The 56372-nt window shown below is 71.2% G+C and carries 58 protein-coding genes (1 of these 58 running past the window's edge); 17 read left to right on the forward strand and 41 right to left on the reverse strand.

Annotated features, from left to right (window positions below; genetic code table 11):
• Positions 1-122: 122 nt before the first annotated feature.
• The 12 genes from CV755_RS14580 to hisI all read right to left on the reverse strand — a co-directional run bounded on the left by CV755_RS14580 (position 123) and on the right by hisI (position 10011).
• Positions 123-854 (reverse strand): VIT1/CCC1 transporter family protein, encoded by a 732-nt coding sequence (locus CV755_RS14580; RefSeq protein ID WP_109280669.1) that lies wholly within the window; start codon positions 852-854, stop codon positions 123-125.
• A 386-nt stretch (positions 855-1240) separates the two neighbouring features.
• Positions 1241-2176, reverse strand: coding sequence for a prolipoprotein diacylglyceryl transferase (gene lgt / locus CV755_RS14585; RefSeq protein WP_109280670.1), 936 nt, complete (start codon positions 2174-2176; stop codon positions 1241-1243).
• A gap of 112 nt (positions 2177-2288) precedes the next feature.
• A complete protein-coding gene (locus tag CV755_RS14590) occupies positions 2289-3104 on the reverse strand; it encodes a thioredoxin domain-containing protein (RefSeq protein ID WP_109280671.1) in 816 nt (271 codons plus the stop codon).
• Positions 3105-3178: 74 nt separating this feature from the next.
• On the reverse strand, positions 3179-3994 hold the full coding sequence (gene trpA / locus CV755_RS14595; RefSeq protein ID WP_109280672.1) for a tryptophan synthase subunit alpha: 816 nt from the start codon (positions 3992-3994) through the stop codon (positions 3179-3181).
• On the reverse strand, positions 3994-5241 hold the full coding sequence (gene trpB / locus CV755_RS14600) for a tryptophan synthase subunit beta (protein WP_109280673.1): 1248 nt from the start codon (positions 5239-5241) through the stop codon (positions 3994-3996). The genes trpA and trpB overlap by 1 nt, the downstream gene beginning before the upstream one ends.
• 84 nt (positions 5242-5325) lie before the next feature.
• Positions 5326-5475, reverse strand: coding sequence for a tryptophan biosynthesis modulator TrpM (trpM, locus tag CV755_RS37190; RefSeq protein WP_422070551.1), 150 nt, complete (start codon positions 5473-5475; stop codon positions 5326-5328).
• A gap of 5 nt (positions 5476-5480) precedes the next feature.
• Positions 5481-6290 carry an indole-3-glycerol phosphate synthase TrpC gene (gene trpC / locus CV755_RS14605; protein ID WP_109280674.1) on the reverse strand — a complete coding sequence of 270 codons (810 nt, stop codon included), beginning with the start codon at positions 6288-6290 and terminating at the stop codon, positions 5481-5483.
• A gap of 137 nt (positions 6291-6427) precedes the next feature.
• Positions 6428-6835, reverse strand: a complete 408-nt coding sequence (locus CV755_RS14610; RefSeq protein ID WP_109280675.1) for a DUF2752 domain-containing protein — start codon at positions 6833-6835, stop codon at positions 6428-6430.
• A 105-nt stretch (positions 6836-6940) separates the two neighbouring features.
• Complete coding sequence (locus CV755_RS14615; RefSeq protein ID WP_109280676.1) at positions 6941-7177, reverse strand: HGxxPAAW family protein; 237 nt, start codon at positions 7175-7177, stop codon at positions 6941-6943.
• Positions 7178-7286: 109 nt separating this feature from the next.
• Complete coding sequence (locus tag CV755_RS14620) at positions 7287-7922, reverse strand: TIGR02234 family membrane protein (RefSeq protein ID WP_109280677.1); 636 nt, start codon at positions 7920-7922, stop codon at positions 7287-7289.
• A 43-nt stretch (positions 7923-7965) separates the two neighbouring features.
• A complete protein-coding gene (locus CV755_RS14625) occupies positions 7966-9504 on the reverse strand; it encodes an anthranilate synthase component I (protein WP_109280678.1) in 1539 nt (512 codons plus the stop codon).
• A gap of 138 nt (positions 9505-9642) precedes the next feature.
• Positions 9643-10011, reverse strand: a complete 369-nt coding sequence (gene hisI, locus CV755_RS14630) for a phosphoribosyl-AMP cyclohydrolase (RefSeq protein WP_193553407.1) — start codon at positions 10009-10011, stop codon at positions 9643-9645.
• Between the two features lie 86 nt (positions 10012-10097).
• On the opposite strand from hisI, the gene CV755_RS34950 reads away from it, so the two are divergent.
• From CV755_RS34950 to CV755_RS14645, 3 genes are all read left to right on the forward strand, one after another.
• Positions 10098-10886 carry a hypothetical protein gene (locus CV755_RS34950; RefSeq protein ID WP_109280679.1) on the forward strand — a complete coding sequence of 263 codons (789 nt, stop codon included), beginning with the start codon at positions 10098-10100 and terminating at the stop codon, positions 10884-10886.
• Positions 10887-10896: 10 nt separating this feature from the next.
• Complete coding sequence (locus tag CV755_RS14640; protein ID WP_109281872.1) at positions 10897-11529, forward strand: TIGR03085 family metal-binding protein; 633 nt, start codon at positions 10897-10899, stop codon at positions 11527-11529.
• Positions 11530-11605: 76 nt separating this feature from the next.
• A complete protein-coding gene (locus tag CV755_RS14645; RefSeq protein ID WP_109280680.1) occupies positions 11606-12121 on the forward strand; it encodes a DoxX family membrane protein in 516 nt (171 codons plus the stop codon).
• Between the two features lie 202 nt (positions 12122-12323).
• Here CV755_RS14645 and hisF read toward each other — a convergent pair whose 3' ends face one another.
• Genes hisF through hisD form a run of 8 tightly spaced genes read right to left on the reverse strand, consistent with a single transcriptional unit; the run spans position 12324 to position 18085 of the window.
• On the reverse strand, positions 12324-13079 hold the full coding sequence (gene hisF / locus CV755_RS14650; RefSeq protein WP_109280681.1) for an imidazole glycerol phosphate synthase subunit HisF: 756 nt from the start codon (positions 13077-13079) through the stop codon (positions 12324-12326).
• On the reverse strand, positions 13076-13516 hold the full coding sequence (locus CV755_RS14655) for a RidA family protein (RefSeq protein WP_109280682.1): 441 nt from the start codon (positions 13514-13516) through the stop codon (positions 13076-13078). The genes hisF and CV755_RS14655 overlap by 4 nt, the downstream gene beginning before the upstream one ends.
• A complete protein-coding gene (priA, locus tag CV755_RS14660; protein WP_109280683.1) occupies positions 13513-14241 on the reverse strand; it encodes a bifunctional 1-(5-phosphoribosyl)-5-((5-phosphoribosylamino)methylideneamino)imidazole-4-carboxamide isomerase/phosphoribosylanthranilate isomerase PriA in 729 nt (242 codons plus the stop codon). Before priA ends, CV755_RS14655 begins: the two co-directional genes overlap by 4 nt.
• A gap of 11 nt (positions 14242-14252) precedes the next feature.
• Positions 14253-14909 carry an imidazole glycerol phosphate synthase subunit HisH gene (gene hisH / locus CV755_RS14665; protein ID WP_109280684.1) on the reverse strand — a complete coding sequence of 219 codons (657 nt, stop codon included), beginning with the start codon at positions 14907-14909 and terminating at the stop codon, positions 14253-14255.
• Positions 14906-15073, reverse strand: a complete 168-nt coding sequence (locus CV755_RS35130; RefSeq protein WP_164503292.1) for a hypothetical protein — start codon at positions 15071-15073, stop codon at positions 14906-14908. The genes hisH and CV755_RS35130 overlap by 4 nt, the downstream gene beginning before the upstream one ends.
• Positions 15070-15663, reverse strand: a complete 594-nt coding sequence (gene hisB, locus CV755_RS14670) for an imidazoleglycerol-phosphate dehydratase HisB (protein ID WP_109280685.1) — start codon at positions 15661-15663, stop codon at positions 15070-15072. Before hisB ends, CV755_RS35130 begins: the two co-directional genes overlap by 4 nt.
• Positions 15660-16763 carry a histidinol-phosphate transaminase gene (locus CV755_RS14675; RefSeq protein WP_109280686.1) on the reverse strand — a complete coding sequence of 368 codons (1104 nt, stop codon included), beginning with the start codon at positions 16761-16763 and terminating at the stop codon, positions 15660-15662. The genes hisB and CV755_RS14675 overlap by 4 nt, the downstream gene beginning before the upstream one ends.
• Complete coding sequence (gene hisD, locus CV755_RS14680) at positions 16760-18085, reverse strand: histidinol dehydrogenase (protein ID WP_109280687.1); 1326 nt, start codon at positions 18083-18085, stop codon at positions 16760-16762. The genes CV755_RS14675 and hisD overlap by 4 nt, the downstream gene beginning before the upstream one ends.
• A gap of 216 nt (positions 18086-18301) precedes the next feature.
• Here hisD and CV755_RS14685 point away from each other — a divergent pair, with 216 nt between their 5' ends.
• The 4 genes from CV755_RS14685 to CV755_RS37360 all read left to right on the forward strand — a co-directional run bounded on the left by CV755_RS14685 (position 18302) and on the right by CV755_RS37360 (position 21429).
• Positions 18302-19843, forward strand: a complete 1542-nt coding sequence (locus CV755_RS14685) for an oxidoreductase (RefSeq protein ID WP_422070577.1) — start codon at positions 18302-18304, stop codon at positions 19841-19843.
• Positions 19844-19906: 63 nt separating this feature from the next.
• Complete coding sequence (locus tag CV755_RS14690; protein WP_109280689.1) at positions 19907-20644, forward strand: LON peptidase substrate-binding domain-containing protein; 738 nt, start codon at positions 19907-19909, stop codon at positions 20642-20644.
• 59 nt (positions 20645-20703) lie between these two features.
• A complete protein-coding gene (gene ybaK / locus CV755_RS14695; protein ID WP_109280690.1) occupies positions 20704-21201 on the forward strand; it encodes a Cys-tRNA(Pro) deacylase in 498 nt (165 codons plus the stop codon).
• Positions 21202-21354: 153 nt separating this feature from the next.
• Positions 21355-21429 (forward strand): hypothetical protein, encoded by a 75-nt coding sequence (locus CV755_RS37360; protein ID WP_479681639.1) that lies wholly within the window; start codon positions 21355-21357, stop codon positions 21427-21429.
• Between the two features lie 10 nt (positions 21430-21439).
• Here the strand turns inward: CV755_RS37360 and CV755_RS14700 are convergent, their stop codons facing one another.
• The 4 genes from CV755_RS14700 to CV755_RS14715 all read right to left on the reverse strand — a co-directional run bounded on the left by CV755_RS14700 (position 21440) and on the right by CV755_RS14715 (position 25583).
• The gene (locus CV755_RS14700) at positions 21440-22048 is read right to left on the reverse strand and encodes an ABC transporter permease (protein ID WP_422070552.1); all 609 of its coding nucleotides are present in this window, start codon (positions 22046-22048) and stop codon (positions 21440-21442) included.
• Positions 22045-22911: an ABC transporter permease gene (locus tag CV755_RS14705; RefSeq protein ID WP_241561216.1), complete on the reverse strand. Its 867-nt coding sequence runs from the start codon at positions 22909-22911 to the stop codon at positions 22045-22047. Before CV755_RS14705 ends, CV755_RS14700 begins: the two co-directional genes overlap by 4 nt.
• Positions 22908-23882, reverse strand: coding sequence for an ABC transporter ATP-binding protein (locus CV755_RS14710; RefSeq protein WP_109281873.1), 975 nt, complete (start codon positions 23880-23882; stop codon positions 22908-22910). Before CV755_RS14710 ends, CV755_RS14705 begins: the two co-directional genes overlap by 4 nt.
• A 444-nt stretch (positions 23883-24326) precedes the next feature.
• Entirely contained in the window at positions 24327-25583 is a 1257-nt protein-coding gene (locus CV755_RS14715; RefSeq protein WP_193553408.1) for an NYN domain-containing protein, read from the reverse strand.
• Positions 25584-25782: 199 nt separating this feature from the next.
• On the opposite strand from CV755_RS14715, the gene CV755_RS34955 reads away from it, so the two are divergent.
• Positions 25783-26001: a hypothetical protein gene (locus tag CV755_RS34955; RefSeq protein WP_109280692.1), complete on the forward strand. Its 219-nt coding sequence runs from the start codon at positions 25783-25785 to the stop codon at positions 25999-26001.
• Positions 26002-26070: 69 nt separating this feature from the next.
• Here the strand turns inward: CV755_RS34955 and dnaE are convergent, their stop codons facing one another.
• The gene (gene dnaE, locus CV755_RS14725) at positions 26071-29613 is read right to left on the reverse strand and encodes a DNA polymerase III subunit alpha (protein WP_109280693.1); all 3543 of its coding nucleotides are present in this window, start codon (positions 29611-29613) and stop codon (positions 26071-26073) included.
• Between the two features lie 168 nt (positions 29614-29781).
• Here dnaE and CV755_RS14730 point away from each other — a divergent pair, with 168 nt between their 5' ends.
• The 7 genes from CV755_RS14730 (at position 29782) to CV755_RS14760 (ending at position 36545) form a co-directional block, all read left to right on the forward strand.
• Complete coding sequence (locus CV755_RS14730; protein WP_241561217.1) at positions 29782-30429, forward strand: hypothetical protein; 648 nt, start codon at positions 29782-29784, stop codon at positions 30427-30429.
• A gap of 110 nt (positions 30430-30539) precedes the next feature.
• Positions 30540-31370, forward strand: coding sequence for a thioredoxin domain-containing protein (locus tag CV755_RS14735; RefSeq protein ID WP_109280695.1), 831 nt, complete (start codon positions 30540-30542; stop codon positions 31368-31370).
• A gap of 82 nt (positions 31371-31452) precedes the next feature.
• Positions 31453-32124, forward strand: a complete 672-nt coding sequence (locus CV755_RS14740; protein ID WP_109281876.1) for a hypothetical protein — start codon at positions 31453-31455, stop codon at positions 32122-32124.
• 37 nt (positions 32125-32161) lie between these two features.
• On the forward strand, positions 32162-32995 hold the full coding sequence (locus CV755_RS14745; protein WP_109280696.1) for a thioredoxin domain-containing protein: 834 nt from the start codon (positions 32162-32164) through the stop codon (positions 32993-32995).
• A gap of 308 nt (positions 32996-33303) precedes the next feature.
• Positions 33304-34137, forward strand: a complete 834-nt coding sequence (locus CV755_RS14750; RefSeq protein ID WP_109280697.1) for an ATP-binding cassette domain-containing protein — start codon at positions 33304-33306, stop codon at positions 34135-34137.
• Positions 34134-34790, forward strand: coding sequence for a hypothetical protein (locus CV755_RS14755; RefSeq protein WP_109280698.1), 657 nt, complete (start codon positions 34134-34136; stop codon positions 34788-34790). Before CV755_RS14750 ends, CV755_RS14755 begins: the two co-directional genes overlap by 4 nt.
• A 108-nt stretch (positions 34791-34898) precedes the next feature.
• Positions 34899-36545: an alkaline phosphatase D family protein gene (locus tag CV755_RS14760; RefSeq protein WP_109280699.1), complete on the forward strand. Its 1647-nt coding sequence runs from the start codon at positions 34899-34901 to the stop codon at positions 36543-36545.
• Here CV755_RS14760 and CV755_RS14765 read toward each other — a convergent pair.
• Both CV755_RS14765 and CV755_RS14770 read right to left on the reverse strand, forming a co-directional pair.
• Positions 36526-37812, reverse strand: coding sequence for an MFS transporter (locus tag CV755_RS14765; RefSeq protein ID WP_109280700.1), 1287 nt, complete (start codon positions 37810-37812; stop codon positions 36526-36528). The two genes, CV755_RS14760 and CV755_RS14765, sit on opposite strands and share 20 nt — an antisense overlap.
• A 121-nt stretch (positions 37813-37933) precedes the next feature.
• Positions 37934-38527, reverse strand: coding sequence for a dienelactone hydrolase family protein (locus CV755_RS14770; RefSeq protein WP_109280701.1), 594 nt, complete (start codon positions 38525-38527; stop codon positions 37934-37936).
• A 147-nt stretch (positions 38528-38674) separates the two neighbouring features.
• Between CV755_RS14770 and CV755_RS14775 the strand changes: the two genes are divergently transcribed.
• Positions 38675-39781, forward strand: a complete 1107-nt coding sequence (locus tag CV755_RS14775; protein WP_109280702.1) for a mechanosensitive ion channel family protein — start codon at positions 38675-38677, stop codon at positions 39779-39781.
• A 90-nt stretch (positions 39782-39871) separates the two neighbouring features.
• Here the strand turns inward: CV755_RS14775 and CV755_RS14780 are convergent, their stop codons facing one another.
• The 5 genes from CV755_RS14780 to CV755_RS14800 form a co-directional block, all read right to left on the reverse strand.
• Complete coding sequence (locus tag CV755_RS14780; RefSeq protein ID WP_109280703.1) at positions 39872-41464, reverse strand: Na+/H+ antiporter; 1593 nt, start codon at positions 41462-41464, stop codon at positions 39872-39874.
• A 52-nt stretch (positions 41465-41516) separates the two neighbouring features.
• A complete protein-coding gene (locus tag CV755_RS14785) occupies positions 41517-41975 on the reverse strand; it encodes a GNAT family N-acetyltransferase (RefSeq protein ID WP_109280704.1) in 459 nt (152 codons plus the stop codon).
• A 4-nt stretch (positions 41976-41979) separates the two neighbouring features.
• The gene (locus CV755_RS14790) at positions 41980-42921 is read right to left on the reverse strand and encodes an RluA family pseudouridine synthase (RefSeq protein WP_109280705.1); all 942 of its coding nucleotides are present in this window, start codon (positions 42919-42921) and stop codon (positions 41980-41982) included.
• A gap of 55 nt (positions 42922-42976) precedes the next feature.
• The gene (gene lspA / locus CV755_RS14795) at positions 42977-43546 is read right to left on the reverse strand and encodes a signal peptidase II (protein WP_161968698.1); all 570 of its coding nucleotides are present in this window, start codon (positions 43544-43546) and stop codon (positions 42977-42979) included.
• Positions 43547-43637: 91 nt separating this feature from the next.
• The gene (locus CV755_RS14800) at positions 43638-45128 is read right to left on the reverse strand and encodes a TraR/DksA C4-type zinc finger protein (RefSeq protein ID WP_109280707.1); all 1491 of its coding nucleotides are present in this window, start codon (positions 45126-45128) and stop codon (positions 43638-43640) included.
• Positions 45129-45572: 444 nt separating this feature from the next.
• Here CV755_RS14800 and ileS point away from each other — a divergent pair, with 444 nt between their 5' ends.
• Positions 45573-48707 carry an isoleucine--tRNA ligase gene (ileS, locus tag CV755_RS14810; RefSeq protein ID WP_109280708.1) on the forward strand — a complete coding sequence of 1045 codons (3135 nt, stop codon included), beginning with the start codon at positions 45573-45575 and terminating at the stop codon, positions 48705-48707.
• Positions 48708-48935: 228 nt separating this feature from the next.
• On the opposite strand, the gene CV755_RS14815 is transcribed toward ileS, so the two are convergent.
• From CV755_RS14815 to ftsW, 9 genes are all read right to left on the reverse strand, one after another.
• Complete coding sequence (locus tag CV755_RS14815; protein ID WP_109280709.1) at positions 48936-50105, reverse strand: DivIVA domain-containing protein; 1170 nt, start codon at positions 50103-50105, stop codon at positions 48936-48938.
• 61 nt (positions 50106-50166) lie between these two features.
• Positions 50167-50451, reverse strand: coding sequence for a YggT family protein (locus CV755_RS14820; RefSeq protein ID WP_109280710.1), 285 nt, complete (start codon positions 50449-50451; stop codon positions 50167-50169).
• 86 nt (positions 50452-50537) lie between these two features.
• Positions 50538-51143: a cell division protein SepF gene (locus tag CV755_RS14825; RefSeq protein ID WP_109280711.1), complete on the reverse strand. Its 606-nt coding sequence runs from the start codon at positions 51141-51143 to the stop codon at positions 50538-50540.
• Between the two features lie 119 nt (positions 51144-51262).
• Positions 51263-51982 carry a YggS family pyridoxal phosphate-dependent enzyme gene (locus CV755_RS14830; protein ID WP_109280712.1) on the reverse strand — a complete coding sequence of 240 codons (720 nt, stop codon included), beginning with the start codon at positions 51980-51982 and terminating at the stop codon, positions 51263-51265.
• Positions 51979-52740, reverse strand: coding sequence for a peptidoglycan editing factor PgeF (pgeF, locus tag CV755_RS14835; RefSeq protein ID WP_109280713.1), 762 nt, complete (start codon positions 52738-52740; stop codon positions 51979-51981). Before pgeF ends, CV755_RS14830 begins: the two co-directional genes overlap by 4 nt.
• Positions 52741-52752: 12 nt before the next feature.
• Positions 52753-53985: a cell division protein FtsZ gene (gene ftsZ / locus CV755_RS14840; protein ID WP_109280714.1), complete on the reverse strand. Its 1233-nt coding sequence runs from the start codon at positions 53983-53985 to the stop codon at positions 52753-52755.
• A gap of 240 nt (positions 53986-54225) precedes the next feature.
• The gene (locus CV755_RS14845; RefSeq protein WP_109280715.1) at positions 54226-55092 is read right to left on the reverse strand and encodes a cell division protein FtsQ/DivIB; all 867 of its coding nucleotides are present in this window, start codon (positions 55090-55092) and stop codon (positions 54226-54228) included.
• A gap of 26 nt (positions 55093-55118) precedes the next feature.
• Positions 55119-56210 carry an undecaprenyldiphospho-muramoylpentapeptide beta-N-acetylglucosaminyltransferase gene (gene murG / locus CV755_RS14850; protein ID WP_109280716.1) on the reverse strand — a complete coding sequence of 364 codons (1092 nt, stop codon included), beginning with the start codon at positions 56208-56210 and terminating at the stop codon, positions 55119-55121.
• 6 nt (positions 56211-56216) lie between these two features.
• Positions 56217-56372 carry the 3' portion of a putative lipid II flippase FtsW gene (gene ftsW / locus CV755_RS14855; protein WP_109280717.1) on the reverse strand. Its footprint extends 1215 nt past the window's final position, so the window shows 156 of its 1371 coding nt (coding positions 1216-1371); its start codon lies beyond the right edge, outside the window; its stop codon occupies positions 56217-56219.

A 56372-nucleotide genomic window follows, 5' to 3' on the forward strand; every position in this document is an offset into this window, starting at 1 on the left:
GGACCGGCCCCGGGGGCGGCGCCTCGTACCGTGGGATCGCCCGGTTCGAAGTAAGTGCCCAGCCGTCAAAGGCTTGAAACCGCGAGGAAACCTGCACGTTATGCGGTGGCCCGCATAGAGCATCACCCGACGGCGGTGCCGAAGGCAATACCGAGGAGGTAAGTCACACCCGCCGCCACCCCGCCGAGCAGCAGCTGACGCAGCCCGCTGAACCACCAGGAGCGGGCGGTGACCCGGGCGACGACGGCGCCGCAGGCGAACAGTCCCAGCAGGGCGAGCAGCACGGCGGGCCACAGCACATTCAGCCCGAACAGATAAGGCAGTACGGGCAGCAGGGCGCCCAGGGCGAAGGAGCCGAAGGAGGCGACGGCGGCGGTCATCGGGGACGGCAGGTCGGAGGGGTCGATGCCCAGCTCCTCCCGGGCGTGGATCTCCAGCGCCTGGTCGGGGTCGCTGGACAGCTGCCGGGCGACCTCCCGGGCCAGCTTGGGCTCCACCCCGCGCGACTCATAGAGCGCGGCCAGCTCCTCCAGCTCGTCGGCCGGGTGCTTGCGCAGCTCGCGCCGCTCCACATCCAGCTCGGCCAGCACCAGCTCGCGCTGGGAGGCGACGGAGGTGTACTCGCCCACGGCCATGGAGAAGGCACCGGCGGCGAGCCCCGCCAGCCCGGTGATCACTATGGTCTGCGACCCGGCGGAACCACCGGCCACGCCGGTCATCAGGGCCAGGTTGGAGACCAGCCCGTCCATGGCGCCGAAGACGGCCGGGCGCAGCCAGCCGCCATTGACATCACGGTGGGTGTGGTTGTCACGGTGCGCTATATGCGTGGCGGCGGCAGCGTCGAGGACGGACATGGGTGTGTGGGTGCTCCCTTCCAGGGGGCGCGGCCCGGTGCGCCGCTGCCCCATCGAGATCGAAGGTACGCACGTTCGGGCCCCGCCCGCCAGCAAGGAAGGCCGAACTTACCGCGCCGACCAGCACCGATTACCCACCGTTGCCGGGTGCGCCCCCTCAGGGGCGCGAGGAACTGCGCGACCAGCCACGCACGGCCCGCAGCCGAGCGACAGCGGGACGCCCCCAGGGGCGCGGGGAACTGCGCGACCGGCCAGCCACGGCCTGCGGCCGAGCGGCGACGGTTGTTGGCAGACGCGGTTTCGTTGCCGGGTGCGGCCCGGTGGCTGGTTGTGCCCACCCGTTCCGCCCTGCGGAACGACTGCCCACAACCAGCACCGCCCCCGCGTCAAACGTTCTTGCTCGGCGCCGGACCCGCAGGGTCACCCTCGGCCGGACCCGCAGGGTCACCCTCATCGCGGCGCTCCGCGCCATGCTGCTCGGCCGCGTCCGCCGCATCCGCCGACGCACCCGGCTCCACCACAGCCTCCCGCCCAGGCCGCCGCTTCCCCGAGATCACGAAGTAGGCGACAGCCGCCAGGAAGACGATGATCGACGTCCAGTCATTGAGCCGCAGCCCCAGAATGTGGTGCGCGGTATCCACCCGCAGATACTCGACCCAGAACCGCCCCACCGTGTACGCGGCCACATAGAGCGCGAACGCCCGCCCGTGCCCCAGGGTGAAGCGGCGGTCGGCCCAGATCACCAGGGCCGCGACGCCCAGGCACCACAGCGACTCATAGAGGAAGGTCGGGTGGTAGAGACCGCCCACCCGCCCGATCGCGGGATCGGAATGGATCTTCAGCGCCCATGGCACATGCGTCGGCTTGCCATAGAGCTCCTGGTTGAACCAGTTGCCCCAGCGGCCGCAGGCCTGGGCGATGGCCACGCCGGGGGCCACCGCGTCCGCCCAGGCCGGCAGCGGGATGCCCCGGCGGCGGCAGCCGATCCAGGCGCCCAGCGCGCCCAGTGCGACCGCGCCCCAGATGCCCAGTCCGCCTTCCCAGATCTTGAAGGCATCGACCCAGTTGCGCCCCTCACCGAAGTAGAGCTCATAGTCGGTGATCACGTGGTAGAGGCGTCCGCCGACCAGGCCGAAGGGCACCGCCCACACCGCGATGTCGGCGACCGTACCCACCCGGCCGCCTCGCGCCACCCAGCGCCGGTTGCCGAGCCAGACGGCGACAAAGACGCCGATGATGATGCAGAAGGCATAGCCGCGCAGCGGAATCGGCCCGAGGTGGACCACGCCGGTCGACGGGCTGGGAATGTAAGCGAGATTCATGGCACCACCGACGCTACCTTGCCGGACCGCGCGAACGGCAACCCACCCGGCACAACGGCTGCGTAACGGGCCGCCCCGGCGGAGGGTGGCGTTCCCGGTCGTCCGACGGGGCTCAGTCCTCCCCCTCCGCCGCCGGCGTCCGCTTCGCCGCCCCCGCTGCGGCCGCCATCTGCCGCAGCTTGGCGGGGGTGAGCGGGTGGGCCGGGTCGGCGTAGATGCTCTTGCCGTTGAGCAGCACGGTGGGCGTGGCCTTGTAGCCGGACTTGGCGAAGGCGGCCTGGTTGCGCTGCACCCAGCTGTCATGGGTGCCCTCGTCCACACACTTCTGGAACACCGGGGTGTTCAACCCCTGGACCTTGTCGGCGAGTTGGACCAGCCGGGACTTGGCGGCGAAGGCGTCGTCGGTCTCCACCGGCTGGTTCTGGTAGAGCACATCGTGGTAGGCGGAGAACTTGCCGGCGTCCTGGGCGCAGGCGGCCGCGTTGGCCGCGTTGACCGAGCCCTTGCCGCCCAGATTCTTGTCGATCAGCGTGACGATGTGGTACTCGGCCTTGAGCTTGCCCTCGTCCTCCAGCGAGTGGATGGTGCTCCGGTAGGCGTTCTCGAACAGGCCGCAGGCCGGGCAGCGGAAGTCCTCGTAGACCACCAGGGTGGCGGCGGCCGCGGCCTTGCCCACCGGGATGGCGGCGTGGTCCTTGCCCTGGGTGCCCTGCGGGGCGACCGGCGGTCCGGCCACCGGGGTGTTGTGGCCCTTGTCCTTGGAGCCCGCCACCAGGACCGCCACCCCGGTGCCCGCGCCCAGCACCGCGATCACCGCGCCGGCCGCGATCAGGGTCCGCTTGCGCCGGTCACGGGACTCGTCCCGCAGCCGCTGTTCCTGCAGCCGCTCACGGGCGCTGCGCTTGCCATCGCTGTTCTGCTTGCTCACGTCCCCGTACAACGAACCGGGGGTGCGGCCCAGCGCACCCCCGGCAGCAGGTTCCTTCCAACGAGTTAAGCGGGTTATCCGCGCTTGCGTACGCCCTCGGCGAGCTCACCGGCCAGCGTACGCACGGCGGCCAGCCCGGTCTCCAGGTCGGGAGCGTCCAGCAGGCGCTTGACAAAGGCCGAGCCGACGATCACGCCGTCCGCGAACCGGGCGACCTCGGCGGCCTGTTGGGCGTTGGAGACGCCCAGGCCGACGCAGACCGGCAGGTCGGTGACCGCCCTGGTGCGGTCCACCAGTTGCCGGGCCTCATGGCCCACCGACTCCCGGGTGCCGGTGACGCCCATCAGCGAGGCGGCGTAGACAAAGCCGGTGCCCGCCGCGGTGATCTTGGCCAGCCGTTCGTCCCGGCTGCTGGGCGCGACCACGAACACCGTGGCCAGGCCGTGTTCCTGGGCCGCCTTGCGCCACTCGTCGGACTCCTCCACCGGCAGGTCGGGCAGGATGCAGCCCGCTCCCCCGGCCTCGGCGAGGTCCGCGGCGAACCGGGCCACGCCATAGCGGTCCACCGGGTTCCAGTAGGTCATGCACAGGATGGGCGCTCCGCTGATCCGGTGTGCCTCGCGGACCGTCTCGATCACATCGGTGATCTTCACTCCGCCGCGCAGCGCGATGTCGTCGGCGGTCTGGATCACCGGGCCGTCCAGCACCGGGTCGCTGTGCGGCAGTCCGACCTCGACGATGTCGCAGCCGCCGTCCAGCATGGTGGTGATGGCACGTACCCCGTCGGCCACGGTGGGGAAGCCGGCCGGGAGGTAGCCGACCAGCGCGGCCCGGTGCTCCGCCTTGGCGGCCGCCAGTACGGAGTTCAGCAACTCTGCGTTCCCCGCCATCAGTTGGCCCCCTCGTCCGTGGTGTCGTAGAGCCCGAAGTAGCGGGCGGCGGTGTCCATGTCCTTGTCGCCGCGGCCGGAGAGATTGACCAGCAGCAGGCCGTCCGGCCCCAGTTCGCGGCCGGTCTCCAGGGCGCCGGCCAGGGCGTGGGCGCTCTCGATGGCCGGGATGATGCCCTCGGTGCGGGAGAGCAGGCGCAGCGCCTGCATGGCCTCATCGTCGGTGACGGCCCGGTATTCGGCCCGGCCGATGTCCTTGAGGTAGGAGTGCTCGGGGCCGATGCCGGGGTAGTCCAGTCCGGCGGAGATCGAGTACGGCTCGGTGATCTGGCCGTCCTCGTCCTGCAGCACATAGCTGCGGGAGCCGTGCAGGATGCCGGGGGTGCCCTGGGTGAGGGTGGCGGCGTGCTCACCGGTCTCCACCCCATGGCCGCCGGGTTCGCAGCCGATCAGGCGGACGCCGGTGTCCGGCAGGAAGGCGTGGAACAGGCCCATGGCGTTGGAGCCGCCGCCGACACAGGCCAGGGCGGCGTCGGGCAACCGGCCGGTGCGTTCCAGGAGTTGGCGGCGGGCCTCGACGCCGATGACCCGGTGGAAGTCGCGGACCAGGGCCGGGAAGGGGTGCGGTCCGGCGACGGTGCCGAAGAGGTAATGGGTGCGGTCCACATTGGCGACCCAGTCACGGAACGCCTCGTTGATGGCGTCCTTGAGGGTGCGGCTGCCGGATTTCACGGCGATGACCTCGGCACCGAGCATCCGCATCCGGGCGACATTGAGCGCCTGGCGCTTGGTGTCCACCTCGCCCATATAGATGGTGCATTCCAGGCCGAACAGGGCGCAGGCGGTGGCGGTGGCCACCCCGTGCTGGCCGGCGCCGGTCTCGGCGATCACCCGGGTCTTGCCCATCCGCTTGGTGAGCAGGGCCTGGCCCAGCACATTGTTGATCTTGTGGGAGCCGGTGTGGTTGAGGTCCTCGCGCTTGAGGAACACCCGGGCGCCACCGGCGTGTTCGGCGAACCGGGGGACCTCGGTGAGGGCGCTGGGGCGGCCGGTGTAGTTGGCCATCAGCTCATCGAGCTCGGCGGCGAAGGCCGGGTCGGCCTTGGCCTTCTCGTACTCGGCCGCGACCTCGTCCACGGCGGCGACCAGCGCCTCGGGGATGAACTTGCCGCCGAAGGCGCCGAAGTAGCCTGTGGGCGTGGGGACTTGACCCTCGGGGTCAGGGAAAAAGAAATGCTCTTGGGACACTTGTGTGCCTCCGGGTAATCGGGTGGGAGGGTGGGCGGAATCCGCCGAAGGCGGAAACGACGCCGACCCGGCAATGGCGATCGCTTAGAACGCACCCCGACGCCATCGGCGCCCATTGATCTGCCCCGGCTCGCACCCGATGTGGTACCGCACCCTGCGGCCCCGTACCCGCCGCGCGGGCGCACGGCAGCCCCGAGGGCGGCACCCTCGGGCCAACCGTGCGTACGCGGCCATGGAAATCAGCCCCGCCCGTGCCGCAGCGCCGGGTGCGCCCCGGCGGCCACCAGGTCGGACACCGCCGTCCTGGGGTCGCGCCCGGTCACCAGGGACTCGCCGACCAGCACCGCGTCGGCACCGTCATTGGCGTAGGCGATCAGGTCGTGCGGCCCGCGCACCCCGGACTCGGCGATCTTGATGATGCCGTCCGGAATCTCCGGTGCCACCCGGGCGAAATTGTCGCGGTCCACTTCGAGGGTCTTGAGGTTGCGGGCGTTGACCCCGATGATCCGGGCGCCGGCGTCCACCGCGCGCCGGACCTCCTCCTCGTCGTGCACCTCCACCAGCGGGGTGAGCCCGATGGTCTCGGCCCGCTCGATCAGCGAGACCAGGGCCGGCTGCTCCAGGGCGGCGACGATCAGCAGGGCGAGGTCGGCTCCACAGGCCCGGGCCTCCCACAGCTGGTAGGCGGTGACGATGAAGTCCTTGCGGAGCACCGGGATGTCCACCCGGGCGCGTACCGCCTCCAGGTCGGCCAGCGAGCCGCCGAAGCGGCGCTGTTCGGTCAGCACGCTGATGACGGCCGCGCCGCCCGCCTCGTAGTCGGCGGCCAGCGCCGCCGGGTCGGCGATGGCGGCCAGCGCGCCCTTGGACGGGCTGGAGCGCTTGACCTCGCAGATCACGCTGACGTTCTCGCCCCGGAGCGCGGCCGCGCCATCCCTGGCCTGTGGTGCCCGCGCCGCCCGTTCCTTGAGCTCGTCGAGGCTGACGCGCGCCTGCCGTTCCGCGAGATCGGCACGGACTCCGTCGATGATCTCGTCGAGCACACTCACGCGAGCGGCCCCCTTCCGGACTCGGATGATCTGGGCTGACGCGGTGGGTACTCACCTCACCAGCACACTGTGATGGTACTTGGCGCCGGGCTGAGCTTTTACATCCGGTTGACATCGCCGCCGGGTCGCCGGGGTCCTCAGGGCGCCAGCGCGGCTCCCCAGGGCAGGTTGCGCAGCACGGTGAAGGCCGCCACCACCGCTCCCAGCGCCCACCCGTGCCCGGCCCGCAGCGGGAGCCGGAGGCCCTCGCCGCCGCGCAGGGTGCGCAGCAGCCATACGGTCCACAGCACGGCGAAGGCCGCGTACCCGGCGGCGGCCAGCGCGTTGGCCCGTAGCGCGGCCGCCATATCGCCGTGGGTCAGGGCGTACAGGCCGCGCAGCCCGCCGCAGCCGGGGCAGTACAGACCGGTGTGGGCCAGCAGGGGGCAGGCGGGGTAGCGGCCGGGCCGGTTGGGGTCCACCGTGCCGACCAGGGCGGCCGCGGCGGCCAGCAGGGCGGCCACGCCCAGCGGGGCGGCGAGTCGGCGGGTGAGCGGCCTGGGCATACCGCCAGTCTTCGCCGGAATGCGCCAAGGCGCAGCCCGGGACGTGCGTACGGTGCGTGGGGTACGGCTCGTACGTCCCGGGCCGCGCCTTGGCGGGAGCGTCGCTCAGCCCTGGGTCTGGGCCTTCGCCTGGGCCTTGGCGGCGCCCTTGGGCTCGGCGCCCAGGCCCATCAGGCGCATGATGCCGCCGACGATGGCGCCGAGGAAGATGATCACGATTCCGGCCCAGAAGCCGACCGGCTTGGCCATCACGATAAAGGCACTGGCCACACAGAAGCCGATGAAGGCGATGATGACACCGGTCCAGGCGGCCGGGGTGTGTCCGTGGTGGCTGTTCGCCATGGGTTGACTCCTCGTCACTGGTCGCGCCTCGCGGCGCGGAAAACGCTCGCGGTCATTGTTCCCGACGGCCGGGGGCCGCCGGGACCCGGGGTGTGCCCGGCGCCCTGGGTCACCGGGTGGGGTCCTCGCCCCGGTCCAGGGCCTTCCACAGCTCCTCGGGACGCTCCGGGTCGGGGGCGGTGCGCGGGCGGCGCGGACGCGGGGTGCCGTCCCGCTCGTAGCGGCCGGACATGGCGGGCCAGTGCCGGCCGTAGCGCAGCGCCAGCAGCCCGGCGAGCAGCAGCAGTGCCCCGCCGGCCACCGCCACCCAGGGCCAGCCGGTGTGGGTGACCTGGCTGACGGCGGTGCCGGTGATGCCGCTGGACCGGGAGGCCTTCTCGTCCAGGGTGGAGGTGTCGGCGGCGCCGCTGACGGCACCGGCCACGATCCCGGCGCCGCACAGGGCCAGCAGCGCGGCCACCACGGTCCGGGTGGCGCCGCGTACCGCGAACACCGCCACCAGCGCAGCCAGGCCGACCACGGCCAGGGCGCCGGGCAGCCCGGTGATCTCCTGGCCGCTGGCGTGCTCATGGAGGGCGCCGGCGGTGCCGGCCGCCGTGCCCCTGGCCCAGGTGCGGCCGCCCGCCAGCAGGACCAGGGCGGCGCCCAGCACGGTCAGCAGCAGGGCCAGGGCCACACTGCGGCGCCGGGCGCCGGGGCGCGCCGGTTCGGTCCGGTTACGGGGGTGGGGTACTGCTGCGCTCACCCCTCCACTATCCCCCGGGGCCACGGGCGCCGCGCAGCCGGGGTCATCCGGTTGCCCCTGGACGGGTGAGCCGGGCGGCGCCGTGCACCGCGCGCAGCACCGCGGCGGCCTTGTTGCGGCACTCGGCGTCCTCGGCGGCCGGGTCGGAGTCGGCGACCACGCCCGCACCGGCCTGGACATAGGCGGTGCCGTCGCGGAGCACGGCGGTGCGGATGGCGATGGCGGTGTCGGAGTCGCCCGCGAAGTCCAGATAGCCGACCGCCCCGCCGTACAGGCCGCGGCGGACCGGCTCCAGCTCCTCGATGATCTGCATGGCGCGGGGCTTGGGGGCGCCGGAGAGGGTGCCGGCCGGGAAGCAGGCGGTGAGCACATCGAAGGCGGTACGGCCGGGCGCCAGCCGGCCGGTGACGGTGGAGACGATGTGCATCACATGGCTGTAGCGCTCGATGGACATGAAGTCCACCACCTCCACCGTGCCCGGCTGGCAGACCCGGCCCAGGTCGTTGCGGCCCAGGTCCACCAGCATCAGGTGCTCGGCGCGCTCCTTGGGGTCGGCCAGCAGTTCCTCGGCGAGGGCGGCGTCGGCCTGCGGGGTGGCGCCGCGCGGGCGGGTGCCGGCGATGGGGTGCAGCATGGCCCGCCCGTCCTCCACCTTGACCAGGGCCTCGGGGCTGGAGCCGACCACATCGAAGCCGTCGAACCGCAGCAGATACATATACGGGCTGGGGTTGGTGGCTCGCAGCACCCGGTAGACGTCCAGCGCGGAGGCCTCGCAGCGGGTCTCGAAGCGCTGGGAGGGCACCACCTGGAAGGCTTCTCCGGCCCGGATGCGCTCCTTGACCTCCTCCACCGCCGCCATATAGTCCGGGCCGCCCCAGCGGGCGGCGAACTCCGGCAGTTCGGCGGGCGGCAGCACGGCCGGGCCGCTGGGCACGGGGCGGGCCAGGTCGGCGGCCATGGCGTCCAGGCGGGCCACGGCGTCCGCGTAGGCCTCGTCCACACCGGTGTCCAGGTCGTTGTGGTTGATGGCGTTGGCGATCAGCAGGACGGTGCCGTTCCAGTGGTCCAGCACGGCCAGGTCCGAAGTGAGCAGCATGGTCAGCTCGGGCAGGCCCAGGGTGTCCCGGGCGCCGCCGGGGTGCTCGCCGATCTTCTCCAGGCGGCGGACCACGTCATAGCCGAGGTAGCCGACCATGCCGCCGGTGAAGGGCGGCAGCCCGCTGTCCTCGATGAGGTCGCGCGGGGTGTGCAGGGCTTCCACGGTGGCGCGCAGCGCGGCCAGCGGGTCGCCGCCGGTGGGCACGCCGACCGGCGGGGTGCCCAGCCAGTGGGCCTGCCCGTCGCGGACGGTCAGGGTGGCGGAGGCTCGTACGCCGATGAAGGAGTAGCGCGACCAGGTGCGGCCGTTCTCGGCGGATTCCAGCAGGAAGGTGCCCGGGCGTTCGCCGGCGAGCTTGCGGTAGAGGCCGACGGGGGTGTCCCCGTCGGCGAGGAATCGGCGGGTCACCGGGATGACCCGGCGGTCCTTGGCGAGCGCGCGGAAGCTGTCCGCGGTGGGTGTGACGTCCGAGAAGGCGGCCATGGCAGCGGAGCCTAACGCCTGTCCGGCGGATCTCCGATCATGGCCGCGGCCGGCCCCGCGCCGCCGGATCCCGCCAGGGCGGCCGGCCGCCGGCGCGGCGGGGAAGAGCCCGGTCCCGGGGCCGTCCGGCGCCCGCGCTCAGCCCAGTGGCAGGTTCCCGGAGTCGAAGCAGGTGCGGGTGCCGGTGTGGCAGGCGGGGCCCACCTGGTCCACCTTGACCAGCAGGGTGTCGGCGTCGCAGTCCAGGGCCACCGATTTCACATGCTGGACATGGCCCGAGGTGTCGCCCTTGACCCAGTACTCCTGGCGGCTGCGGCTGTAGTAGGTGCAGCGGCCGGTGGTCAGGGTGCGGTGCAGCGCCTCGTCGTCCATCCAGCCGACCATCAGCACCTCGCCGGTGTCGTACTGCTGGGCGACGGCGGGGATCAGGCCGTCGGCGTCGCGCTTGAGGCGGGCGGCGATGGCGGGGTCGAGGGACGAGGAGCTGGCGGGAATGCGGCCGGTCATGGGTTCATTCTGCCGCGCCCGCCCCGGGTGCCCCGCGGGTACGGCCCCCTCGCACGCTTGTCGGAGGCATACGGCATGCTTCCGTCATGACCACTCCGCCTCCGCCGCCGCCCTCCAACCCGCCCCAACCGCCGGGTGGTGGCGGCGGTTTCGGCCCGCCGCAGGGTTTTGGGCCGCTGCCTCCCGAGCAGCCGCCGTTCGGCGCCCAGCCCCCCGCCGGGCCGCCGCCCTATGGCCCGTCCGGTTACGGGCCGTACGGGCCCCAGCCGGTGCCGCCCGCGCCCTCCGGCGGCGGCGGGGCGAAGATCGCCGCGATTGTGGTCGCGGTGGTGCTGGTGGCGGGCCTGGCGGTGGGCGGGATGATCCTGTTCCACAACAGCGGCAAGGACGACAAGCCGGTGGCCCATGCCTCCTCCTCGCCCAGCCCGGTGGTGAGCGCCTCGCCGTCCCTGGACAACCCGGCGCCGACCGCCCCGAGCACCACTCCCTCCACGGCCCCGTCCTCGCCGCCGCCGCTGATCGACCTCAAGGCCGGCGACTGCTTCGACGCCCCCCAGCTGTCCCCCTCGCTGGTCCGGCCGGAGAAGCGCTCCTGCGACAGTGCCCACGACGGCCAGGTGATCTCCATGGAGAAGCTGGAGGGGACGCCGGAGAACGAGACCGAGATCAAGGACAAGGCGCTGGCGCTGTGCAAGCCCATCGCCGAGCAGCGGCTGAAGACCATAGGCGACGGCCGCAGGTACTACTACTACGCGCTGTACCCGACCCGGATGGCGTTGCTGCTGCGCGGTGACCGGGACATCGCCTGTGCCATCACCCTCACCGACCGGGCGGGTGGCGCCAAGCTGACCGCGCCGCTGCCCGGTGAGTCGTAGGGTGGCCGTCATGTCAACACACGCACAGCGCGAACGCCTGCTTCTCGCCGATCTGTTGGAGACGGCCGGCCCGCACGCCCCGACGCTCTGCGAGGGGTGGAACACCCGTGACCTCGCGGCCCATGTCGTGGTGCGCGAGCGTCGTTCCGACGCCGCCGCCGGGGCGCTGATCAAGCCGCTGGCCGGCCGGCTGGAGCGGGTGCAGGCCGAGTTCGCCGCCAAGCCCTACGAGGAACTCATCCAGCTGATCCGCACCGGGCCGCCGCGTACCTCGCCGTTCGCCCTCAAGCAGATCGACGAGGCCGCCAACACCGTGGAGTTCTACGTCCACACCGAGGATGTGCGCCGCGCCCAGCCGGAGTGGACGCCGCGCGAGCTGGACCCGGTGTTCGCGGACGCCCTGTGGAGCCGGCTGGAGAAGGCCGCCCGGCTGGTGGGCCGCAAGGCACCGGCCGGCCTGGTGCTGCGCCGCCCCGACGGCCGCACGGTGGTGGCCCGCCGGGGAGCGCCGGTGGTGACGGTCACCGGTGAGCCCGGGGAACTGCTGCTGTTCGCGCTGGGGCGGCAGGACGCGGCCCGGGTGGAACTGGAGGGCGCGCCGGAGCTCCAGGCGAAGCTGCGGGCGGCCCGGCTGGGCATCTGAGCTCCGCCGGGCGGCCGCGGGGGCGCACACTGGTCATGAGGGGAGCGCTCAGGGAGTCTCCGGGGAGGCGCTCATCATGGCTGATCAACGCACGACCGCCCCCGTGGCCGCCTATGGCGTGGCTGTTTCCGCCGGACTGCTGCTGCTGCGGATGATGCTCGGCCTGATCATGGCGACGCATGGGGCGCAGAAGCTGTTCGGGTGGTTCGGCGGGGGCGGTATCAATGGCACCGCGAAGGGGTTCGCCCATCTGGGTTACCCCTGGCCCAGGACGATGGCCCTGGTCTGCGGGCTCTGCGAGGGGCTGGGCGGGGTGGGGATCTTCCTCGGCCTGCTGACCCCGCTCGCGGCGGCGGCCCTGCTGGGCAACATGATCAACGCGCTCTGGGTGACCTGGGACAAGGGGTTCGAGGCCGTGGAGTTCGGGCTGCTGATCGCGGCCGCGGCAGCGGCGCTCGCCCTGACCGGGCCGGGGTGGTACTCGGTGGACCACTATCTGCCGGGGCTGCGGGCGCACCGGCTGGTGTACGGAGTGGGGGCGATCGTCCTCGCGGCCGTCGCCGCGACGGTGGTGCTGCTGCTACGGGCGTAGCCCGGGCATGGGGTGCGGTTGCGTCGCCGGGTGCCCATCCGGGGCGCGGGGAACTGCGCGACCGGCCACAGACGGCCCGCACCCGGACGACGAACTCCTCAACGCACCGGGTGCCGGTCAGGGGCGCGGGGAACTATCGATATGCGGCTCCGCCGCGTGGGCGCGACCAGCCCGAGCCAGCCCGCACCCGACGACGAACCCCTCAGCGCACCGGGTGCCCCGCCTTCCCCAGCGCCCGCTTGACCTCACCGATCCGCAGATCGCCGAAGTGGAACACGGAGGCGGCGAGCACCGCGTCGGCCCCCGCCTCCACCGCCGGAGCGAAGTGCTCAAGGCGGCCCGCTCCGCCGGAGGCGATCACCGGCACCGAGACATGCTTGCGCACGGCGCGGATCATCTCCACGTCGTAGCCGTCCTTGGTGCCGTCCGCGTCCATGGAGTTGAGCAGGATCTCCCCGGCGCCCAGCTCCGCCGCCCGGTGCGCCCATTCGATGGCGTCCAGACCGGTGCCCCGGCGGCCGCCGTGCGTGGTGACCTCGAAGGTTCCGGCGGCGGTGCGGCGGGCGTCCACCGACAGCACCAGCACCTGGCGGCCGAACCGCTCGGCGATCTCCCGGATCAGTTCCGGCCGCTCGACGGCGGCCGTGTTGACGCCGACCTTGTCCGCGCCCGCGCGCAGCAGCTTGTCCACGTCCTCCGCGGTGCGCACCCCGCCGCCCACGGTGAGCGGGATGAAGACCTGCTCGGCGGTGCGGCGCACCACGTCATAGGTGGTCTCGCGGTTGCCGGAGGAGGCGGTGATGTCCAGGAAGGTCAGCTCGTCGGCGCCCTCCTGACCGTAGATACGGGCCATCTCCACCGGGTCGCCGGCGTCCCGCAGATTCTGGAAGTTGACGCCCTTGACGACGCGGCCGTTGTCCACGTCCAGGCAGGGGATGACTCGTACCGCGAGGGTCACGCGGATTCTCCTCGGAAAGCTTCTACCTCTACTTCGACCAGCACCCGGGAGTCCACGAACCCGGAGACCACCACCAGGGTGGCGGCCGGGCGGACGGTGTCGAACAGTTCCTTGTGGGCCCGTCCCACCGCGTCCACGTCCCGGGCGTGGGTGAGGTACATCCGGGTGCGGATCACCGACTCGGGCCCCAGGCCGAAGCGCTTGAGCGCCTCCAGCGCGTTGCCGAAGGCCACCTTGGCCTGTTCATAGGGGTCGCCCTCACCGTGCAGCACACCGTGCACCAGGGGCATGGTCCCGGAGACCAGCACCCGGTCCCCGGCCGCCACGGCGCGGGCGAAGCCGATGGTCTCCTCCCAGGGACTGTCTGTCTGCACTCGCCGTACGGCCTGGCCCGACGGGGTGCCGGGGGTCGTCACCCGGGAATCTGCCGCGCTCATCCGGACACTGCCTCCAGAGCCTCTTCCAAGGTGAACGCCTTGGCGTAGAGGGCCTTGCCGACGATGGCGCCTTCCACGCCCTCCGGTACCAGAGTGGCGATTGCCCGCAGATCGTCAAGGGAGGAGACGCCGCCGGAGGCGATCACCGGCTTGTCGGTGGCCGCACAGACGTTTTTCAGCAGCTCCAGGTTGGGGCCCTGCAGGGTGCCGTCCTTGGCGATGTCGGTGACGACGTAGCGGGCGCAGCCCTCGGCATCCAGGCGGGCCAGGGTCTCATAGAGGTCGCCGCCGTCGCGGGTCCAGCCGCGGCCGCGCAGGGTGGTGCCGCGTACGTCCAGCCCGACGGCGATCTTCTCGCCATGCTCGGCGATCACCTTTGCCACCCATTCGGGGGACTCCAGGGCGGCGGTGCCCAGGTTGACGCGGGTGCAGCCGGTGGCCAGGGCGGCGGCCAGCGAGTCGTCGTCGCGGATGCCGCCGGAGAGTTCGACCTTGATGTCCATGGCGCGGACGACCTCGGCGATCCGCTCCCGGTTGTCACCGGTGCCGAAGGCGGCGTCCAGATCGACCAGGTGCAGCCACTCGGCGCCGGCCCGCTGCCAGGCCTGGGCGGCGGCCAGCGGGTCCCCGTAGGAGGTCTCGCTGCCGGACTCGCCGTGGACCAGCCGGACCGCCTGCCCGTCGCGGACATCGACGGCGGGGAGGAGTTCGAGGCGATGGGTCATGGAAGGGGACCTCACAGGGTGTCGAGCCAGTTGCGGAGCAGGACCGCTCCGGCGTCACCGGACTTCTCGGGGTGGAACTGGGTGGCCCACAGCGGGCCGTTCTCCACGGCGGCCACAAAGGGCTCGCCATGGGTGGCCCAGGTGACCTTGGGGGCCCGGATGGCGTCGTTGGTGATCTCCAGCCGCCACTCGCGTACCGCGTAGGAGTGCACAAAGTAGTAGCGGGTGGCGGCGTCCAGCCCGGCGAACAGCCGGGAGCCCTCGGCGGGCCGGACGGTGTTCCAGCCCATGTGCGGCACCACGGGGGCCTGGAGCGGCTCGACCACTCCGGGCCACTCGTCCAGGCCCTCGGCCTCGGTGCCGTGCTCGATGCCCCGCTCGAAGAGGATCTGCATGCCGACGCAGATGCCCATCACCGGCCGGCCGCCGGCCAGCCGGCGGCCGATGATCCAGTCGCCGCGGGCGGCGCGCAGCCCCTCCATACAGGCGGCGAAGGCGCCTACGCCGGGCACCAGCAGTCCGTCGGCGTTCATCGCCCGGTCGTAGTCGCCGGTGATCTCCACCTCGGCTCCGGCATGGGCCAGGGCCCGCTCGGCGGAGCGGACATTGCCGAAGCCGTAGTCGAAGACGACCACCTTCTTCTTGCCGCTGATGACCTTGTCGCTCATGACCACAGCCCCTTGATGCGCAGCACTCCGGCGGCCAGGCACATGGCGGCGCCGATGCCCAGCAGCACGATCAGGCCCTTGGGCATGCCCTGCTTGAGGAAGGAGATGATGCCGCCGACCAGGAACAGCCCGACGAGGATGAGTGCGGTGGAGGTGCCGTTCACAGTGCGCCCTTCGTGGACGGGATGATCCCGGCGGCCCGCTGGTCACGCTCGCAGGCGTAGCGCAGGGCCCGGGCCAGCGCCTTGAACTGGCACTCCACGATGTGGTGGGCGTTGCGCCCATAGGGGACGTGCACATGCAGGGCGATCTGCGCCTGGGCGACAAAGGATTCGAGTATGTGCCGGGTCATGGTGGTGTCATAGCTGCCGATCATCGGCGCGATGTTCTCCGGCTCGGTGTGCACCAGATAGGGGCGGCCGGAGAGGTCCACGGTGACCTGGGCCAGCGCCTCGTCCAGCGGGACGGTGCAGTTGCCGAAGCGGTAGATGCCCGTCTTGTCGCCGAGCGCCTGCCGGAAGGCGGCGCCCAGGGCGAGGGCGGTGTCCTCGATGGTGTGGTGGGTGTCGATATGCAGGTCGCCGTCGGTCTTGACGGTGAGGTCGAACAGCCCGTGCCGGCCGAGCTGGTCGAGCATGTGGTCGTAGAAACCGACGCCGGTCGAGACATCGACCTGCCCGGTGCCGTCGAGATCTATCTCGACCAGTACCGAGGTCTCCTTGGTGGTGCGCTCCACGCGGCCCACGCGGCTCATTGGTTCTCCTTCATCACTGCACGGACCGCGTCCAGGAACGCGTCGTTCTCCTCGGGCGTGCCCGCGGTCACCCGCAGCCGGCCCGGTACTCCGTTGTCCCGTACCAGGACACCCCGGTCGAGAATCGCCTGCCAGGTGGCGTGGCTGTCCGCGAAGCGGCCGAACTGGACGAAGTTGGCGTCCGATTCGGTCACCTCACAGCCGATGGCGCGTAGTTCGGTGACCAGCCGGTCGCGTTCCGCCTTGAGCTGTTCGACATAGCCCAGCAGGGTGTCGGTGTGCTCCAGCGCCGCCAGCGCGGTGGCCTGGGTGACGGCGGACAGGTGGTACGGCAGCCGGACCAGCTGGACCGCGTCCACCACCGCCGGGTCCGCGGCCAGATAGCCCAGCCGCAGGCCGGCCGCGCCAAAGGCCTTGGACATGGTGCGGGAGACCACCAGGTTGGGCCGGCCCTCGATCAGCGGGAGCAGCGAGGGGCGGTGGCTGAACTCGCCATAGGCCTCGTCCACCACCACCAGGGAGGGCCGGGCGGCCTGGGCGGCCTCGTACAGCCGCAGCACCGTCCCGGCGTCCACCGCGGTGCCGGTGGGGTTGTTGGGCGAGCAGATGAAGACCACCTCGGGCCGGTGTTCGGCGATGGCCGCCACCGCCGCGTCCAGATCGATGGTGAAGTCCTCGTTGCGCGGCCCGGAGATCCAGCCGGTGCCGGTGCCCCGGGAGATCAGGGCGTGCATGGAGTACGAGGGCTCGAAGCCGATGGCGGTACGGCCGGGGCCGCCGAAGGTCTGCAGCAGCTGCTGGATGACCTCGTTGGAGCCATTGGCCGCCCAGACGCCGTCCTTGGTCACCTCATGTCCCGTGCTGCGGGTGAGGTAGCGGGCCAGCTCGGTGCGCAGCTCCACCGCGTCCCGGTCGGGGTAGCGGTTGAGGTGGCGGGCGGCCTCGGCGACCCGCTCGGCGATCCGGGCCACCAGCGGCTCGGGCAGCGGGTAGGGGTTCTCATTGGTGTTCAGGCGCACCGGGACGTCCAACTGGGGCGCCCCGTAAGGGGACTTGCCCCGCAGCTCGTCCCGGATGGGCAGGTCGTCGATCCTGGTCACTTGCTTCCCGGCACCTTCCAGTCGAACCTCGCCTTGAGGGCCGCCCCATGGGCCGGCAGGTCCTCGGCCTCGGCCAGGGTGACCACATGGCGGGCCACTTCGGCCAGCGCCTCGCGGCCGTAGTCCACCACATGGATGCCGCGCAGGAAGCTCTGTACCGACAGTCCGGAGGAGTGGCAGGCGCAGCCGCCGGTGGGCAGGACATGGTTGGAGCCGGCGCAGTAGTCGCCGAGCGAGACGGGCGAGTAGGGGCCGACGAAGATGGCGCCGGCGTTGCGCACCCTGGCGGCCACGGCGGCCGCGTCGGCGGTCTGGACCTCCAGGTGCTCGGCGCCATAGGCATCCACCACGGCCAGGCCCTGTTCGATGCCGTCCACCAGCACAATGCCGGACTGGCGGCCGCTGAGCGCGGGCACGATCCGGTCGTCGGTGTGCTTGCTGGCGGCGACCTGGGTTTCCAGCTCCCGCTCTACGGCGCCGGCCAGTTCCTCGGAGTCGGTGACCAGCACCGCGGCGGCCAGCGGGTCGTGCTCGGCCTGGCTGATCAGGTCGGCGGCGACATGCACCGGGTCGGCGGTGGCGTCGGCGAGGATGGCGATCTCGGTGGGCCCGGCCTCGGCGTCGATGCCGATCCGGCCCTTGAGCAGCCGCTTGGCGGCGGCCACCCAGATATTGCCGGGGCCGGTGACCATATTGACCGGGCGGCACTCCTCGGTGCCATAGGCGAACATGGCCACTGCCTGGGCGCCGCCCGCCGCATAGACCTCGTCGATGCCCAGCAGGGCGCAGGCGGCCAGGATGGTGGGGTGCGGCAGCCCGCCGTGCTCTTTCTGCGGCGGGGAGGCGACGGCCATGGAGCCGACCCCGGCCTCCTGGGCCGGGATCACATTCATCACCACGGACGAGGGGTAGACCGACCGCCCGCCCGGGACATACAGCCCCACCCGCTCCACCGGCACCCAGCGCTCGGTGACGGTGCCGCCGGGCACCACGATCACGGTCTTGTCGGTGCGGCGCTGCTCGCGGTGGACCTTGCGGGCCCGCCGGATGGACTCCTCCAGGGCCGCCTTGACGGCGGGGTCCAGCTCGTCCAGGGCGCGCTCGATGGCCTCGGGGGCCACCCGGACCCGGTCGATCCGCACCCCGTCGAACCGCTCGGCGTACTCGATCAGCGCCGCGGTGCCGCGATGATGCACGTCCTCGCAGATGGGCCGCACCTTCTCCAGGGCGGCCTCGACGTCGAGTTCGGCTCGGGGCAGCAGGTCGCGGTCGATGCGGCCCTCGGCGAAGGCGGCACCGCGCAGATCGATTCGGGAGATCACATGGCCAATTGTCTCAGACCCGCCCTGGCACACGGCTCTCCGTACCACCCACTGATACGCCGGCCGTGACCCCTGAACCATTCTCACCGCACGTGTTCAACCCCTCACCCAAGGGGAATCGTACGCACAGACGTACGGCCGAGGGGAGGGACCGTGACCGATCCGCAGAGCGACCGGCTCCCCGCCGGGCTCGATCTCACCGAGCCGGAACGGGGCATGTGGCGGGCCTTCCGCACCGGCAGCACCCATGATCTGCGCACCCCCGTCACCGAGCAGAACGACCCGGGCGGCCCGCACACCTGGGGTCCGGAGCGCAGCGTACGGGCCGAGGTGGTGGCCCTGTTGCTGCTGGCCGGGCCGCCGGCGGTGCCCGGCCGGGTCAGCGCGCTCAAGCTCAACGGGGCGCATATCACCGGCACCCTGGATCTGTCCGGCGGCACGGTGGCCCCCTATGTGGAGCTGCAGAACTGCCGCTTCGACCAGCAGGTGCTGCTGCCGGAGTGTCACTTCACCACCCTGCGCCTGGTGGGCTGTGCGCTGCCCCGGCTGGAGGCGGCCCGGCTGCGCACCGAGGGGGATCTGCATCTGACCCGCTGTGTGGTGCGCCGGGGCATCCGGCTGACCGACGCCCATATAGGCACCGATCTGCTGCTCAACCAGCTGGTGGTGCGCCGGGACCGGCGCGGCCAGTCCATCTCCGCCGACGGGCTGTCGGTGGGCCAGGACCTCCAGGCCGAACTGGCCCGCTCCTATGGCGAGTTGAGCATGCGGGGCGCCCGGATAGGGGTCTCGCTGAGCCTGCGCGGCACCACCCTGAGCAACCCCTACGGGCAGCGGGCGCTCAACGCCCCCCAGCTGACCGTGGAGCGCACCTTCTATCTCACCCCCGCCGGGGTCAGCGCCTCACCCACCCCCACCGGGGCCACTCCCCCGTACGGCATCTCCCTGACCACCCCGGAGCGCGGCACCCGGCTCCAGCGCTTCACCTGTGAGGGCGGGATCCGGCTGGACGACGGCCGGTTCGGTGATGCGGTGGACTTCAGCATGGCCCGCCTGGCCCTGGGCCCGGACCAGGAGCTGTCGCTGCGCCGGGTCCAGACCCCCGAGCTGCGCTTCCTGGGCGAGAGACCCACCGACGGCCGGGTGGTGCTCTCCGGCGCCCGGGTGGTCAACCTGGTGGACCGCTGGGAGAGCTGGCCCGGCCCCGGCTCCCTGGTGATGGCCGGCTTCTCCTACGAGACCCTGATACCGCTGGGCCCCTTCCCCCTGGCCAAGCGCCTGGAGTGGGTGGCGGCGGCCACCCCCGAGTACGCCCCGGAGCCCTATGAGCGGCTGGCCGCGGCGCTGCGCGGCGGCGGTGAGGACGCCGACGCCCGGGTGGTGCTGCTGGCCAAACAGCGCCGCAGACGCGAGACCCTCCCCCTGGCCGGGAAGGCCTGGGGCCTGCTCCAGGACTGGCTGGTGGCCTATGGCTACCGCCCCGGCCGGGCGGCGCTGTGGATGGCCGTGTTCTGGGCCCTGGGCACTCTCTACTTCGCCGGGCACCCCATGCCCCCCATCCGCCATGACGAGGCGCCGAACTGGAACCCCGAGCTCTACACCCTGGACCTGCTGCTGCCCATCGTCGATCTGGGCCAGGGCAAGGCATGGAAGGCCGAGGGGCTGGGGCAGTGGCTGGCGGCGGCCCTGGTGCTGGTCGGCTGGGTGCTGGCCACCACGGTCACCGCGGGGGCCTCCCGCCTGCTGCAGCGCCGGTGAGACCGGTGCGGGATCACCGCCGCCGGGCCCCATCGCCCGGCCGGACCATTAGGCTTACCGGCTGTGACCACCGCGCGCCTGCCCATCTTCCCGCTGAACTCGGTGCTGTTCCCGGGCCTCGTCCTCCCGCTGAACGTCTTCGAGCAGCGGTACCGCGCGATGATGCGCCATCTGTCCGGGCTCCCCGAGGAGCTGCCGCGCCGGTTCGGGGTGGTGGCCATCCGGGACGGCTTCGAGGTGGCCCCCAGCGCCCCCGGCCTGCCGGAGGAGACCCGCCCGGAACCCGGCCCGGCCACCGGTTTCGGGCCGGACCCCATCCGCTCCTTCCACTCGGTGGGCTGTGTGGCCGAGGCGGCCACCATCAAGGAGCACCCCAATGGCACCTTCGAGGTGCTGGCCAGCGGCACCACCCGCTTCCGTCTGCTGTCCGTGGACGCCACCGGCCCCTTTCTCACCGGCGAGGTGGAGCACCTGGAGGAGCGGCAGGGCGACGAGGCCGGAGCGCTCGCCGCCGGGGTGCTACGGGCCTTCCGCACCTACCAGAAGCGGCTGGCCGCGGCGGTGGAGCGGTCACTGGCCGGGCAGACCGAGCTGCCCACCGAACCCTCGGTGCTCTCCTATCTGGTCGCCGCGGCCGCCATGCTGGACGTCCCCGCCAAACAGCGGCTGCTCCAGGCCCCGGACACCGCCTCCCGCCTGGCGGAGGAGCTGAAACTCCTTCGTGCCGAGACCGCCTTGATCGGTAAGCTCCCCTCACTCCCGGCCACCGAGCTGACCCGGCGGCCGACCAGTCCCAACTGACCATTCGACACTGGCCATTCCACACTGGCCATTGCAACTCACCCGGGGGGGCAGAGGACTTGGCGAAACGGTCCGGTACCGGCGGCGGCACCCCGGCGATCGTCGCCCTGGAACGCGCCGGGGTGCCCTTCCAGATGCACTCCTACCCCCACCAGCCCGGCACCGCCCCCTATGGCGAGGAGGCGGCCGAGGCCCTGGGAGTGGACCCGGAGCGGGTGTTCAAGACCCTGGTGGCCGAGGTGGACGGCACCCTGACCGTGGCCGTGGTCCCGGTGTCCCACTCCCTGGACCTCAAGGGCTTGGCGTCGGCGGTCGGCGGCAAGCGGGCCGCCATGGCCGACCCGGCCGCCGCCGAGCGGGCCACCGGCTATGTACGCGGCGGCATCTCCCCCCTCGGCCAGCGCCGCAGGCTGCGCACCGTGCTCGACGACTCCGCCCGCACCCACCCCACCATCCATGTCTCGGCCGGCCGCCGCGGCCTGGAAGTGGAGCTGACTCCCGCCGAGTTGGCCGCCCTGACCGCCGCCGCCTTCGCCCCGCTCCGGCGGGAGCGGTGACCTGGGCCGGGTTTCCGCCCCGGAGCCCAGCGGAAACGGGCGGAAACCCGGCCCACTCGCTCGGCCGATCGCGGCGGGCAGCCCCGGGCCGTTCCACCGGCCAGGGCCGCCGCACCCCTCGACAGGCCCCCCTTCGCGCGCTACGACCGTTACATGTCCAAGCGAACCCGCAAACGCAAATGGCGCCTGCGCAAGAGCCGTGCCAACCACGGCCGCAGGCCGGCGTAAGGGCGCGACCTCAGGCCCCGGGATCTTCGAGGAGCTCCTCGGGATCCCGTGGGCCCCACAGCGCGGTGAGCAGCAGATGCACCGCCATCGCCGCGACCGGCCAGGCCAGCAGCATCCCCTTGGCGCCCAGCCGCAGCGGCGCGTCGAAGACCACGCCCTTGCCCACCGCGCGGGCATGCGCCGCCACATCCGAGGTGGGTCCCAGCCACATGCCCAGCCGCCAGGCGAGCAGCGAGGCCAGCAGTGAGCCCACGGCCAGCCCGGCCACCAGGGCGATCCCGCCGGTCCGGCGCAGCCAGAACACCACCGCCGCGCTCAGCGCGCCAAAGCCCAGGCCGAGCAGGGCGAAGACGCCGTCCGCGCCGATCGCCTGCTCCCCCTCGGTGTTCTTGAGGTAGACCGCCTTGCCGTCCGAGATCAGCGGCACCCGGGGCGACAGCCACACCCACAGCAGCCCCAGCAGCACCCCGGCCACGGTGACCGCCACCGCCACCACGGCGGCGGGGACCAGCTCGGCGCGCAGTGCGGCCGTGGGTCGGCCGGGGCGGGGGTCATCGTCGGCGATGGGCGGAGACGGTGGGGTCTGCGGTGCGCTCACCCCGTCATCGTGCCATGTCATCGCACCGCCGCCCGCCGGTAGGCCCAGGTGGCGAGGGCCAGCGAGAGCACTCCCACGGCCGCGCACACCCCCAGGTCGGCGGCGACCAGCAGCCAGTCGGGACGGGCGTCGAAGCTGTGCGCCAGCGCCTCCACCCCATAGGTGGAGGGCAGCAGGTCCCGGGCCCAGTCGATGGGCGCCGGCAGATGCGAGGCGGGCAGCACGCCCAGCAGCAGCGCCGCCGACATGCCCAACTGCCCGCCGAGCGTGGCCAGTTCGGGACGGGGCGCGAGCAGGCCCAGGGCCGCGCCCAGACCGGACAGCGCGGCACCGGCCAGCGGCACCACCCCGGCCAGCACCCAGAGATGCGCCAGCGGCAGCTTGAACAGCACACTCCCGGCCACCGCCGTGAACGCGGTGCCGGGCACGGTGAAGGAGGCGTACGCACCGGCCGCGCCCAGCACCACCGCGGCGGGCGGCACCGGGAGGGTGGCGTAGTGGTCCAGCCCGCCCCCGGCCCTGAGCTGCCCGAAGTACTGGGCCAGCAGGTTGAGCGCCACAAAGGCGACCACCAGCACGCTGGAGCCGGCCACCACGGCGCGGGCGTCCTCGCCGCCGGAGACCACCCCGCGCATCAGGATCATGATGCCGATGGACTGGAAGGTCGCCACGAACAGCAGCGGTATCCGGGCCACCCGGGCCCGGGACAGCTGCGCCCGGTAGACCGCCGAGAGGGCGGGCAGCAGCCGCGCCCTGGGCGCCAGCGGGGCGGCTTGGGCCCGAGCCTCCGGCTCCCGGCCCGCGCCCCGGCGGGCGCCGGGCAGCGTGCCTGCCTGGTCCGCCGCCGTCTGTGCGGATACGGCGCTACCGGACACCGTGGTCATCCCTTCACCAGTCCCTTGGCCTGACCGCCGCCGAGCGCCAGATAGACGTCCTCCAGACTCGGGGTGGCCAGGGTGAAGTCGTCCAGCGCGGCGAAGGCGGGCCCGCCGGTCACCGCGGCCACCGCGGCCCGCGCCTCGGCCGGGGCGAGCCGCAGCGACCAGCGCCGTCCCGCCTCCTGGGCGCGGGGCCGCAGGGCGGCGACCTCCGGCGCGTCCAGCGGGGGCTGGTCCCGCCAGACCAGGTCCACCCGCACCTCGTCGCCCACCAGGGACTTGAGTCCGGCCGGGGTGTCACAGGCGATGACCCGGCCCGCTTCCAGCACCGCGACCCGGTCCAGCACGGTCTCGGCCTCGATCACGTTATGAGTGACCAGCAGCACCGTGGTGCCCCGCTCGGCGCGGCGGCGGTCCACGGCGGCCCAGACGGCGCGGCGGGCCACCGGGTCCATACCGGTGGTCGGCTCGTCCAGGATCAGCAGCGGACGGTCGCCCACCAGGGCGGCGGCGAAACAGGCCAGGCGGCGCTGCCCGCCGGACAGCTTCTTCAGGGGCCGGGCGGCGAGCGCGGTCAGCCCCAGCTCCTCAAGGACCGCGTCCCGCTCGGCACGTGCGGTGCGCGGGTCCAGGCCGCGCAGCCGGCCGGTGGTCTCGGCGGCGAGGGCGACGGTCAGTTCGTCCAGGGCGGTGGACTCCTGGCCGAGGTAGGCGAGCAGACGGGCGGCCCGCTCGGGGTGGCGCACCAGGTCATGGCCGAACAGCTCGATGCGGCCCGCGTCGGGCCGCATCAGGCCGGTCAGCTGGCGGACCAGGGTGGTCTTGCCGGCCCCGTTGGGCCCCAGCAGACCGAAGATCTCGCCGCGCCGGATGTCGAGATCGACCTCGTCGGTGGCGCGGACGGCGGGCGCGGCGGGGGCGCCGCGGCGGGCTCGGCCGGCCGGATACGACTTGACCAGGCCGCGCACGGTACCGATCACCGTGTCCTCGGCTGTCGCCACAGCCTGCTCCGCGCCCGTCCTCACGAGCTAAGAGAGTACGCGCCCGCGCCCTGAGCTCGCCGCTGGGGTTGCCCTTGGCGGCGCATTGCCGGGTGCGCCGTTCCCTGCGCTCCTATTGGGGCGCCAGCGTTGTGGGCAGTCGTTCCGCAGGGCGATGGGGGTGCCCCCGCGCCGTTCAGGCGTGGGGGAGGGTGGGCACAACGCGACCACCGGGCCGCACCCGGCGACGAAAGCCGCGTTCATCGCCGGGTGCGGACCGTGCGTGGCCGTTCGCGCAGTTCCCCGCGCCCCTGAAAGGCGCACCCGGCGAAGGCACGGCGTCTGCCGGCGACCGTTGCCGGTCGGCCGCAGGCCGTGCATGGCTGGTCGCGCAGTTCCCCGCGCCCCTGGAAGGGGCGCACCCGGCGAGGGCAGGGTGCGCTAGTCGCCCGCAGGGGCGTGCTCCGCTGCGGTGCGGGCGTCGATTTCGCGCCAGAACCCCGCCCGAATCGCATAGCGATCGTGCTCATCGATCTGATCGTCCTTGTGCGCGAGCAGCCCGAACCGCGCCGCATACCGCAGCAGCTCCCCATCGATCCGATGCGGAATCCGCGGATACTCCGTGGACAGATGCTGCAGCTGAACGGAGTCGGCGATCCGCTCAGTCCACCGCCGGGCGAAGACCTGCCCGACCTCGAAGGGGTCACCACTGACCGTGGTGATGTCCTCCTCCCGGTCCGCCCACCGCTGCTCCGCACTCGTGAGCTGCGCCAGCGTCGGCAGTGCCGCGATCTCCGGGGACTCCCCCAGCCCGTTCCCGGAGGAGGAGCCCCGGTCCACCCACCCCTTGTCCGAGGACCACCGCAGGGTCGCGTTGGTGGCGGGCCCCTGCCCGGCCGTGGCGGCCGCCGGGCGGCCCAGTCCGGCCAGGTCCTTGGGGGTGGGCACGGAGCGCGCGCCGGAACCGTCCCGCTCCCCGGCCAGCGCCGCGGGCGAGGCGGGCCGTACCCCGTTGCGCCCGGCCGGCCGCGCCTCCGCGCTGCTCGCGGGCGACCCGGCCGCGGCCGCCGGCTCCGGCAGCGGCGCGGAGAGGATCGCCGCGATCTCCGGCTCCGGCGCCGGCTGCGGCGCACACGCCCCGGTGAGCTCCTTGGCCCGTACCGCCCGGGTGATCCAGGTACGGTCCAGCACCCGCCGTTCGTCCGCCTCGGCGACCAGGTCCTCGGACTGGTTGTAGTCGCCGTCCGCGGCCTGCACCGCCCAAAGGTGCACCGCGACCCCGTGTTCCTTGGCGGACATCAGGCCCGGCAGCAGATCGCCGTCGCCGGTGACCAGCACCACGTCCGAACAGGCCCGGTTGCGGGCGAGTTCGGTGAGTTCGGCGTGCATGGCGGCGTCCACGCCCTTCTGCCCCCAGCGGCCGTCGCTGCTGCGGGTCAGCGCGCCCAGCCGTACGGTGACCCGGGGCATCACCCGCAGCCTGCGGTGTTCCGGCTGGGGAACGCGGTCGGGGGCGCCGTCGAACCAGTAGATCCGCAGCAGCGGCTGTCGCGTCTCGTCCTCGGCCCGCTCGCGCAGGCCCTGGATGAGGGTCGCGTGGTCAACGGTGATGCGGGACCGGGCCGAGTCCCCGGCCAGCAGGCTCGCGGCGGCGCCCAGCAGATATCCGGCGTCCACCAGGACGACGCAGCGGTCCACGTTCCACCCTCTTTCCCTTGCCGTTCCCTGTGTTTCGTCAAGGCGGTCGCCCCGGCACGGCGGTGCCTCCGGTTGGGTGTCGGCTTTCCCTGGAGTCTGCCCGACCATGCGGGGGTTATCAGTCCGAACTGGATCATCGGCGTGGCGGACACGGCCTGTGGCCGATAAGTCTCGCTGTCACACAGGGTTATGGACCGAAATGCACGATCTGTCGGTCTATGCCAAGGTGCTGTGCGGGGGTAGCAGAGTGGAGGCAAGCACAGTCATGGCCAAGAACAAGAAGCAGGACCGCAGTCGGCAGGCGGCCACCCAGCAGCAGAAGAAGGCGCAGTCCGCGGAAGAGAAGGCCGAGCAGCGGATCGCCACCCCGGCGGATGTGGCCCGCAAGCACCCCCAGCGGCGCTTCGGCCACAACTGACCGGCGTTCAGAGGCACTTCAGGCGTGCGCCCGCGGTGGCGGGCGCACCCCTGAAACACCTGCCCGGGCTCAGCCCGCCAGACAGGAGGGTCCGAGCAGCACCTTGAGGTCACCGAAGAGCGCCGGGTCGGGGGTGACGCGGTGCCGGTCCAGCCGGAGCACGGTGGTCTTGCGGGCGCCCTGGAGCTTGATCCGTACCTCGGTGGAGCCCTTGTGGTGGGTGAGCACCTGGCCCAGCTTCTCCACCAGCGGCGGGGTGACCTTGACGGTGGGGATGGTGATGACCACCGGGGCGTTGCTGCCCGCGTTGGACAGGTCGGGGACCATCAGCTCCATGGCGACCAGGCGCGGGATGTCCTCCCGCTTGTCCAGCCGGCCCTTGACGAACACCACGGCGTCCTCCACCAGTTGGGTGGAGACCAGCTGGTAGGTGGCCGGGAAGAACATGCAGTCGATGGAACCGGCCAGGTCCTCCACGGTGGCGATGGCCCAGGCGTTGCCCTGCTTGGTCATCTTGCGCTGGAGGCCGGAGATGATGCCGCCGATGGTGACGATCGCGCCGTCCGCGTGCTCCCCGCCGGTGAGCTGGGAGATGGCCGCGTCCGCCTTGTCGTTGAGGACATGCTCGATGCCGAACAGCGGGTGGTCGGAGACATAGAGGCCGAGCATCTCCCGCTCCTGGGCGAGCAGATAGGACTTCTCCCACTCCACATCGGAGAACTCCACATCCAGCCCGAAGCCCGGCCCCTCGTCGGCGGTGTCGTCGCCCATCCCGCCGAAGAGGTCGAACTGCCCTTCCGCCTCCTTGCGCTTGACCGCCACCACATTGTCGATCATCGGCTCGTAGTGCGCGGTGAGGCCCTTGCGGGTGTGCCCCATCTCATCGAAGGCGCCGGCCTTGATCAGCGATTCCACGGTGCGCTTGTTGCAGACCACCGCCTCGACCTTGTCCAGGAAGTCGGGGAAGGAGGTGTACTTCCCCTTGGACTTGCGGCACCGGATGATCGAATCCACCACATTGGCACCGACGTTGCGTACCGCGGTCAGGCCGAAGAGGATCACATCGTCGCCCTGGGCGGCGAAGTTGGCCTCGGACTCATTGACATTGGGCGGCAGCACCTTGATGCCCATCCGGCGGCACTCATTGAGGTAGGTCGCCGACTTGTCCTTGTCGTCCTTGACCGAGGTGAGCAGCGCCGCCATGTACTCGGCCGGGTGGTTGGCCTTGAGGTAGGCGGTCCAGTAGGAGACCAGTCCGTACGCGGCGGAGTGGGCCTTGTTGAAGGCGTAGCCGGCAAAGGGCACCAGCACATCCCACAGCGCCTGGATGGCCTCGTCGCTGTAGCCGTTCTTGCGGGCGCCGCCCTGGAAGATGGTGAAGTTCTTGGCCAGTTCCTCGGGCTTCTTCTTGCCCATCACCCGGCGGAGGATGTCGGCCTCGCCGAGCGAGTAACCGGCGATGATCTGGGCGGCCTTCTGCACCTGCTCCTGGTAGACGATCAAGCCGTAGGTGACGTCCAGGACCTCCCGGAGCGGCTCCTCCAGCTCCTTGTGGATCGGGGTGATCTCCTGCTGGCCGTTCTTGCGCAGGGCGTAGTTGGTGTGCGAGTTCATGCCCATCGGGCCCGGCCGGTAAAGGGCCGAAACAGCGGAAATGTCTTCGAAGTTGTCGGGCTTCATCAGCCGCAGCAGCGAGCGCATGGGGCCGCCGTCGAACTGGAACACGCCCAGGGTGTCGCCGCGCTGGAGCAGTTCGAAGGTGGTGGGGTCGTCCAGCGGCAGTTCCAGCAGGTCGATGTCGATGCCCTTGTTGGCCTTCACCATCTTGACGGCGTCGTCCATGATGGTCAGGTTGCGCAGGCCCAGGAAGTCCATCTTCAGCAGGCCCAGCGACTCACAACTGGGGTAGTCCCACTGCGTGATGGTCACCCCGTCGGTGTGCCTGACCCAGACCGGGACATGGTCGGTGATGGTCTCGCTGGACATGATCACGCCGGCCGCGTGCACACCCATCTGCCGCACCAGGCCCTCCACACCGCGTGCGGTGTCGATGACCTTCTTCACATCCGGCTCGTTCTCGTACATCCCGCGCACCTCGCCCGCCTCGCTGTAGCGGGGGTGGCTGGGGTCGGTGATGCCGGAGAGCGGGATGCCCTTGCCCAGGACATCGGCGGGCATCGCCTTGGTGATGCGGTCGCCCATGGCGTACGGGTAACCCAGCACCCGGGCCGAGTCCTTGATGGCGTTCTTGGCCTTGATGGTGCCGTAGGTCCCGATCATGGCGACCTTGTCGGCGCCGTATTTCTCGGTGACATACCGGATCACCTCACCGCGCCGGCGCTCGTCGAAGTCGATGTCCACATCGGGCATGGAGACGCGCTCGGGGTTGAGGAACCGCTCGAAGATCAGGCCGTGCGGAATGGGGTCGAGGTCGGTGATGCCCATGGCGTAGGCGACGATCGAACCGGCCGCGGAGCCACGGCCCGGGCCCACCGCGATGCCGTTCTTCTTGGCCCACATGATGAAGTCGGCCACGACCAGGAAGTAGCCCGGGAACCCCATCTGGATGATGACGTCCATCTCGTACTCGGCCTGCTTCTGCCGGTCCTCGGGGACGCCGCCGGGGAAGCGGCGGGCCATGCCGCGCCGTACCTCCTCCTGGAACCAGGTGACCTCGGTGTAGCCCTCGGGCACCTCGAACTTGGGCATCAGGTCGCGCTTCTCGAACCAGCCGGTGGTGTCGATCTGCTCGGCGACCAGCAGGGTGTTGCGGCAGCCCTCCTGCCAGGCGTCGGAGGAGTCCACGGCGTACATCTCGTCGGTGGACTTCAGGTAGTAACCGGTGCCGTCGAACTTGAAGCGGTCGGGGTCGGAGAGGTTCTTGCCGGTCTGGATGCACAGCAGGGCGTCGTGGGCGCCGGCCTCGTGCGCGTACGTGTAGTGCGAGTCATTGGTGACCAGCGGGGGGATGCCCAGCTTCTTGCCGATCTCCAGCAGCCCGTCGCGGACCCGGCGCTCGATCTCGATGCCGTGGTCCATCAGCTCCAGGAAGTAGCGGTCCTTGCCGAAGATCTCCTGGTACTCGGCGGCCGCCTTGTACGCCTCCTCGTACTGGCCCAGGCGCAGCCGGGTCTGGAGCTCGCCGGAGGGGCAGCCGGTGGAGGCGATCAGGCCCTCGGACCACTGGGCCAGGGTCTCCTTGTCCATCCGGGGCCACTTGGTCAGCCAGCCCTCGGCATAGGCGTCGGAGGAGAGCCGGAAGAGGTTGTGCAGACCGGTCTTGTTCGCCGCCCAGATGGTCTTGTGGGTGTAGCCACCGGAGCCGGAGACATCGTCGCGCTTCTGGTGCGGCTGGCCCCACTGGATGCGCCGCTTGTTGCGCCGGGACTCCGGGGCCACATAGGCCTCGATGCCGATGATCGGGGTGACCCCGGCCTTCTTGGCCTGGTGGAAGAAGTCATAGGCGCCGTGCAGGTTGCCATGGTCGGTCATGGCGATATGCGTCATGCCCATCTCATTGCAGGCATTGAACATGTCCTTGAGCCGCGCGGCACCGTCCAGCAGCGAGTACTGGGTGTGAACGTGCAGGTGCGTAAAGGGCGGCTTGCTCACGGCGGGAGACCTCCGGGCGGACGGGTGACGGCAGGCAATGAAGGTTACCGGCCGAGCCTCATGGGGCTTGGCCGCACCGACAGCCGCACGCTTCAAGGCGACAATACGAATGTACATTCGAGAGCGGAGCCCTCATGGCGGTCCTTTAGGCGCGGCTTACCGCAAGCCATGACAGACTCGATTCCCATGGACATATCGGCGGCAGGATGGCGTGCTCTGCGCGCGGCGCTGTTCACCGCGCTGTGTGTGCTGCTGTCCACCGCCTCCCAGGTCCTGCTCTCCGGCCGCCCGCTGCCGCTGCCCCCGGTGGCCGCCACCGGCGCCGTCATCTTCGCCCTGGCCTACGCCCTGGCCGGCCGGGAACGCGGCTACTGGCGCATAGCCTCGCTGCTGATCCCGCTGGAACTGGCGGCGGGCGCGGCGCTCCTCACCGGCCAGGACTCCTGCTACAACCCGGCGGGCCGGCCACTGCCCGGCGCCCTCACCCTGATCTGCGGCGGCGGGCACCTGGGCACCCCGCTGGCCCACTCCATGGCCTCCGCTCCCTGGCTGCTGCCCGCCGCCCACCTGACGGTGGCCCTGCTGGCCGCCGCCTGGCTGCGCCGCGGCGAGGCCGCCCTGGCCGGGCTGCTGCGCACCATGGCCACCGCCGCCTTCCGCCCGCTGCGGCTGGTCACCGCGGCCCTGGTCCCGGCTCCCGAGCGGTACGGGGCGCGCGTCAGGCCCGTACGCCGCTCCCGCGCCCCGCTCCCCCGCCCCCTGCTTCTGCACTCCGTCGTACGACGCGGCCCTCCGGCCCGGCCCGCCCTCGGCTGAACCGGAAAACGCCCGCACGGTCCGCACGGCCGACACCGTTCGCACGGCCGACACCGTTCGCACGGCCCGCACCGTTCGTACCGTCCGTACCACGGAGATCGAGAAGCACCATGAGCAAGCGCAACAACTGGGACAACAAGCAGTCCGCCCGCGAGCGGCTGCGCGCCGAGCGCGAGCGCCAGGCGAAGAAGGACAAGACCCGGCGGCAGCTGCTGGTCGGTGGCGGAGTGGTGGCCGTACTGGCCATCGCGGCCGGCATAGGCGTGGCCGTCACCCAGATGAACAGCGGTGGCGGCAGCGGCTACTGGCAGGCGGCCGCCGACAAGACCCTGGTCAAGCCCGCCAACACGGCCGGCGACAAGGGCACCGACGTCATCATCGGCGACAAGAACGCCAAGCACACCCTGGAGATCTACCAGGACATGCGCTGCCCGATCTGCTCGGTCTTCGAGCAGAACGTCGGCGACACCATCAACAAGGACATCAAGGACGGCAAGTTCAAGGTCCAGTACACCATCGGCACCTTCCTGGACAAGGGCTTCGGCGGCACCGGCTCCAAGACCGCGCTCAGCGCCCTGGGCGCCGCCCTCAATGTCAGCCCCCAGGCGTTCTCCGGCTACAACAAGGCGCTCTACGCCAAGGAGAACCACCCCGAGGAGACCAAGGACGCCTACGCCGACAAGGACACCCTGCTGAAGGTCGCCGACCAGGTTCCCGAGCTGAAGGGCAACGCGGCCTTCCAGAAGAACGTCAAGGACGGCACCTTCGACAAGTGGGCCCTGGAGATGTCCGCCGCCTTCGACAAGGCCAAGGACGTCAGCGGCACCCCGACCATCAAGCTGGACGGCAAGAAGATCGAGGTGGACACCCCCAACGGCAAGGGCGCCCCGATGACCCCGGAGCAGTTCAACCAGGCGGTTGCCCCCCTGCTGAAGTCCTGACCCCTCCCGCCCTCTCCCGTCCCCTCCGCGATGCCGAACCGTGACACGACAATTGCGGCGTGTCGTGGCACACTTCCGCATCATGAAGGGGACGGGAGTTCGGTTGCGGGCGCTGCGCGCCGCGCTGTTCACCGCGCTCTGTGTCACCCTCTCCGCGGCCTCCCACATCCTGCTCTCCCGGCTGCCGCTGCCGCTCAGCACGGTCGCGGTGCTCTCCGCCGCCTACTTCTGCATATCCTTCGCTCTCGCCGGCCGTGAGCGCGGCTACTGGCCGATAGCCACCCTGCTCGTCCCCCTGGAACTCGCCGCCGACACCGTCTTCACCACCGGCCAGCAGTCCTGTTACGGCCCCTCCGGCGGCCCGGTCTCCGGCCCCCTGCACTCCCTGGGCATCGACCTGGTCTGCCATGGGGGTTCGGTGGGCACCCCACTGGCCAGGATGGCCGCGGCCCCGCACAGCGCGGCCCACTTGATCGACTCCACCGGCCCCTGGCTGCTGCTGGCCGTCCATACCGCCGTCGGCCTGCTGGCCGCCGCCTGGCTGCGCCGCGGCGAGGTGGCCCTGGCCCGACTGCTGCGCGCCATCGCCGCCCTCGCCTTCCGCCCGCTCCTGCTGGCCGCCGCGCTGGGCACCGCCGACCGCCCGACGGCCCCCGGCACCCGCCCCACCCGCGACACCTCCCGCCCGCTCGCGCTCCCACTCCTCGTCCACTCCGTGGTACGGCGCGGACCTCCGGTGGCTCTTGCCGCCTGAGCGTCCAACCCTCTTACCCTGAACCGGAGTAGACATCATGAGCAACCGCAACAACGCCCAGAACAAGCAGGCCGCCCGCGAGCGCCTGCGCGCCGAGCGCGAACGCCAGGCCAAGAAGGACAAGACCAAGCGCCAACTGCTGGTCGCCGGTGGCGTGGTACTCGTCCTGGCCGCCGCGGCCGGCATCGGCGTGGCCGTCACCCAGATGAGCAAGGGCAGCGACAGCCACTGGAAGGCGGCGGCCAAGAAGACCCTCGTCAAGCCGGCCAACACCACGGGCGACAACGGCGACGAGATCGTCGTCGGCGACAAGAACGCCAAGGAAACGCTGACGATTTTCGAGGACCCGCGGTGCCCGGTGTGCGCCGGCTTCGAGCAGAATGTGGGCCCGATCGTCCGCAAGGACATCAAGGACGGCCGCTACAAGGTCCGTTATGTCATGGTCAACTTCATCGACGGCAACCAGGGCACCGGCTCCAAGAACGCCGTCAGCGCCCTGGGCGCCGCGCTGAACGTCAGCCCCGACGCATTCCTGGACTACAAGGAAGCCCTCTACTCCAAGAAGAACCACCCGGAGGAGACCGACGACGCCTTCTCCGACGACCAGAAGCTGATCGACATCGCCCAGGAAGTCCCGGCATTGAAGGGCAACGCGTCCTTCGAGAAGAACGTCAAGGACCATGTCTATGACCGCTGGGGCCTGGAAATGGGCAAGCTCTTCGGCAAGGACGGCGTCAACGGCACCCCGACCCTGCTCCACGGCAAGAAGCAGCTGACGGTGCCCGGCCCCAACAACCAGGACGTTCCGCCGATGACGCCGGACCTCTTCAACCAGGTGATGGACAAGGAGTTCGGTCCGCGGAAGAAGTAAGCCGGCAACTCCGGGCGGGCAGTTCCTTCCGGGGCTGCCCGCTCCGTTGTACTCAGCCGAGACCGAGCAACATCACTTCATGGGCAACCGCGCTGAAAATGGCCGCCAACTCGTCCTTGTGGCTTCACGCCCGTCCATGCGCCGGACCCTGAACACCAAGTCCCCGCCCTCACGCCGCCATTAACCCGGTTCTCGTACGGTAACCGCCGTCCGCAATCCCAGCGGAACCAAGTACACAAGTACAAAGGAGCGGCCGACCGTGCCAGGCGTACCCATACCCGGACCGCCGCAGCGGAAGCGGAGTGGGCATGCGCCTTGAGGCCGTTGGCAAGCGTTACGGCCGCGGCGGTTGGGTGTTGCGGGACGTCCGGGCGGAGATCGCGCCCGGCGAAGTCGTCGCCTTCGCCGGCGGAAATGGGTCGGGAAAGTCCACTCTCCTGCGGATACTGGCCGGGGTCACCCGGCCCTCCGCCGGGGCGGTCACCGGGCGCCCGGCGGTCGTCGGGTATGTACCCGACCGCTTCTCGCCCGTGGAACGCCTCTCCGCCATGGCGTACTTGACACATATGGGCCGTATCCGCGGACTGACGACACAGACGGCCTCGGCCCGGGCGAGCGGCCTGCTGGAACGGCTGGCGCTGGTCGGGGGTGCCGACTCTCCGCTGCGGACCCTGTCCAAGGGCAATGGCCAGAAGGTTGCGCTGGCACAGGCGTTGCTGGTGGAGCCGGAGTTGCTGGTGCTGGACGAGCCATGGTCGGGGCTGGACGCCTCGGCGCATGGAGTGCTGGCCGAGATCATGGGCGAGGTGGCCGGGAGGGGCGGTGCGGTGGTGTTCACCGATCACCGGGAGGCGGTCACCCGGGCACGGGCGTCGCGGACCTATGTGGTTGACGGGGGACGGGTCGTGCTCCAAGGGAGCCGTACCCAGCCCCCGTTGACCGGGGTCGTGCTGACCGGGCCCGACACCGGGCCTCCGCCCCGGACCCTGGACTGGCAGACACTCCAGGGGGTGCGAGCCGTGCACGGCGGGGAAACGCGAATCTCCCTCACCGTGGAGCGCGCTCACGCCGACGCCCTGCTCCAACTCGCCCTCCGGCACGGCTGGTCCGTGGTGGATGTGACTCGGGGGGTGGACGAGTGATCGCGCTCATTCGCTACAACTTCGCCACCACCCTGCACACCCAGCGCTATCTGCCCCCGGTGTTCCTCTTCCTCGGCCTGCTGGCGGTGCTGACCGTCAATGGCGGCGGTTCGCTGCCCGCGGCCTACGCCTCCGCCGCCGGGGCGCTGTTCGTCAGCTCGGCCTGGCTGGCCACGGCCGTGCTGGGCGTGGACGATCCGGCGCAGCGCGCCATCGTCGTGGTCAGCGCCGGGCGTTCGCTGAAGGTACTGCTGGCCTCGGTCCTCTCAGTGCTGCTGGGCTGCCTGGTGCTGCTGGTGACAGGGCTGGTCTTCCCGCTGTGGATGGGGAGTTACCGCCTCACGCCCGCCGGCCTGCTGCTGGGCGTGGAGGCCCAGCTCACCGGCGCCTGCACCGGGATCGCCATCGGGCTCCCCTGCTCGCGCCTGCTGTTCCGGCGGCAGGGTCATGCCCTGCTGACGGCCGTCGCCTTGCTCATGGGCACCCTCTTCACCCAGGGCCTGCCACCGCTGAACCGGCTGCTCCGGCTGATGGCCACCACAGACGACCCGGCAAGGCTGCTGGCGCCCGGTGGGGCGATGCTGCTGGTCGCGGTTGCCCTCCTGGCCACGGCCACCGCCGCGACACAGTTCCTCAGCGGCGGGAAACCTTAGCCGAAGAGGCGTTGCGGGCAAAGGTTTTCCGACTCCGAAGGGCCGCCTTGCGGGGCACCCCCGCCACCCAACACCAGGGGCTTTACCAATCCATTAAGGTGAGCCTCTGTGAATGATCAGCCCCCAACCCCCCGCATATCCCGCCGCGCAGCCGTGACCGGCGCCGGTGTGGCGGCCACCGCGCTCGCCCTCGGCGCCACCGGCCCCGCCCGCGCCACCGGTGCCAAGCCCGCGTTCCTGCACGGAGTGGCCTCCGGCGACCCCTTGCCGGATGGTGTGCTGCTCTGGACCCGGGTGACCCCGACGCCCGAGGCGGTGCCCGGCTCCGGACGCGGGCCGGCGGTCGAGGTCGGCTGGCAGGTGGCCGAGGATGCCGCGTTCCGGCATATCGTCGCCCGGGGCAGGGTCACCGCCTCGGCGGCAAGCGACCACACCGTCAAGGCGGATGTCCGCGGACTGCGCCCGGCCACCGACTACTTCTTCCGCTTCACCGCGGGCGGCGTCAACTCCCCTGTCGCACGCACCCGTACCGCCCCCGCCGCCGAAGCCGACGCCGGGCGGCTGCGGTTCGGGGTGGTCTCCTGTGCCAACTGGGAGTCGGGGTACTTCTCCGCGTACCGTCATCTGGCCGCGCGCCGCGACCTGGACGCGGTGCTGCACCTGGGCGACTACATCTATGAGTACAAGTCGGGGGAATACCCGGCCGCCAAGGACGTCGTACGCCCCCACCGCCCCACCCATGAGATCGTCACACTCGCCGACTACCGTACCCGGCACGGGCATTACAAGACCGACCGCGATCTGCAGGCGCTGCACCACGCCCTCCCCATGATCGCCATCTGGGACGACCATGAGTTCGCCGACAACGCCTGGTCGGGCGGGGCGGTGAACCACACCCCGGGCGCCGAGGGCACCTGGACGGCGCGGGTGGCGGCGGCCAAGCAGGCGTATTTCGAGTGGATGCCGGTGCGTCCGTCGGTGGCGGGCACCACCTACCGGCGGCTGCGCTTCGGCCGCCTGGCCGATCTGCATCTGCTGGATCTGCGCTCCTTCCGCAGCGAGCAGGCCAGGAAGGGCAGCGGGGCGGTGGACTCGGCGGCGCGCACCATCACCGGTCGGGCCCAACTGGACTGGCTGAAGAAGGGGTTGGCGGAGTCGGACACCACCTGGCGGCTGGTGGGCAACCCGGTGATGATGGCCCCGGTCGCCTTCGGCGCCCTGCCGGCGCACCTGTTGGGGCCGCTGGCCGGGCTGCTGGGGCTGCCCGCCGAGGGCATCGCGGCCAATACCGACCAGTGGGACGGCTATACGCATGACCGCAGGGAGCTGCTGGACCATCTCGCCGGGCACTCCATCGCCAACACCGTGTTCCTGACCGGGGACATCCATATGGCCTGGGCCAATGAGGTGCCCCGGCAGGCGGCGACCTATCCGCTGCTGTCCAAGCCGGTGGCCACCGAGTTCGTGGTGACCTCGGTGACGGCGGACAATCTGGATGAAACCCTTCGGGTGCGTCCGGGTACGGTCTCACTGGCCGCCGAGACGGCCGTCAAGGCGGCCAACCGCCATGTGAAATGGGTGGATATGGACTCCCATGGCTATGGGGTGCTGGATGTCACCGGCGAGCGGGCGCAGATGGACTACTACGTGCTGGCCGACAAGCGGGACCCTGCCTCGGCCGCGTCCTGGGCGCGCTCGTACCGCACCCGGTCGGGCAGCCGGCGGCTGGAGCGGGTCAACTCGCCGGTGGCATAGGGGCGTTCTCGGGTGGCGCGGGGGTACGGGGCCGGGGCACCGCGGGCAGCGGCGTGCGCATCCGGCGTACACAGCGGCCGTACTGGACCACCGAGAGCCCCGCGGCCACCGCACCGAGGGCCAGCCAGCCGGCCGGTCCGGCGGTCATCACCACTCCGGTGAGCAGGGGCGGCCCGGCGGACTTCTGGATGGACTGCGACATTCCGGCCACTCCCAGATAGGCGGCGCGGGCCTCCGGCGGCGCCAGGGAGACCGCCAGTTCCCAGGAGCTGACCGAGCGCATCAGTTCGGCCAGGGTGACCAGCAGGGCGGCGGCGAGCAGCAGGGCCGCCGCCGGCCAGGTCCCGCCCCGGGTGGCCAGGGCCACCGCCACACAGCAGGCGGGCAGCAGTGCGCCATAGCGCAGCACCGCGCGGGCGGCCCGGTACGGCCCCTCGGTCCGGGCGGAGACGCGCAGTTGGAGCAGCACCACCAGCACGGTGTTGACGATCAGGAAGGCGGGGACCAGGGCGTGCGGCGCCCGGGTGCGGTCCACCAGCCAGAGCGGCAGGCCGACGTTGAGGATGGAGTCGTCGATGTTCATCGGGATGTCCAGCAGGACGAACAGCAGATAGCCGCGGTCGCGCCAGGGGCTGACCGTGCGTCCGGCCGGCGGGCTGCCGGGCCGCCGGGGGCCGGGGTCGGCGGGCTCCCGGGTGCGCTGGACCAGGGCCGCGGCGAGTACGAAGGACAGCGCGTCGCCCAGGATCAGGGCCCGGTAGGCGCCCTGGGTGGCCACCGCCAGCCCGATGGCGGCCAGGCCCGCCCCCACCCCGTACCCGGCGTTGGCCACACTGCGGAACAGCGCCTGGTACGTTCCGCGCCGCTCCCCCGCCACCCGGGTGGCGAACAGCATCTCCAGGGTCTTGGCCGCCCGGTCGCCCAGCGAGGTGAGGGCGACCACCGCCAGCAGCACCTCGAAGCGGGTGCACAGCAGCATCAGGAGCAGGGTGACCAGGCGAAGGAGATGACAGCCGATCAACAGGGCGCGTACCGGGAGATGTTGGGCCAGCCGTCCGGCGAGGGGGGAGCCCGCTATGCCGACGACTCCGGCCACTCCCAGCAGGACGCCGATCCGCTGGGCGCTCAGCTGGGCCACAAAGGTGAGGTAGAGGACCGAGGAGGCGGCCCATAGGCCGGTTCCGGTCCGGTCCAGCGCCTGGGCGAACAGCATGATGCGGGCGTCGCGGCCGCCGGGTGGGTTGCGCAGCTGTGTGATGAGGCCCATGGGCCGCCCCCGGGTATCTCGACATCAAGAGATCATGGGCAAGCATCGCCCTGGACACTCTCGATGTCAAGATACTTGATGTCGAGCTATGGGGAGGTGGGCCGGTGCGCCAGTCGGACCCTTACGGCGCCTCCCGGAGCGAGTCCAGGAAGCCCAGCGCCACCTGCCAGGCGGACTCCGCCGCGTCCTGGTCGTAGTCCGGGAGATCAGGGTCGGTGAACAGGTGCCCGGCGCCCGGGTAGCGGTAGATCTCCACATCCGCCCCGGCCCGTCCCATCCGCAGGTACCACGCGTTCAGCCAGTCGTGCGGCTCAAATGGATCCGGGTCCGCCACATGCAGCTGCACCGGCAGCTCGTCCACCGAGGCGTCCTCCGGCAGATCGGAGGTGCCGTGCAGAAGCAGCAGCCCGCGCGCCTTCTCATCGCCCAGGGCCAGGTTCTGCGCGATGGAGCCGCCCAGCGAGAACCCCGCGTACACCAGCCCCCGTTCGGACAGCGGCGCCACCGCCTTCACCGCCCGGTGCAGCAGCTCCTCCCGGCCGATCTCGTCCTTGATGGCCATGCCGTCCTCGACGGTCTCGGCGGTACGGCCCGCATAGAGATCCGGGACATGCACCTCATACCCGGCCGCGCGCAGCCGCTCGGCGGCGGTGTGAACGGCCGGGCGCAGACCGTAGGCCGAATGAAAAAGGACAATCGTGGTAGGGGACGCCACTGGGGTCACTTCCTTAGCTTCCTTGGCTTCCTTGGCCGGAGCCACCGGACCAGCTCCGGATCAGCTGGATCGCGGCGCACCCATCGTGCCAGCTACGGTCGGGAAGGGACGCCCACCAGGTATTCCGTCGGAAGGAGCCAGCGCTCCATGGAGGACATACTCCGCCCCCTGGCGGTCGTCGGCGGGGCGGTGCTGATCACCCTGGCGGCCGGCTGGGCCGCCGACCACCTGCTGCGACGGCTGGAGGGCCGGCAGCCGGAGACCCCGCTGTGGGGTCTGCTGCACCGGGCCAGAACGCCGTTCCGGGTGACGCTCTGCGCGGCCCTGCTGCGCGGCGGCTATGAGTCCGCCAAGCTCGCCAAGGGGCACCACACCGCGGTGGGCCAGGTGCTGACCCTGGTGCTGATCGGGGCCTGTGCCTGGCTGGCCATCAGGGTGGCCGCGGCCCTGGTGGAATCCGGGTACGCGCGCTACGCCACCGGGGTCGCCCGGGATCCGGCCCGGCTGCGCCGGGTACGCACCCAGGTCACCCTGATCCAGCGGATCGTCACCGCGGCGGTGAGCGTGGTGGCGGCCGCCGCCATGCTGCTGACCTTCCCGGCCATGCGGGCGGCCGGCACCTCGCTGCTGGCCTCGGCCGGGGTGCTGGGCGTGGTGGCCGGTATCGCCGCCCAGTCCACCCTGGGCAACCTCTTCGCCGGACTGCAGATCGCCCTCGGCGACATGGTGCGCATCGGCGACACGGTGGTGGTCGGCGGCGAGTGGGGCACCATCGAGGAGATAACCCTGACCTATCTGGTGGTGGCCACCTGGGACGAGCGGCGGATCACCATGCCGGTCTCGTACTTCACCGGCCGCCCCTTCGAGAACTGGTCCCGCGGCGACCCCCGGATGACCGGCACGGTCTTCTTCCACCTGGACCACTCGGCGCCCCTGGACCTGATGCGCGAGCAGCTGGAGGGGCTGCTGCGCGGCTGCGCGGAGTGGGACGGCCGGGCCTGGAGCCTGGCGGTCACCGACACCACGCCCACCACCATCCAGGTCAGGGCACTGGTCACGGCCAAGGACGCCTCCGACATCTGGACCCTGCGCTGTCTGGTGCGGGAGCGAATGGTGGAGTGGCTACGGCGCGAGCACCCCTATGCGCTGCCCCGGGTACCGGTGGCGGACGCGGCGGTACGCCACTGGCCGCACAAGCGCCCACACACCCCGCCGGAGGCGGACGACATCGGACCGGGGCCGGGCGCGTCCTGAGCGGAGGGCGGCGGGGCCATTGAGCGGGGCCGGGCTCGTCGGCGGGTGCAGGGCGTCGGGCCGGCCCCCGCTCGCCGGCGGGCAACGGCCTCAGCCCGCCCGCAGGCTGCGGACATCCAGGTGGCGCAGGACACGGTCCACCACCTCCGGGTCCGCGCCCGGCTCATTGCGCGCCGCCCGTACCTCGTGCCGTGCCGCCGAGAGCATCTCGGCGAGGATGCGCTGGGACATCCACAGCCGCTCCACCCGCTGGGCGTGGGCCTCCCGGCGCTCCTCGTCCACCAGGTCGGGGCTGATGCGTACGCCCAGTTCGAAGGCGCGCCGGTGCAGCAGCTCGGAGAGGTCCTCCGGCAGGTCCACCACCTCCTCGATCTCGATCAGCCGCCGCTTGGCCGCCTTGGTGGCCCTCAGGGCCAGCTCCCGCTCCAGGGCGTGGGCGGCGCCGGTGTCGGACCGTACGCCCAGCCGTTTGACCAGCCAGGGCAGGGTGAGGCCCTGGACGATCAGGGTGGCCAGGATGACGGCGAAGGCGATGAACAGCAGCCGGTCCCGGGCCGGGAAGGGCGAGCCGTCATTCCTGGCCAGGGGGATGGCCAGGGCCAGCGCCACGGAGACCACGCCCCGCATGCCGGACCACCACATGACGACCGTCTCCTGCCAGCTGACCAGGATCTCCTCGCCCACATCCCGCTTGCGGTGCAGCTTTCTGGTGAGCCAGGCGGCGGGCAGCAGCCAGAACAGCCGGACGCCCACCACGACCGCGACCACCACCGCTCCCGCTCCGACCAGCTGCCGCCAGTGGCCCGAGGCGGCGCCCAGGACATGGTGGAGCTCCAGGCCGATCAGGCCGAAGGCCACGCCGGTGACCAGGGTGTCCACCACCTCCCAGAAGGTGTGCCCGGCCAGCCGCCCCAGCACATCATCGGCGTCGGTGGCGTACTCGGAGAGGAACAGCGAGATGGTGAGCACCGCCAGCACCCCGGAGCCCTTGAGCTCCTCGGCGACCACATAGGCGACAAAGGGCACCAGCAGGGTCAGGCCGATCTGGAGCGTGGCATCGCCCAGCACATCCATCAGCTTCTTGGCCACCCAGCCCAGCGCCAGGCCCACCAGCACCGCCACCACGGCGGAGAGCACCAGCTCGCCCGCCGCCTCGGGGGCCGAGAAGGTGCCGCTGACGGCGGCGGCCACGGCCACGTGGTACAGCACGATGGCGGTGACGTCGTTGAAGAGCCCCTCGCCCTCCAGGATCGAGATCAGCCGGCGTGGCAGCCCCAGGGAGCCGGCCACCGCGGTTGCGGCCACCGGGTCGGGCGGTGCCACCAGCGCCCCCAGCGCCACGGCGGCGGCCACCGGCAGTCCGGGCACCACCACCGGGGCGACCGCGGCCACCGCCGCGGTGGTGACAAAGACCAGCGCCACCGCCAGCAGGAAGATCGGCCTCCGGTTGGCCGCGAACTGACGCCAGGAAGTGCGCTGCGCGGAGGCGTAGAGCAGCGGCGGAAGCACCAACGGAAGGATCAGTTCCGGCGGGATGTTCACATTGGGGACGAAGGGCAGCACCGCCAGCAGAATCCCGGCCAGCGTCATCAGCACCGGCGCCGGCAGCCCCAGCCGGTCACCCACCGGCACCATGATCAGGGAACCGAGCAGCAGCACAAAGAGCAACGCGAGCTGGTCCACGGCGCCCTCCGGAGTGATCAGAACTGATCACAACCAGCCTGCCATGGAGCGGCTAACCAAGCTCCTTGGTCATCGCCCGGTGCGGGATACCGCTGCCCTCGTCGAACTCCGGCCCATGGGCCGCGTACCCCAGGCGCTCATAGAAGCCCAGGGCATGGGTCTGCGCCTCCAGATAGATCCGCGCCAGGCCCAGCCTCCGGGCCTCCGCCTCCACCGCCCGTACCAGCGCCGCGCCCAGTCCGGTGCCCCGGACGGACTTCACGGTCGCCAGCCGGCCGAGCACCGCGGTGCCGGCGTCCACCCCGTACTTGCGGTGGGCGGCCGCACCGTGCAGAAAGCGCACCGTGCCCACCGGCCCGTCCGGACCGGTGGCCAGCAGATGGACGGCGTGCGCGTCATAGGCGTCCATCTCCTCGGCCTCGGGGATGGACTGCTCGACGATAAAGACCTCCCGGCGCACCGCATGGCAGCCGGCCAGGTCCCGCGCTATCCGGATGCGGTAGGGGCCCATGGGCTCAGGCGCTCTCCGCCCGCACCTTGTCCAGGGCGTGCTGGAGGTCGTCCGGGTAGGAGCTCTCGAACTCGACCCAACGGCCGTCCGACGGGTGCTCAAAGCCCAGCCGCACCGCGTGCAGCCACTGGCGGGTCAGCTTGAGCCGCTTGGCCATGGTGGGGTCGGCGCCATAGGTGAGGTCGCCGACGCAGGGGTGGCGGTGGGCGGACATATGCACCCGGATCTGGTGGGTACGGCCGGTCTCCAGCTTGATGTCCAGCAGGCTGGCGGCCCGGAAGGCCTCGATCAGGTCGTAGTGGGTGACCGAGGGCTTGCCCTCGGCGGTGACCGCCCACTTGTAGTCATGGTTGGGGTGCCGGCCGATGGGGGCGTCGATGGTGCCGCTCATCGGGTCCGGGTGGCCCTGCACCAGCGCGTGGTAGCGCTTGTCCACGGTCCGCTCGCGGAACTGGTTCTTCAGCAGGGTGTAGGCCCGCTCGGACTTGGCCACCACCATCAGACCGGAGGTGCCCACATCCAGCCGGTGGACGATGCCCTGGCGCTCGGCGGCGCCGGAGGTGGAGATGCGGTAACCGGCGGCGGCCAGCCCGCCGATCACGGTGGGGCCGGTCCAGCCGGGGCTGGGGTGGGCGGCCACGCCCACCGGCTTGACGACCACCACGACATCGTCGTCGTCATGGACGATCTCCATGCCCTCGACCGGCTCGGCGACGATCTGCACCGGCGCCGGCGGCGCGGGCATCTCGACCTCCAGCCAGGAACCGCCGCTCACCCGGTCGGACTTCCCGGCCGCGGCGCCGTCCAGCTGGACCTTGCCCTCGGCGGCCAGCTCGGCGGCCTTGGTACGGGAAAAGCCGAACATTCGGGCGATCGCGGCATCGACGCGCTCACCCTCCAAGCCATCGGGGACGGGAAGGGCGCGGATCTCGGGAATGGTGCTCACCCGTCGAGTATGCCGGACGGGTGAGGCGGGGCCGTACGTCAGTCCTTGTGCGGCGTCAGTCCTTGTGCAGGGTGCCGTCGGGGTCCAGTCCGCGGAAGGACAGGATCACGATCAGAAAGCCGCCGCAGACGATCGCCGAGTCGGCGAGGTTGAACACCGCGAAGTGCGGGGTGGCGATGAAGTCCACCACGCCACCCTCGAAGCCACCGGGCGAACGGAACAGCCGGTCCGTGAGGTTGCCCAGCGCACCGCCCAGCAGCAGGCCCAACGCGATCGCCCAGGGGGTGCTGTAGAGCTTGCGGGCGATCCGGGCGATCACCAGGATCACCACGGCCGCGATCACCGTGAAGACAATGGTCATCGCCTCGCCGAAGCCGAAGGCGGCGCCCCGGTTACGGATCACCTCGAACTGCAGCCAGGTGCCGAACACCTGAATGGGGTCGTGGTGCTCCAGCTTGGCCACCACGGCCAGCTTGCTGCTCAGATCCAGCAGATAGGCGAAGACGGCCACCCCGAGCAGCACTCCGATGCGCCGCTTGCCGCTGCGGGACGACACCGGCCCGCCGGCCCTCTCGGTGTTCTCCGGCGCACCGGTGGCCCTTCCGGTCTGCTCCGCCTCTGTCACGTGAGTCCTTCGCGTCTTCCGGCGTCTTGTACGGCTCGTCACCGGTCGGCCCGGCTGAGGACGAGAGTACGGCACGCCCGGGCGAGGGGCCTCAGCGACGTTCCTGCCGCTGCTTGCACTCGACACACAGGGTGGCCCGGGGAAAAGCCTGCATCCTGGCCTTCCCGATGGGCTTGCCACAGCTCTCGCAGAGCCCGTACGTACCGGCGTCGATCCGCCGCAGCGCGCGCTCGGTCTGCTCCAGCATCTCCCGGGCGTTGGCGGCCAGCGCCAGTTCGTGCTCCCGGGCGATGTTCTTGGTCCCGGTGTCCGCCTGGTCGTCCCCGGCACCGTCACCGGAGTCCCGCATCAGCCCGCTGACCGCGGCCTCGGCGGCCTCGATCTCGTTCCGCAGCCGCTGGGCCTCGGCGGCCAGCTCGCTGCGCGCCTCGGCCACCTCGGCGGGTGTCCAGGGCTCCTCTCCCGGGCGGACCGCCAGCCCTGCGGCGGTCCTCTCCTCTTCCACGGTCTTCTTCGCAGCCACCGTCCCCGCTCCCCTCTGTTCGGCGGCCCCAGCTTCCCCTGCCCTGGCCGTCCCGGTCACCGCCGCCTTTTCGGCCTTCACGGTGCCCGCACTCTTCTTCCCCCGCACGGCCTTCGCCGACGCACCACCGGCGGATTCCCGCCCCGCATCGGACTTCACTCCCACTTTGCGACCGGATGGCGTATTCGCACCGGATGCGGCTTTCCCCTCCACGCCGGTGGGAGCGACGGCACCGGCCGCGTCCTTACCAGCGACCCGGCCCTCCTCCGCCTTCACGGCAGCGGACGTCGCACCCTTCGCCGCCGTCGAGGCAGCGGCCTTCTTCGCGGCCTTCCCAGCGGCAGCAGTCCTCCCACCCTTCACGGCAGCGGACGTCGTGCCCTTCCCCGCCCGCCCCTCGGTCCCCTTGCCCACCGAAGCGGCAGCCTTCTTGGGGGACTTCCCAACAGCCCTCCCGGCCACCACCGTGGCGGCCGGGCCCTCACCCTGCGCGGCAGCGGCCCCGCCGACGGCTGTCTTCACGCCCTTCCCGGCGCCCTGGTCCCCCGCCTTCACAGCGGCGGACTCCACGCCTTTCCGGGCAGCCGGGCTCTCGGCCCCATTGGCGACCTCGGCAGTCGAGGCAACGGCCTTCTTAGCCGGCTTCGCGGCAGCCTTCCCGACCGCCGATCGCTTCTCCGCGCCCGCGGCGGCCGGGCCCGCGGCCCTCTTGACGGTCGCTGCCGTGCCCCCCGCGGCAGCCGACGCCGCGACCTTCTTGGCAGGCTTGCGGGCGACCCGCTCCGCAGCCGATCCCTCCACCCTCTTGGCGGCCCGTCCGCTGACCGACTTCGCCGCCCGTTTCACAGCCGACTTCGCCGTCGCCTTCCCAACCGCAGAAGCCGCCCGCTTCGCAGCCACCTTCTCCGAAACCGCGGCCCCGTTCGCGGCGGTCACCGCCTTGCCGCTCCCGGCACGCGAACCCGAACCCGCACCCCCGGCAGCCAACCGCTTCGCACCCGCCACCCCCCGGGACGCGGCCTTCGCGGATGTGACCTTCGTCGAGGACTTCTCCGCCATCGCCGCGATCCCTTCATATTTTACGATCTTGCGTACGAATCGTGCGGGAACGATAAATCGGTACAGAGCACGCGGCAACGGGGCACGCCGGTCACCCCCCGTGTGCCCCGCCCCTGGCCCCCGGCCCGGAGCCGCCAATCCGGTCGTCCGGCGGCGGCCACGCCCCGTACACTGGCCGCAGCGAAAGGCGTGGAAGGGACCAGTAGCGTCGTACGCAGCCAGCAGCGACCCGGGGACGGTGTGAGCCCGGGGGCGTGCCCGAACGTGAAGATCAGCCCGGAGCCGCCGGAAGAACCCCCGCGAGGGCAAGTAGAACCGGCATCGCTGCCCCAATGAGGGGGCCGGAGGCAAAGCGCCTGCGGCCAAGGAGGGTGGTACCGCGGGAGTTCGACGGACTCTCGTCCCTCCGACGGACAGCGCACCACGTCCCGCCGGAGGAAGCCCATGACGCAGTACCGCCAGGTACCCGCTCAGGTAGACCTGCCCGCCCTGGAGCACGCCGTGCTCGAGTTCTGGCGTGAGCAGAAGATCTTCGCCCGTACCCTCGAACAGTCCGAGGGCCGCCCCGAGTGGGTCTTCTACGAGGGCCCGCCCACCGCCAACGGCATGCCGGGCGCCCACCACATCGAGGCCCGCGTCTTCAAGGACGTCTTCCCCCGCTTCCGCACCATGCAGGGCTACCACGTCGGCCGCAAGGCCGGCTGGGACTGCCATGGCCTGCCGGTGGAGCTCGCCGTGGAGAAGGAGCTGGGCTTCAACGGCAAGCAGGACATCGAGCGGTATGGCATCGCCGAGTTCAACGCCAAGTGCCGGGAGTCGGTGACCCGTCACACCGACGCCTTCACCGAGCTCACCACCCGCATGGGCTACTGGGTGGACCTGGACGACGCCTACCGGACCATGGACCCCGAGTACGTCCAGTCCGTCTGGTGGTCCCTGAAGGAGATCTTCAACAAGGGCCTGCTGGTCCAGGACCACCGCGTCGCCCCCTGGTGCCCCCGCTGCGGCACCGGCCTGTCCGACCATGAGCTGGCGCAGGGCTATGAGACGGTTGTCGATCCCTCGGTCTATGTCCGCTTCCCGCTGACCTCCGGCCCGCTGGCGGGCGAGGCCGCCCTCCTGGTCTGGACGACCACCCCCTGGACCCTGGTCTCCAACGTCGCCGCCGCCGCGCACCCCGATGTCACCTATGTCGTGGCCACCGACGGCAAGGAGAAGCTGGTCGTCGCCGAGCCGCTGCTGGCGAAGGCCCTCGGCGAGGGCTGGACCGCCACCGGCCAGAGCTTCACCGGCCGCGAGATGGAGCGCTGGAGCTATCAGCGCCCCTTCGAGCTGGTCGAGCTGGACGGCGCCAACTATGTGGTCAATGCCGAGTATGTGACCACCGAGGACGGCACCGGCCTGGTCCACCAGGCCCCCGCCTTCGGTGAGGACGACCTCAAGACCTGCCGCGCCTACGGCCTGCCGGTGATCAACCCGGTCCGCCCCGACGGCACCTTCGAAGAGGAACTCGCCCTGGTCGGCGGCCAGTTCTTCAAGAAGGCCGACGAGGCGCTCACCGCCGACCTCGGCGAGCGCGGCCTGCTGTTCAAGCATGTGGCCTATGAGCACAGCTACCCGCACTGCTGGCGCTGCCACACCGCGCTGCTCTACTACGCCCAGCCCTCCTGGTACATCCGCACCACCGCCATCAAGGACCGGCTGCTGGCGGAGAACGAGAAGACCAACTGGTTCCCCGAGTCCGTCAAGCACGGCCGCTTCGGCGACTGGCTGAACAACAACATCGACTGGGCGCTCTCCCGCAACCGCTACTGGGGCACCCCGCTGCCCATCTGGCGCTGCGAGGAGGGCCACCTCACCTGCGTGGGCTCGCTCGCCGAACTCACCGAGCTCACCGGCACCGACCAGTCCGCCCTGGACCCGCACCGCCCCTACATCGACGAGGTCACCTTCGCCTGCACCGCCGAGGGCTGCGCCCACACCGCGGTCCGGGTGCCCGAGGTCATCGACGCCTGGTACGACTCCGGCTCCATGCCCTTCGCCCAGTGGGGCTACCCGTACCGGAACAAGGAGCTGTTCGAGAAGCGCTACCCGGCGCAGTTCATCTCCGAGGCCATCGACCAGACCCGTGGCTGGTTCTACACCCTGATGGCGGTCGGCACCCTGGTCTTCGACAAGTCCTCGTACGAGAACGTGGTCTGCCTGGGCCACATCCTGGCCGAGGACGGCCGGAAGATGTCCAAGCACCTGGGCAACATCCTCCAGCCGATCCCGCTGATGGACCAGCACGGCGCCGACGCCGTCCGCTGGTTCATGGCCGCCGGCGGCTCGCCCTGGGCCGCCCGCCGGGTGGGCCACGGCACCATCCAGGAAGTGGTCCGCAAGACCCTGCTGACCTACTGGAACACCGTCGCCTTCCAGGCCCTGTACGCCCGTACCTCCGGCTGGGCCCCGTCGGCCGCCGACCCGGCCCCGGCCGCCCGCCCGCTGCTGGACCGCTGGCTGCTCGGCGAGCTCAATACGCTCACCGAGCAGGTCACCCAGGCCATGGAGGCCTACGACACCCAGCGGGCCGGCAAGCTGCTGTCCGCCTTTGTGGACGACCTGTCCAACTGGTACGTCCGCCGCTCCCGCCGCCGCTTCTGGCAGGGCGACGCCGCGGCGCTGCGCACCCTGCACGAGGTCGTCGAGACCGTCACCCGCCTGATGGCCCCGCTGGTGCCCTTCATCACCGAGCGGGTCTGGCAGGACCTGGTGGTCCCGGTGGACCCCGAGGCCCCCGCCTCGGTCCACCTCGCCACCTGGCCGGTGGCCGACACCGCGCTCATCGACCCCGAGCTGTCCCGTCAGATGACGCTGGTGCGCCGCCTGGTGGAGCTGGGCCGGGCCACCCGTGCCGAGTCCGGCGTCAAGACCCGCCAGCCGCTGTCCCGCGCCCTGGTCGCGGCGGCCGGCTTCGAGACGCTGGGCGAGGAGCTGCGCGCCCAGATCACCGAGGAGCTCAATGTCTCCTCGCTGGCGTCCCTCTCCGAGGTCGGGGGCTCCCTGGTGGACACCACCGCCAAGGCCAACTTCCGTGCCCTGGGCAAGCGGTTCGGCAAGGGCGTCCAGGCGGTGGCCAAGGCCATCGCCGCCGCGGACGCGGCCGCCCTCTCGGCAGCCCTGCGCGAGGGCACCGCCTCGGTGGAGGTGGACGGCGAGACCGTCATCCTCTCCCCCGAGGAGGTCATCATCACCGAAACCCCGCGCGAGGGCTGGTCGGTGGCCTCCGACTCCGGTGCCACCGTCGCCCTGGACCTGGAGATCACCCCGGAGCTGCGCCGGGCCGGCCTGGCCCGTGACGCCATCCGGCTGATCCAGGAGGCCCGCAAGAACAGCGGCCTGGACGTCGCCGACCGGATCGCCCTGCGCTGGACCGCCACCGACGAAGAGGTGCGCACCGCCCTGGCGGAGCACTCCGGGCTCATCGCCGACGAGGTCCTGGCCACCGACTTCGCCACCGGCGAGGCCGATGACACCTTCGGTGCGCCGTTCGAGGACGAGGGCCTTGGACTGACCTTCCGCCTCCGCAAGGCGTAACGCCACAACGAACGACGGCGGGGCCGCCCCTCTCACCGAGGGACGGCCCCGCCGTTCGTATGCCATAACCCGCTTGTCACAAACCGCTGGGCGGCGCCTTGTAAGGGGCACGGGGAACTGCGCGACCGGCCGCATTCAGCCCGCACCCTAAGTGCTACAGCCGAAATGGGCCGGGCCCCTGGGATCATCCCAGGGGCCCGGCCCAATTGCCTGACGAACGGACAACCGTCAGCTGTCATCCTCGTCGATCAGAAATCCCCGCATCGGCGAAGGCGCCTGCATCGGCTGCGGACCCTGCGGCCGCACCGGTGCCATCGGCTGGGTCATCGCGGGCGACATCTGCTGCTGCCCGCCATACGACGGGTTGCCCGTGGACTGACCGTGACCGCCCATGCTGTGCCCGCTCATTCCGGCACCGGCCGAGGCCATCGACCCGCTCATCGAGGGAGCCGGCGGCAGCGACGGGGCGTTGGAAGTACGCGGCGGGGCCAGCGAGTCATCCGCCTGGTTCTCCAGCTGGCGCAGCTGACTCTCCAGGTAGGACTTCAGGCGGGTGCGGTACTCGCGCTCAAAGCCGCGCAGGTCCTCGACCTTGCGCTCCAGCGTGGCGCGGGCGGACTCCAGCGAGCCCATGGCCACCCGGTGCTTCTCCTGCGCGTCCCGCTCCAGGGCGTCCGCCTTGGCACGGGCGTCCCGCTCCAGACCCTCGGCTCGGCTGCGCGCCTCGCCGACGATCTTGTTGGCCTCGGAACGGGCCTCCGCGATGGCCTGGTCCGCGGTCTGCTGAGCGAGCGACAGAACACGGGCCGCGCTGTCGCCACCCGGGCCCTGGCCCGGCTGCGGCAGCTGGGGGCCGCCCATCGGACCGCCCTGGCCCATCGGGCCACCCTGACCCATCGGGCCGCCCTGGCCCATGGGACCACCCTGGCCCATCGGACCGCCCTGACCCATGGGACCGCCCATGGGCCCACCCATCGGACCGTTCTGGCCCATGGGGTTCTGTCCCATCGGACCCGCGCCGTGCGGACCCTGGGGACCGTGGCCGTGTCCGCCCGGCCCGGCCGGCAGCTGCGGGGCACCGCCCGGCAACTGCGGCGGGCCGCCCATCTGCTGCTGGTTCGGCGGCACCGGCTGCGGGCCGGATATGGCGGCGGGCACCGGAGCACCGGGTCGCTGGTCCTGGGGCTCGGGCTTGCGCATTCCCTGCTGCTGGTTCTGCGCGGCGGCCCGCGTGGCGGCGGCCAGCTTGGCGCGCAGGTCCTCGTTCTCCCGCAGCAGCCGGGTCAGTTCGGCCTCGACCTCGTCGAGAAAGGCATCGACCTCGTCTTCGTCATAGCCTTCTCGCAGACGGACGGTCGTGAACTGCTTGTTCCGCACGTCCTCGGGGCTCAGCGGCATCTCTTCTTCACCTCAACGTAGTCGTCGGCAATCGGCAAGACCGTATCGTTCACAGCCGCGTTCACAGCCGGCTCACGACGGTGATCAGGATGTAGACGATGATCATCAGTACGAAGAAGGACAGGTCGAGCGCCACGCCCCCGAGACGCAGCGGCGGAATGAACCGCCGCAGAAGCTTGAGTGGCGGATCGGTGACAGTGTAGGTGGCCTCAAGGATGACCACCATCGCCTTCCCGGGTTGCCACGAGCGGGCGAACTGGAAGACGTAATCCATCACCAATCGGAAGATAAGCACGATCAGAAAGCAGTACAGCGCGATGTAGACCACCTGCTGTGCGATGCCCATCCCGCGCTTCCCTCTCCCCTTGCTCGTTCCCGAACTTCCCGGCCAATTCGGCCGTCGTCCAGCCGGTATTGCCCGATGGTGCGTCTCTAGCTCTGGTTGAAGAACCCGCCCTCCGCGATGCGGGCCTTGTCCTCCGCCGTGACATCGACGTTAGCAGGAGACAGCAGGAACACCTTCTGCGTCACCCGTTCGATGCTGCCGTGCAGACCGAAGACCAACCCCGCCGCGAAGTCCACGAGTCGCTTCGCATCGGTGTCGTCCATCTCCGTCAGATTCATGATCACGGGAGTGCCCTCACGGAAGTGTTCCCCGATGGTACGGGCCTCGTTGTAGGTCCGAGGGTGCAATGTCGTGATGCGGTAGGGCTCCCGCTCGGACACAACCTTGGGCATGATCACCGGTGCGTTCTTCTCCAGAGAGTGGCGTTCGGGTGTGATGGACGACACGGGGGCGATTCGGGCGGGTCGTCCGTTTTCCGCTGTGAGCGGAGTGGGTTCGCGCTGCGCCGGCGGCTGGGCGACTCGAACCGGTTCGTCCGGTTGCGTCTGTTGGGCCTGGTGCTGCTGCTGCCGCCGCCGGTCGGGCTCCGGCTCGGGCTCGAACTCGTCGTCGGGGTCGAACCCCCGGCCGTCGTACCCATCGTCCTCCACGAGGCCGAGGTAGACCGCCATCTTGCGCATCGCGCCGGCCATTCTCTGCGTCCTCCGCTCTGTGGTGGATCGGCTCCTCAGCGGCGCTGGATCCACGTGCCATGCCCGCCTTTTGACGGGAATGACCATATTTTGTTGCTGTGGTCCGACTCTTGGCGACGTTACCGGAGCCCGGGTCGGACTCCGAGTACCGCTGTGCCGACACGTACATGTGTCGCACCCGCCGCCACGGCGTCTTCGAGATCCGCGCTCATCCCTGCGGACACCATGTTCGCAGCCGGATGGGCCGCGTGCAGGTCCGTTGCGATTTCCCGCAGCCGCTCGAAAGCGGCCCGGGGACGGCCGGCGTACGGGCCCGCAAGCGGAGCCACCGTCATCAGTCCTGCCGGACGCAGCCCTTCCGCTTCGGCGATGGCATCGGCCAGTGCCGCCACCCCGTCCGGGGCGACCCCGCCACGGCCGGAGACCGCGCCCGACTCGGCGTCAAGTGCCACCTGGATCAGACAGTCCAGCTCCCGCCCGGCCCGCACGGCCGCCGCCGAGAGGGCGGTGACCAGCCGGGTCCGGTCAATGGAGTGCACCACATCGGCGTACTTCACCACCGAGCGCACCTTGTTTGTCTGCAATTGACCAACAAAGTGCCAAGTAAGCGGCAGATCCGCGCATTGGGCGGCCTTGGGCGCCGCGTCCTGGTCGCGGTTCTCCGCGACATGACGCACCCCCAGCTCCGCGAGGTGTCTGACGTCACTGGCGGGATAGGTCTTGGTGACCACGATCAGGGTCACTTCCTCGCGCTTGCGGCCCGCCGCCGCGCAGGCGGCGGCGATACGTTCCTCCACCTGGGCGAGGTTCTGTGCCAACTGGGTTCTGCGGTCCGTCACTGCCCGTCCAACCACACATAGCCGGCGAGCCGTCCGGTCACATGCTCGCGCCGATAGGAGAAATGGTCCGCCGACTCCAGGGTGCAAACCTCCGACCGCCGGGCGTCGGTGACGCCCATTCGGCCGAGCTGGGCGAGCACTCCGGCCGCCACGTCCACCGCCGGGGTGCCCTGCCGGGTGGTGGCCCAGGCCTCGGGCACCGCCTCGGCCACCTCGGCCCGCATGGCCTCGGGCACCTCGTAGCACAGGCCGCAGACCGAGGGGCCGGTCCGGACGAGCATCCGCTCCGGCCGGGCGCCCAGCCCGGTCATCGCCTCGACCACCGCCGGGACCACCCCGGCCACCAGCCCGGGCCGGCCGGCATGCGCCGCCCCGGCGACTCCGGCCACCGGGTCGGCCAGCAGCACCGGGGTGCAGTCGGCGGTCAGCACCGCCAGGGCCAGTCCCCGGCGGGCCGTCACCACCGCGTCCACCGCGGGGATCTCGCCGGTCCGCCAGGGTCCGTCCACCACGGCGACGTCCCGGCCGTGCACCTGGTTCATCCAGACGACCGCCGCCGGGTCGAGTCCCAGCGCGCGGGCCGCCCGCTCCCGGTTGGCGGTGACCGCCGCCGGGTCGTCGCCGACCGCGCCGCCCAGGTTGAGCTCCGCATACGGAGCGGCGCTCACTCCGCCCCACCGGTCGGTGAAGGCGAAGTGCGCGCCGCTCGCGTGTGCCGTACAGGGCTGAGGCTGCACTGTGTGCTGAGGGCCTATCAAGGTGTGTGCCGCTTACTTCAAGAAGTCGGGAACGTCCAGTTCCTCGGCGGTCGAGTCCTGGTACGGCCGGGCCGGCGGGACCTGGGGGGAGGTCATCGGCGGCGGGGGGACCTCGGCGACCGGCGCCGGGTCGGCCGGCACGGGCTCCTCGGTGCGCGGGGTGACGCTGCCCAGGCCGCCGAAGGACGGGCGGACCGGCTCGGCCGGGGCCGGGCGGCTCGCCGGGGTGGCCGGAGCGCTCTCCTCGCGGCCGCCGTAGGACGAACCCAGGACCTTGTCGCGGTTCTTGGCGGGCGGCTGGCCGCCGTCGAATCCGGCCGCGATCACGGTGACCCGGACCTCGTCGCCCAGGGCGTCGTCGATGACCGCGCCGAAGATGATGTTGGCCTCGGGGTGGGCCGCCTCGCTCACCAGCTGGGCCGCCTCGTTGATCTCGAACAGACCGAGGTCGGAACCGCCGGAGATGGAGAGCAGCACCCCGCGGGCGCCGTCGATGGACGCCTCCAGCAGCGGCGAGGAGATGGCCATCTCGGCCGCGGCCACCGCGCGGTCGTCGCCGCGCGCCGAGCCGATGCCCATCAGGGCCGAACCGGCCTCCGACATCACCGACTTGACGTCGGCGAAGTCCAGGTTGATCAGACCGGGGGTGGTGATCAGGTCGGTGATGCCCTGGACACCGGAGAGCAGCACCTGGTCCGCGGACTTGAACGCGTCCAGCACGCTCACCTGCCGGTCCGAGATGGACAGCAGCCGGTCGTTGGGGATGACGATCAGGGTGTCCACCTCATCGCGCAGCCCCGCGATGCCGTCCTCCGCCTGGTTCGCCCGGCGCCGGCCCTCGAAGGTGAACGGCCGGGTGACCACACCGATCGTCAGGGCGCCCAGGGAACGGGCGATGTTGGCGACCACGGGAGCGCCGCCGGTGCCGGTGCCGCCGCCCTCGCCCGCGGTGACGAAGACCATGTCGGCCCCCTTGAGGACCTCCTCGATCTCCTCGCGGTGGTCCTCGGCGGCCTTGCGGCCGACCTCGGGGTTGGCGCCGGCGCCAAGGCCACGGGTGAGCTCCCGGCCGACGTCGAGCTTGACATCGGCGTCGCTCATCAGCAGGGCCTGTGCATCGGTGTTGATCGCGATGAACTCGACGCCCTTGAGACCGACCTCGATCATCCGGTTGATGGCGTTGACGCCACCGCCGCCGATGCCGACGACCTTGATGACTGCGAGGTAGTTCTGCGGTGCTGCCACGTCGAAGGCCTCTCGCCTCGAGTTACGTATGCCTGGGGGACGGTTCCCAATGCCAACCCGAACCCTAACGTTGAAGTTTAGGGTTACTCGTGTCACTGTTCCCTGGGTTCTCGGGACAGGACACTAAGTCGGCAAGTGGTGCGTGTTCAACGAACACGCCGAACCTCCCGTTTTTCTTTTCACCCTATGTGATCACCCATAGGCGTAGCCAACCAGGGTGCTGGCAGAGCCGACCGGTCGTCAACTCCCTGACGCCGCCGGGGCACTCGGAGCGCTGACATTGAAGTGCTTCGCCGAGGGCGCCGCCTTCATCAGTGCGGTGAGCGTACGGGCCTTCGCCTCCCCCCGCTCACCGCTCCCCCACACGACGGTCCGACCGCCCGTCAGTTCCACGGTGATGGAGTCGTACGAGCGTACGCGAACGGCCACGGTGTCCTGGCGCACGGCGGCCGGCAGGTCGTTGGCGACCCGGACGCCCTCCCGCTCCAGGCGCTGGGTGCCGAAGCGGTGGTTGCTGGCGGTGGCGGCCTCGTCGGAGGTCTCCAGGGTCAGCCGGGGCACCCGGTCCGGGGCCCGGTCCACTGTGGCGAACCGCACGCCCATACCGTCGATTTCAATAAATTTCCCGTCCTTCTCCAGGACGGCTTTCGGTCGGCGTTCGGTCACTTTGAGGCTGATGGTGTGCGGCCAGGAGCGGCTGGCCTCCACCGACGCCACCCGGGGCAGCCGGTCGCGCAGCCGGGCCTCGACGGCGTCGGTGTCCACCGAGATCAGCGGGTCGCCCAGCGGGACCGCGGCCGCGGCGCGGACCTCGGCGGGCGTCAGCACGGTGGTGCCGGTGACCTCCACACGAGTGGCCCGCAGCAGGCCGGATCCGTACAGCGCCCAGGTGACCCCGGCGCCCAGCAGGGCGACGGCGGCGCCGCAGAGGATCAGCCGCCGGCCATGGGTGAGCCGGCGGCGCAGGGCGCCGAGGCCACGGGCGGCCGCCGGTTTCCGGGGGCCCTTGGCGGACTTGGGCGGCCGGGAGGGGCCGGGCGCCGACGATTTCGGCTTCGGTTTACGGCTTTTGTCGCCACCGCGCCGGGCGGTCGTCGGTCCGGCCACGCTCCCAGCCTCCTGCCTGCGGCGCTTCAGCCCCTGCGCGCCGCGATCGCCTCGTACACCATGCCGACCAGCAGCTCGTCGGCGTCACGGCGGCCGAACTCGGCGGCCGCACGGGACATTTCGTACAGCTTGTGCGGGTCGGCGAGCACCGGAAGCACATGGTTCTGCACCCAGGCGGGGCTCAGCTCGGCGTCATCGACCAGCAGGCCGCCGCCGGCCTTGACCACCGGCTGGGCGTTGAGCCGCTGTTCGCCGTTGCCGATCGGCAGCGGGACATAGGCGGCGGGCAGCCCGACGGCGGACAGTTCGGCGACGGTCATCGCGCCGGCCCGGCAGAGCATCATGTCCGCCGCGGCATAGGCGAGATCCATACGGTCCACATACGATACCGGGATGTAAGGCGGCATTCCGGGCATGTTGTCGACATGCGGCAGTTCGTTCTTGGGACCGACCGCGTGCAGGATCTGGACGCCCGAGCGCTGGAGCACCGGGGCCACGGTCTGGACGACCTCGTTCAGCCTGCGGGCGCCCTGCGAGCCGCCGGAGACCAGCAGGGTGGGCAGGTTGGGGTCCAGCCCGAAGGCCGCGCGGGCCTCGAAGCGCAGGGCCACCCGGTCCAGGGTGGCGATGGAGCGGCGCAGCGGGATGCCGACATAGCGGGCGTTGCGCAGCTTGCTGTCCGGGGTGGACACGGCCACCGCGGAGGCGTACCGCGAGCCGATCTTGTTGGCCAGTCCGGGGCGGGCGTTGGCCTCGTGCACGACGATCGGCACACCGAGCCGCTTGGCGGCCAGATAGCCGGGCAGGGCCACATAGCCGCCGAAGCCGACCACGCAGTCCGCCTTGGTGCGCTCCAGGATCTGCTCGGCCGCCTTGATGGTGCCGCGCAGCCGTCCCGGGACGGTGATCAGCTCCGGGGTGGGCTTGCGTGGCAGCGGTACGGCGGGGATCAGCCCCAGCTCATAGCCCCGCTCGGGCACCAGCCGGGTCTCCAGGCCCCGCTCCGTGCCGAGCGCCGTGATCCCCACGGTCGGATCCTGCCTGCGCAGGGCGTCCGCGAGGGCGAGCGCGGGCTCGATGTGGCCGGCGGTCCCCCCGCCGGCGAGTACGACATGCACCGAAATTCACCGCTCTCCGGACGGCCGCTTCTTGACGCGCCGTCTCATCGTCTTCCATCTCACCCCAGGCTGCCGCATGGCCAGCGCCGCCCGTGCACCGGGTTCGTCGCGTGCGAAGGCGATCAGCAGCCCGATGGCGAACATGGCAGGCAGCAGGGCGGA

This window comes from Streptomyces orinoci, from assembly GCF_003121295.1.
GTDB classification, from domain to species: domain Bacteria; phylum Actinomycetota; class Actinomycetes; order Streptomycetales; family Streptomycetaceae; genus Streptomyces; species Streptomyces orinoci.

Bases quoted from the DNA above. Each gene is read 5' to 3' on its own strand.
- CV755_RS14580 (WP_109280669.1), bottom strand. From the start codon at position 854: ATGTCCGTCCTCGACGCTGCCGCCGCCACGCATATAGCGCACCGTGAC.
- ileS (WP_109280708.1), top strand. From the start codon at position 45,573: ATGACGCAGTACCGCCAGGTACCCGCTCAGGTAGACCTGCCCGCCCTG.
- CV755_RS14730 (WP_241561217.1), top strand. From the start codon at position 29,782: ATGACAGACTCGATTCCCATGGACATATCGGCGGCAGGATGGCGTGCT.
- CV755_RS14615 (WP_109280676.1), bottom strand. From the start codon at position 7,177: ATGGCGAACAGCCACCACGGACACACCCCGGCCGCCTGGACCGGTGTC.
- CV755_RS14800 (WP_109280707.1), bottom strand. From the start codon at position 45,128: ATGGCGGAGAAGTCCTCGACGAAGGTCACATCCGCGAAGGCCGCGTCC.
- trpM (WP_422070551.1), bottom strand. From the start codon at position 5,475: ATGGCCGCGTACGCACGGTTGGCCCGAGGGTGCCGCCCTCGGGGCTGC.
- CV755_RS14750 (WP_109280697.1), top strand. From the start codon at position 33,304: ATGCGCCTTGAGGCCGTTGGCAAGCGTTACGGCCGCGGCGGTTGGGTG.
- priA (WP_109280683.1), bottom strand. From the start codon at position 14,241: ATGACCCATCGCCTCGAACTCCTCCCCGCCGTCGATGTCCGCGACGGG.
- CV755_RS34955 (WP_109280692.1), top strand. From the start codon at position 25,783: ATGCACGATCTGTCGGTCTATGCCAAGGTGCTGTGCGGGGGTAGCAGA.
- CV755_RS14625 (WP_109280678.1), bottom strand. From the start codon at position 9,504: ATGGCCGCCTTCTCGGACGTCACACCCACCGCGGACAGCTTCCGCGCG.
- hisB (WP_109280685.1), bottom strand. From the start codon at position 15,663: ATGAGCCGCGTGGGCCGCGTGGAGCGCACCACCAAGGAGACCTCGGTA.
- CV755_RS14685 (WP_422070577.1), top strand. From the start codon at position 18,302: ATGTGGCGGGCCTTCCGCACCGGCAGCACCCATGATCTGCGCACCCCC.
- hisH (WP_109280684.1), bottom strand. From the start codon at position 14,909: ATGAGCGACAAGGTCATCAGCGGCAAGAAGAAGGTGGTCGTCTTCGAC.
- CV755_RS14775 (WP_109280702.1), top strand. From the start codon at position 38,675: ATGGAGGACATACTCCGCCCCCTGGCGGTCGTCGGCGGGGCGGTGCTG.
- CV755_RS34950 (WP_109280679.1), top strand. From the start codon at position 10,098: ATGACCACTCCGCCTCCGCCGCCGCCCTCCAACCCGCCCCAACCGCCG.
- CV755_RS14740 (WP_109281876.1), top strand. From the start codon at position 31,453: ATGAAGGGGACGGGAGTTCGGTTGCGGGCGCTGCGCGCCGCGCTGTTC.
- trpA (WP_109280672.1), bottom strand. From the start codon at position 3,994: ATGGCGGGGAACGCAGAGTTGCTGAACTCCGTACTGGCGGCCGCCAAG.
- CV755_RS14815 (WP_109280709.1), bottom strand. From the start codon at position 50,105: ATGCCGCTGAGCCCCGAGGACGTGCGGAACAAGCAGTTCACGACCGTC.
- CV755_RS14700 (WP_422070552.1), bottom strand. From the start codon at position 22,048: ATGACATGGCACGATGACGGGGTGAGCGCACCGCAGACCCCACCGTCT.
- CV755_RS14655 (WP_109280682.1), bottom strand. From the start codon at position 13,516: ATGAGCGCGGCAGATTCCCGGGTGACGACCCCCGGCACCCCGTCGGGC.
- CV755_RS14745 (WP_109280696.1), top strand. From the start codon at position 32,162: ATGAGCAACCGCAACAACGCCCAGAACAAGCAGGCCGCCCGCGAGCGC.
- hisI (WP_193553407.1), bottom strand. From the start codon at position 10,011: ATGACCGGCCGCATTCCCGCCAGCTCCTCGTCCCTCGACCCCGCCATC.
- CV755_RS14820 (WP_109280710.1), bottom strand. From the start codon at position 50,451: ATGGGCATCGCACAGCAGGTGGTCTACATCGCGCTGTACTGCTTTCTG.
- CV755_RS14785 (WP_109280704.1), bottom strand. From the start codon at position 41,975: ATGGGCCCCTACCGCATCCGGATAGCGCGGGACCTGGCCGGCTGCCAT.
- CV755_RS14705 (WP_241561216.1), bottom strand. From the start codon at position 22,911: ATGACCACGGTGTCCGGTAGCGCCGTATCCGCACAGACGGCGGCGGAC.
- CV755_RS14765 (WP_109280700.1), bottom strand. From the start codon at position 37,812: ATGGGCCTCATCACACAGCTGCGCAACCCACCCGGCGGCCGCGACGCC.
- CV755_RS14640 (WP_109281872.1), top strand. From the start codon at position 10,897: ATGTCAACACACGCACAGCGCGAACGCCTGCTTCTCGCCGATCTGTTG.
- lgt (WP_109280670.1), bottom strand. From the start codon at position 2,176: ATGAATCTCGCTTACATTCCCAGCCCGTCGACCGGCGTGGTCCACCTC.
- CV755_RS14825 (WP_109280711.1), bottom strand. From the start codon at position 51,143: ATGGCCGGCGCGATGCGCAAGATGGCGGTCTACCTCGGCCTCGTGGAG.
- CV755_RS14610 (WP_109280675.1), bottom strand. From the start codon at position 6,835: ATGCCCAGGCCGCTCACCCGCCGACTCGCCGCCCCGCTGGGCGTGGCC.
- CV755_RS14735 (WP_109280695.1), top strand. From the start codon at position 30,540: ATGAGCAAGCGCAACAACTGGGACAACAAGCAGTCCGCCCGCGAGCGG.
- CV755_RS14645 (WP_109280680.1), top strand. From the start codon at position 11,606: ATGGCTGATCAACGCACGACCGCCCCCGTGGCCGCCTATGGCGTGGCT.